This is a genomic window from Lactobacillus corticis, assembly GCF_018327645.1.
Classification (GTDB): domain Bacteria; phylum Bacillota; class Bacilli; order Lactobacillales; family Lactobacillaceae; genus Lactobacillus; species Lactobacillus corticis.
Genome location: NZ_BMAY01000011.1, coordinates 1 through 51,189, shown reverse-complemented (window position 1 = coordinate 51,189; position 51,189 = coordinate 1). Strand labels below are relative to the sequence as shown.

Below are 51,189 nucleotides of genomic sequence, written 5' to 3'. Positions count from 1 at the left end.
AAGATCTTGGCATATCATACTCCAGATGAAATCTTTGAGAAAGAATTAGATCATATCTATCAAGCAGTATAAATGTTCAATTTATTATTGCAATTTACGTTTAATTAAAATTGATAGTTTTTACAATTGTTTGCTATTGTACGGGTTGGTCATATATTTTAGTGGGCAGAAGCGCCGGTGTGGGCATCTTCTGATGGTTTAATCTGGTTTTCCTTAGTTACAGGATAGGCCTTTCTGATCCGCGGGTCAGTGTTTGATGGCCAGTCATCACGATCATAGTGAATGTTGCGGATATCAGCATGCTTAACATCTTCAATCGTCTTGCAGCCGGTTAATTGCATGTCGATCAGCAATTCCTTGTTAAGCTGTTCAATTACTGAAGCAACACCTTGAGGACCGCCTAAAGCCAAACCGTAAAGGTAAGGCCGGCCAATCCCGACTAAGTCTGCGCCCATTGCCAAAGCTTTAAAGACATGTGAGCCGCGACGAACGCCAGAATCTAAGATAATTGGAACTTGGTGGTTAACTGCCCGAGCAACTTCTGGCAAAACGTCAATCGTAGCAGGAGCCCCATCAATTTCCCGGCCACCATGGTTAGAAACGACAATTCCGTCAGCACCGGCTTCAATTGACCGCTTGGCGTCGTCTCCACTCATCACGCCCTTGACGAAGACCGGCAGGCCGGAGATTTCCTTGATCCGCTTAACATCTTCTGGGCCAATCTTTTGGGCACTTGCGGCATACATTTGGGCAACTGATTGACCTTCGCCTTTACCACCCAGGTAGCGGGTAAAGAAGTCTAGTGGCACGGGATAAGTGAAGTTAGTCCGCAGGTTAGCTTCCCGGTAGCCTGATACCAGGGCATCAACCGTTAATAAGATCCCCTTGTAGCCAGCCTTCTTAGCTAGATCGAGCACCATTTCGTTGAACTTCCAGTCCTTTGACAGGTATAGCTGCAAAAAGCGTGGTGCTTCTGGTGCGGCAGCGGCAATTTCTTCAACACTCTTGTTTGCATAAGTACTTGAAGCAAAGAGCGCACCTGCCATCGCAGCCCCTTTTTGAGTAGCAATTTCAGCATCTTTATGAGCAATCCCGTGGCAGGCAATCGGTGAAATCATCACTGGCGTCTTAAGCTTCATTCCCATAAATTCAGTATCAGTTGAAGGATGATCCATATCGGTTAAAGCCCGCGGAATAATTTGGTAGTGGTTGAACGCACTAGTATTATTCCGCCAAGTCCATTCGTTTTCAGACCCAGAGGCAATATAGTAGTAGGCTCCTTCCGGCATGATGTCTTTCACGCGGCGTTCGAGCTCATCGAGGTTGATCATGTCAATCTTTTCATCCCGCTCGCTTTGTGGGAACCCCTTGTAATAGTAAGTCATAACAATTCCTCCTAATAGGATAGAGCTTATCTATCGCTAAAAAAACTAACTGTCTACATTATAGATTAAGCGCTTACAAAGCGAAAGGAAAAAGGCGAAATTTGTGAAAAAACATTTGCTGTTTGGACAACATCAAGCTTTATCCAAGAAACTTTGTGAAAAAATTATATTAGTTAAAAGTTATTAACACAGCAGGAAAGCTGACTTTACTAAAAAATAAAAAGGCAACCTGCACTGCAAGTTGTCTTTTTAGGTGATGTTTAAAATTTGCCGATTAGACTTTCAAATTCGTTGAGCCGCTTTTCAAAAGTCTTAAAGGCATCTTCCAGGTAATCCGGCTTGGTCATATCAACGCCTGCACGTTTCATGATTTCGGTTGGATAATCACTGGAACCAGCCTTCAAAAAGCCTAAGTAAGCATCCCGATCAGCTTCAGTCCCATGTACGACTTTGTTTGCCAAAGCCGTTGCTGCCGCAAACCCAGTAGCATATTGGTAAACGTAGAAGTTGTAGTAGAAGTGCGGGATGCGTGACCATTCTTTGGCGATGTCGCCGCCTGGAGTAACACTGTCGCCGTAATAGCGTTGGTTCAAATCGCCATAGTAGGCATCCAGCTTGTCGGCCGTTAATGCTTCACCCTTGGCATCTTCTTCATGAATCCATTGCTCAAATTCCGCAAATTGCGTTTGCCGGTAAAGCGTGCCCTTGAATGAGTCTAAGTAGTGGTTGAGCAGAAAGGCGCGGGTCTTCGGATCGGTTACGTGATCCAAGAAGTATTCCGTTAAGATGTTTTCGTTGGTGGTTGAGGCAATCTCCGCCACAAAAATAGGGTATTCGCCATATTGGTAAGGCTGGGTGTGGCGCGTGTAGTAGCTGTGCACAGAGTGGCCGGTTTCATGGACCAGAGTGTAAAGCGAATCCAAGTTGTCCTCCCAGTTAAGCAGTTCGTACGGATCGGTGTCGTATGAACCGCCAGAGTAAGCACCGGTAACCTTGTTTTGGGATTCAACGACGTCGATTACGCGGTTGTTGAAAATGTAGTCAACCTGCTTTAAGTAGTCCTCGCCTAAAGGAGCTAAGGCCTTTTTGGCTTCAGCTTTGGCCTGGTCAAAGGTGTAGGACAAAGCGGGCTGGCCGGTCAAGGGCACATACATGTCCCACATTGCTAGATCCTTGAGGCCTAAAATGCGCTTGCGCAGAGCGACATAACGGTGGAGCAGGTCGAGGTGCTGGTTAACACTGGTGAAAAGCGTGTCGTAGACTTGCGTCGGCACGCCATTTTCAAACAAGGCAGCATCCCGAGCACTGGCAAACTTGTGGGCTTGGGCATCAAAGTTGTGCATTTTGACTACGCCGGACAAAGTTGAAGCCAGCGAGTTTTCAAATTGCCCATAGCTAGCGTACAAAACGTCGAACGCATTTTTGCGGACGCTGCGGTCTTGCGACTGGATCAAAAGCGAGTAGAGTCCGTCGGACAATTGCACCATGTCGCCGTTTTCGTCTTGCACATAGCCATATTCCATGTCCGAGTTGGTCAAGACGTTGAAGGTGTTTTCGGATACGCCCATGGCGTCATGGGCTGAAGCAATCAGTTTTTCCTGGTCAGGTGAAAGCGTATGGCTGCGCTTGTCAGTAATCCGCTTTAACCATTGGTCATAGTCTTTCAGCTCGGGTTCAGCTTGGAAAAATGCTGCCAGCTGCTTTTCAGAAATACTTAAAATCTCTGGGGTGACGAAACTGGTTTCAGCACTAAAGCTGTTAGCTAGTGCCTGCGCCTGCCCCACGTAAGCTAAATAATGGGTGTTGCTAGTGTCAACATCGCTGGACATCGTAGCATAGACGTAAAGCTTTTCTAGGCGTCTTTGAACGCTGAGCAATTGCTTGATCCCGCTAAGCAGGTGGGCAGCATCTTGGCTAAGCGTGCCCTTGAGCTGGCTAAGACCAGCAGTTTCGGCCTTGACGGCACTCAGCTCTTTTTCCCACTCTTGGTCATTCTTAAAGACCCGGGTAAGGTCCCAGGTTAATTCGGTTGGTACATCGGTTCTTTTGGGAATTGCCATGTTAATCCTCCTTAAGTGTTTCTATCTGATAATTTCTATGATAAAGGAGGCGCAAAATAAATACAAAGGATAAGTAATTATTAATTTTGCCCGCAAATTTCCAGATTTTTCGAAAAAAGTGGTAAAAAAGAAAATAAGTAATTATCGAGAGGAATAGGGAAAATGGATCAATCGCCAAATCCAAATAAACGGGAAAGCTATCGCAAGCACAGCAAGCTGCAATTGCACCGCAACAATGCCTTTACCAACACTGGCACTCCCCGCGGCGGCAACAAATTGCTGCGCATTATTGGCTTATTAGTTGCTTGCGTACTAGCAGTCGGGTTGGGCTATGCTTCCCATATGTATTTCAGTATCAATAGTGCGGTTGATGGTTCGGGCACCAAAAATAGTGCCACTAGTGCTAAAATTGCGGCCAAAAAGCCGATCTCGGTCCTCATCTTGGGGGTTGACCAGGGGATCGAAGGCCGACATGACCAAGGCAACTCAGATACCTTGATCTTAGCAACCGCCAATCCGCAAACCGGCAAATCTACCTTGACGTCAATCCCGCGTGATACCCTGGCTGATATTCGGGGCGACAGCGGCAAATACTTTATGTACCGGATTAATTCGGCTTATGAAGTTGGCGGCAGCAAGGCCTCCGTTAAAACGGTGTCAACTTTACTGGATGTGCCGATTAATTATTACGTAGAAGTTAACATGAAGGCGCTAAAAGAATTAGTTGATGCAGTCGGCGGGGTAACGGTGAAAGTGCCGTTCAGCTTCTCCTACGACTGGTGTGACTTCAAGAAGGGCTACCAGCATTTAAATGGTCGCCATGCGGTGGCTTATTCGCGGATGCGTAAAGAAGACCCGCGGGGAGACTATGGTCGGCAACTGCGCCAAAGACAAATTATTCAAGCCGTGGTAAAAAAGGCGCTAAACGTCAATACTTTAGCTAACTACCGGAAGCTGGTTACGATTTTCCAGAAGTACGTTACTACTAATATGAGCTTTGGCGACATGCTGTCATTGGCTTTGAACTACCGCGCAGCTGCCAAGAACTTGAAGAGCAACTACATCCAAGGCCATGATGCCTGGATCGATGGTGCGTCAATTCAAGTTGCCTCAACTTCTGAATTGCAAAAGAAGTCAAACATGATTAGAAAGAACCTGGGTTTGTCGACGGTTAGCTTGAGCAACGAAGAAACTCGCCAAAATTCCCTGAATGAGAGTAAGAATAATGTCGATTTCAGCGATGCTAATGCCTTTACCAATTACAAGATCTATGATGATTATGGCAATGTCACTAGTTTGCTAAACTAAAAAAGAGCCCGATAGGCTCTTTTATTTTGGTTTAATTTTTGGCTGCTTCTTTAGCTTGCTGGCGCTTAGCGATCATTGGCAGGATAATTCCCAATCCGATCAAGAACAGCGGCTCAACAATGTTTAGAATCAGCATGTGCCACCAGGTTGCTGAACCGAACTTGGCGTCAATTGGCAGGATGCCAAAGGTAGCGGCCACAATTGTCAGGATGAAGCACCACCAGCCGACAAAGATCGCAAATTTGCGGTTCTTAATGTAGACATAGTCTGATGGAAACTTTTCTTCATTTTCCCGGACTTTGATAAAGGCCCAGAATAAAAGACTAGTCACATATGGCGAAATAATGCCGTTGAGGTTCAATAACTGGTTAAAGATGTCATTCATGGTTGGCAGGGTGGCACTTAACAGCAAAATAACCGTACAAATAAAGGTTGTTAGCCAGTAGCCGTTGATCGGCAGGCCATTTCGGTCAGTTTTGGTTAATTGCTTGGGCAGGTACTTCTTAGCCGTATCGCTTAAGAAAATCCGCGCACCGCCATCCACTAGGACTGCTAATTGCGCTAGCATGTACAATGCCTGGGTAATGATAAAGACATACAAGAAGAACTTGCCCATGCCAAATTCTTTGCCCATCGCCTGGAAGGCATAGTAGGAACCGTTCATCTTCAAGTCATGCGGCAAGTTGTGAGCATTGAAGAACACGCCCAAGGCAAAGGAGCCAAAGATGGTCAAAAATCCGGTCATGATGGCCAGCATGTACATGGCCTTAGGGAAGTCGCGCTTGCCGTTCTTCATTTCGTTAACGTAAGGAGCAACGAATTCTGAGCCGTTCATGGCAAAAATCAATAAGCCCAAGGACATCAAGAACTTCATATCGAATTTAGGAATGAAGCTGGTAAAGTTGAAGGGATGCGTGTGCACCTGACCGCCCTTGCCTAGGTAAGCAACCGTCATGATCACGTACAAAATGGTAACAATAAACATCGCTCCGCCGCCCAAGATTGATAAAATCTGCAGGGAATTGGAGAAGTGGTGTTGGAAGAAAATAAATAGGACAAAGATGACCGCCGTCAGCAAGGCAAACATCTGGTTGGACATTTTATCTTCCATTGAGTTGTTGCCGTTAACCAGCCAGCCTAAGGCAACAACGGTTGAATTGGCAACATCGACCAAGTATGGCAGGGAAACTACCCAATAGGACCAGGCAGCAATATATCCCATCTTGTCGCCGCTAGTGTGCCGAATCCAGCTGGACAAACCGCCGCCTTCTTCGGGAAAAGTGGAACCGAGGTGGCCAACAATCAGTTCGTAGGGAATAACAAATAAAATCAACAGCAAGACCCAGTCGCCGACAACTTGCAACCCTTGGTTTTGGAAGTTATAGATAATATCATCAAAACCAATAACCGTCACGAAGTCCATTAAGGCAATAACCGGCCAACTGATCGGCTTGCGTTTGGTATCTTCAATCATTAATTTTGTCCTCCTATATATACTAAAACAACTAATTATACCGCTAAAATACTTGTAAACAGCCCGTTAATGGCTAAAATATCGCTTACATCAAAAAACTGTTTTGCTAACTTTAGCAAAACAGCTTTTTTATTCTAAGATTAATTGCATCTGATCATTGTAGTAATTGAGATAAGCTAGGTGAACCATAATGACTGAGCCGATTCCCGTGGCGGCTAGCAGCATAAAAGTTACCATGATCTGGTATTTAATTGCATATACGGGATCAACCCCGGCAAAGATCAAACCTGACATCATCCCCGGCAGGCTGACCATCCCGACGGTCTTAGCCGAATCGATGGTCGGCTGCATGGCAGTTTTCAGACTTCTTCTGATAATTTCCATGCTGGCTAGTTTCGGGGATGCTCCCAAGGCTAATTTTTCCAAGACTTGCTGGCGCTGGTCGTGAAAAGCATCGTGCATTGCCTTGAAGGCTAGGCCAATGGCAACCATTTCGTTCCCCGCAATCATTCCAGTAATAGTGATGACCTGGGAAGGAACCATTTTAATGGCACCGGTGACCAGTAAAGTGCTTAAAGTTAAGTAAGTACCGATAAATTGGGCAACGAAGGCCTGCCAGAATTTGCGGTGAGGGTTGGGGTCACGCTGATAGGCATTCCAAGCAGCGTTGAAGATAATCACCAGGGTCATCGCAATGGTTAAAAAGAGGTTGTCGACTTTGAAAATGGCTTTGAGCAAGTAGCCGACAATAACTAATTGAATTATGGCCCGGGCAACTGAATATAGGGTATCTTTGGTTAAGCCTAGTTTTTCCTTCCAGGAAATAACCAGTGATACCAGAACCAGGGCAAAGGCTAGCAAGAGCGACCAATTATTAACAGCGAGATTTTTCATTGGCTAATCCTCCCATTTTCCACGTGCAGCTGCAGCTTGGCCTCAGCTAATTCGCTTTGGTCGTGGGTGATCTGCACAATCGTGACGCCACGTTCTTGTTCATTTTTAATCAATTGGTGCACTTGCTGCTTGCTGAAGTCATCTAAGCCGGTAGTAACTTCGTCCAGCAACAGCACTTCTGGCTCGAACAGCACGTTGCGAATTAAGGCGACTCGCTGTTTTTCCCCGCCGGAAAGCTGCGTGATTTTTTTGCCTAAAAAATTACTGCTTAAATCGACTTCTTTTAGGCGCGCAAGACACTTTGCTTCGTCAAAGGCCTGTTTGCGGATCGCGAAGGGGAAGGCTAGATTATCCTTAACGGTTTCGCCAAATAAAGTCGGCTGCTGAAAGCAATAAGACACGCGTTGGCGGTATTGGTCAGGCTGATAACTGGTGGTCTTTTGGCCTTGATAAAGAATCTCGCCTTCGCTGGGACTGATTAAGTTGGCTAACAGCCGCAAGATGGTACTTTTACCGCTGCCGGACGGGCCAGTGAGCGTCAGGGTGCTGCCGGCTTCGATGTTGAAGCTGATATCTTGCAGCACTTTAGTGTCATGGGTGCGATAGGCAACGTGATGCAATTCGAATAGCATGGCAAAATCCTCCTTAGCTAAAATTTTAGGAGCGTGAAAGTTTCATTGCAACTTATAAGTATTCTAAATTGCAAAATAATTGGAAACAAAGAGACCGATACTATTTCTATCCGAGACTGTCAAACTTTGTTGGCTATATTACCTTTGTGGCATATAGTAGTATATTGAGTACCAAACCGCATGCATTGATAGAAGAATTTTGGGGTTAAAAGTTGACTAATTTGCCTCTGGGCGTTAAGTTAAGTTCAATATCTGCCAAATAATTAGCAAAGGACCCAAATTATGCAAAAGCCTAGTCTTTTTCCCGTAATCTACGGCATTATTTCTGCTCTGATCGGTTTTATTGCCGTTTTCTTCATCTGTGAACGTTCTTTTAAAATGAATCTTTCCATGGCCATCTTGGTTTCAGGAGTTTTTGCCCTGGTCTTTTTCGTGATTTCATTTTTCCGCGGGCATGCTTCAGTTGAAATCAAGCGGATTGCCAAGAAATATCAGCTTAGTGACCAGGAACTGGCCCGAATTACCGGCATGAAACCCAGTGACTTTCCTATTTATCATGACCAGTTGCAGTTGATTTTGCCTAAACGTTATTGGCCCAAGGTGTTAGCGGCATTGCAAAAATACGAGCGTGAGCGGGATCATGCTGAAAATTACTAGTTTTAACGATCTGACTTAATTTTTAAGTTGGGTCTTTTTTCTTGGCGGTTTTTAGTGTAGTTTTATTGTGTAAGTAGTGAAAGGGCGGGGCAGCAGTGAGCTTATTGACAGTTAGTCATCTAAGTCAGAGTTTTATCGATAAGACTTTGTACGAAGATGCAAATTTTGTTTTAAATAAAGAAGATCATATGGGCGTTACCGGTCAAAATGGGGTCGGCAAGTCCACGCTGATCAAGATTTTAACCGGCGAGATTCTGCCTGATGACGGCAGCGTAAAATGGCAGAATCGCATTAGCGTAGGGTATTTGGACCAATATGCCAAGCTGACTCCGGGGGTGACCATCCGTGGCTTTTTACGGACGGCCTTTGATGAACTGTATGCCAAGGAAAAAACGCTTAATCAGCTGTATGAACAATATGGCGAAAGCGGCGATGACAGTCTTTTGGAAAAAGCCGGCAAGCTGCAAACCCAATTGGAAGAAAACAATTTCTATGATCTTGATACTGAAATTGAACGAGTTGCTTCTGGCTTGGGCCTGGCCGATCTAGGCTATGACCATGACGTTGCCAAGCTTTCTGGTGGGCAGCGGTCTAAGATCATTTTGGCTAAATTGCTCCTCCAGCAGCCTGACGTGCTGGTCTTGGACGAACCGACCAACTACTTGGATGTCTCGCATATTGACTGGTTGGTTGATTATCTAAATAACTTTACCGGCGCCTTCATTGTTGTCAGTCATGACTATGACTTTCTAGGGCGGATTACCAATTGCATTATTGATATTGATTTTGGCACGATTACCCGCTATACGGGAACTTTGAAACAGGCGATGCGGCAAAAAGCGGCTAACCGTGAGACCTACCTCAAGGCCTATGCCAACCAGCAGCGCAAAATTGCCAAAACCGAGGCTTACATCCGCAAGAATAAGGCTGGTACGCGGGCCAAGTCGGCAAAATCGCGGGAGAAGCAGCTGGCTCGAATGGATGTGTTGACGCCGCCAAAGAATAATAAGAAGGCTAATTTTGAATTTCCATATGCCGCAACAGCCTCCAATCTGTTATTGCAGACGCAGGATCTGGTTATCGGCTATGACCATGCCTTGGTTAAAAGTGCCTTTAACTTTTCGGTTGGCGGCAATGAAAAAGTGGCGATTACTGGCTTTAACGGGATCGGGAAAACGACCCTGTTAAAGACCTTGCTGGGGCAATTAAAGCCGATTTATGGCGGCTATGACCTATCGGTAACGGCCAAATTAGCCTACTTCAAACAGGATTTGACCTGGCCCAACAACAATATGACGCCCCTGCAATACCTGCAGGAAGAATTTGACCGGAAAAAACCCAAAGAATTGCGGCAGGCGCTGGCTCGCATGGGCTTGACGGCCCAGCAGGCGATGAGTCCCTTAAAAGAACTTTCTGGGGGCGAACAGGAAAAAGTCAAGCTTGCCAAGATGCAGTTTGAACCGGCCAACTTATTGTTTTTGGATGAGCCAACCAACCACCTGGATAATGACACCAAAGATGCCTTGCGCAAGGCCATTGTCAACTTCCCAGGCGGGGTCATTATTGTTTCCCACGAACGGGACTTTTTCCGTGGCGACTGGGTCGACAAGACAATTGATATTGAAAAAATGAACTAACATGGTAACGACAAAAGAGAACAAGGTTGTTTATCAACAAGTATTGGACGTGTGCTTGACTGCCGGCCGGCTAATGATTGAAGGCGGCAGCGAAATGTACCGGGTTGAAGATACGATGAAGCGGATTGCCCTGAACGCCGGCATGACTAATCCGCGGGTGTTTGCAACGCCTACCGGAGTCTTTATGAGTTTGGCGGGCGGCGATATGATGCAGCTGATCCAAGTGCGCGACCGCAATATTAATTTAGAGCTGGTTGACCGCGTGAATGAATTGTCGCGGGAATTTGCCCGGCAGGAAATAACCCTGGATCAATTGGAAAATAAGATAAACCGAGTGGCCATTGCAACGCCTACTTTTCCGATTTGGCTGCAAGTTTTGGGGGCTGCGATTCTAAGTCCCACCTTGATGGTTTTATTTACCGGGAAATATGATTGGATTGATTTCCCCGCAGCTGCGGTGGTTGGGGCAATTGGCTATTTGGTTTTTGGTTCATTTAAGCGGTGGACCAAAATTCGCTTCCTATCAGAACTGATTGCTTCAGCCGTCATGGGACTGGTTGCGATTGGCTTAAATTGGCTATTCCCGCAATTGACGATCGATTACATTTTAATTGGTGCCTTGATGACCCTGGTTCCCGGTCTAGCTTTGACTAACGCTTTACGTGATCTTTTTATGGGAGACCTGGTGTCAGGCGTAGTTCGCGGGGTGGAAGCGGCGCTAACGGCTGTTTCGCTTGGTGCCGGCGTAGCTATTGTGATCAGATTCTTTGGAGGTTAGGACCATGGTGCTGTGGCTGCAAGTTTTAATTAATATTATTTTTTCCTATTTGGCTTCAGTTGGCTTTGCCCTGACAATTAATGTTCCTCGGCGCGCTTTGAATTTAGCAGGAATCAACGGCGTGATTGGCTGGATGATTTATTGGCTAACTTTTCACGCTGGCTTAGGTCGGGCTATTCCTAATACATTGGGGGCTTTGGCGATTGGCATTTGCAGTTTGGCTTTTTCCCGCATGAAAAAATGCCCAGTGACGGTCTTTAATATCCCCGCCCTGGTGCCGCTAGTGCCAGGAGTGCCGGCCTATCAAGCAATGAGAGCCATGATGGGCGGCAATACCAACTTGGCGATGGAATATCTGGTAAAAACGGCCATTATTACCGGAGCAATTGGGGTCGGGTTTTTACTTTCAACCATGCTGACGGAATTTTATTTCCGGATCTGGCGATTTTACAGAAACAAGAAAAACAAGTATAATACCCACTGACGAGTCGATAAAGTACGCGAGATGCGTGATTTTTGAGATAGAGGACAGCCGCCTTAACTGGCGAAACTCGGGAAGAGTTGCTGTTGGACAAGACTGATGTGAACAGACACTATCCACATGCTTCGGCGTGCCTTGATTGAGCGGATTAATCAGTTTGATTGATCCGCTTTTTGTTTGCCCGGTTTATTTTGAGATTACAAAGTGTAAAAGTTTGTATTCGCTTACCAATAAGTAGATAATAATAATCGAAGGCTGTCGTGACTAGATGAACCCAGGGGAAGCCAAGGGATTGCGAACAGTCTTCATTAGTAAAACAATATAAAGGGTTAGCTAATTAACGCCGCTCTCGCCAGCGCTGTGGCATAAAGTGTGGATTGTGCTGGCGATTTGGAGTCAAGGGTGGAGTTACACTGTGACTGGCTTTTAGCTGGTTGTGCCTGCTGCACCCAGCTTGGTTAAGACCAGGAATGAGCAATCATTTCTGTTTGTTGTTTTTGTTAATTTTATAACCCTTTACTGAAGGCTACTGGCAACATGCCAGTGGCTTTTCTTATTATTTGCAAAATTAACAAAAAAGTCATAAATATATCACAGCTTCAAAGCCATAACTGTGTATACTAAATAGGTAAAACTTATGGTTTGTTAAAGAAAGTAAAGGGTATATGAATTAACATGAAGAAGCTGTCGAAAATAATTGCTGCATTTACGATTTTGGTTACATTGTTGGTCACTACGGGTGTCCCAATTTTTGCCAGCAGCAAAACCAACCTTTCGATAGCTAAACTGGTTACGGGGACGACCACCGCTTTAAGTGGAGCTAAGTTGGTGATCAAGTCTGCAGATGGCACAAATGTTGCTGCTTGGACTAGTGGCCAGACGCCGTATGGGCTGGCATTAGCAGATGGCACCTATACCCTGAGTGAAACCGCTGCGCCAACTGGCTACCAAAAAGCTGCTGCGATTACTTTTAAGGTCGTGAATGGCCGCGTCTATGAGCAAGTGGGGGATGCTTGGAAACTAGCTGCTTCTCAGACCAGCGGTTTTTCGGTTAGCAAATTAGTTCTGGATGCTAGCGACGTAAGCAGTTATTGCTTTAAGGTCAATGACCAGACTGCTTTTGGCGGCGATCCGGCAAAATTAAAAGCTAGCACAACCGGCGTTAGCGGCTATAGTTTAACTACCATTACTAATAGCAAGTTGGCGGGAGTTTTGACCCATGGCTATGGTACGGCGCCCTTGCCAGAGGGCTTGACCGAAGCGGAATTTGCTAAGGTTACCCAGGCAGCTGTTTGGCAAGTGCTGGGCTATAGCGTGGATCATGCCGACTTTACCAGCAAAATGAACGCAGTCTATGAAAGTCTGCTGACGAAAACGGCCGATGAACAAGTTGATGTCTATAGCTTAAACGATGCAAGTTGGCAAAAAGTTTATGCTATTCATCAAAAGGCCCCAAGTGAATTGAAACTGTATGATCAAAAAGCTGAGACGACTGCTAAGAGCAATGCTAAGAAGGCAACCAAGGCAACCACCAGCAGCCAGACTGAGAAAACCGTCGCAGCAAAGGCTAGCTCGATGGCTAGTTCAACTAATACTAGTGCAGCCAGTTCGACTAGCTCTACCAGCTCTAGCCAGAAGGCAAGTTCAAGTAGAGCCAGCACTAGTTCGAGTTCAGCTGTCATTAATCAAAAGACGACGGTAACAGGACAGGTTGAGCCAATTGGCGGTCAGGGTGAGACCGGCGCAATTTTCACCAATGCGATCAGCAAGGCCAATGAGTTGCCGCAAACTGGTGAGGATGTGGTGTCCTTAGCAGTATTGGGACTAGTGGTTTTAGGTTTTGCTGGTGGGATGCAGCATTATAATAAGAAACGAGCATAAAAGAACTCCATTCTCTTTAATTCGCAGTTAAGGGGATGGAGTTTATTTTTGCAAATAAAATAATTTTCGACGTATAAATATAAAAATATGAGATAAGTTTCGACAACAAACTAGCATAGGAATTGCAAAAAGGCTTTAATAACACTTGTGATCTAATTTTATCTTTACAAATTTTAGCAGGTAAAATAACGTTTCCTTTGGGTTAACACCCGATCTTTTATATTAATGTATGATTAGTATCTTATCGAGCATTCATATATGTTTTTATGATATTTCTAATGTATAATAAGTTTGAAATAGCAAATTATTATAAATGGAAAATCGGAGGAAACGAAAATGAAGAGGCTCTCAAGACTGCTAGCTTCATTAGTACTTTTGCTAGCTGCAGCATTTTCGTGGGGTAGTATCCAGTCGGTAAAGGCGGATTCTACTAGTTCAACCACTTATACTGCACAAAAGGTTTATCCTAATAGTAGCGATTTAACCAAGTACTATTTTACGATTAATGGCGAAGTCGGATATTGTGCCGATCCAACGAAACAAATGCCAAGTGAATTTGGCTCTAGCGGCTATAGTTTGACTACGGAACAAAATGCCAATTTAGCTGGCGTTTTGGAAAATGGCTATGGCTATGCTGACACGCCTGATGGCTTAAGTGATGCAGAATTTGCTCAGGTTACGCAATATGCTGTATGGCATGTTTTAGGCTATGACTTTAGTCATAGTAGTTTCTCAACGGCGATAGAAGAAGTTTACAATGACTTGATCAGTTCAAGTGATGCAAGTAAAACGGTTAACTTCTACACTCCAAGCGATAGTTATTTGCAAGGAATTGTAACTTTGTCGACTACTAGTTCAGATGACTCTAGTTCATCATCTAGCTCAGAGAGTTCTAGCTCATCATCTAGCTCAGAAGAGAGCTCAAGTTCAGAAAGTACGAACTCATCGAGCGAAAGCACTAGTTCATCAAGTGATAGCACGAACTCATCAAGTGAAAGTTCAAGTTCAAGCTCGTCAAACGCAGATGTAAGTTCGGCATCAAGCGACAATTCAAGTTCAGAGAGTTCTAACTCATCATCAAGTTCAGAGGAGAGCTCAAGTTCAGAAAGTACGAACTCATCGAGTGAAAGCACTAGTTCATCAAGTGATAGCACGAACTCATCGAGCGAAAGTTCAAGCTCAAGCTCGTCAAACGCAGATGTAAGTTCGGCATCAAGCGACAATTCAAGTTCAGAAAGCTCAAGCTCATCATCTAGTTCAGAAGAGAGCTCAAGTTCAGAAAGTTCTAGCTCAGAAGAAAGCTCAAGCAGCTCTAACAAGGGCAGTGATCAGCTCGCAGTCATAGCTTCAAGCGATAACTCCGGCTCTGGCACCAGCACTACAGATGTAGCTGCAGCAGCTGATTCTTCTGACGAAGATTCAACTTTGCCACAAACTGGTGACCATGCTACTCTGGCAGCTTCCGTTGCAGGCGTCATGTTGTTAGCACTAGCTGCAGCAACCTATCTTTGGGAAAAGCGACGTCAAGCAAACAAATAATTACGACGCATAGATAAAAAAGTCGATTCAGTTCAAACTGAGTCGGCTTTTTAGTTCTACAAAATTGCCAAAATTCTGATGATTACATTGACCATAATCGATACCAAGAAGGAAAAGCTCAGAGCAGAAACGCTAAATTGCGCAATTGTTTGTGTCACCGCTGCTACCTGAACGTTTCCTCCCAGCAGCGAGCCCACAAAAATCAGGATAAAACTGATCAACGCCAGCTCCCCAAAAGCAGTAACGCAGCTAGCAAGATCAGCACTGCTTAAAGCAAAACCGCCAATTGTAATCGACATAATTAACAATACGGCTATGATGACGCGAATTTTTTCACCTTGGCTGCTTATCCCCGTGGCCCACAACAAATTCCAAGTTGGGGTTTCTAGGTTAATGACTTGATGAGCAAAAGTTGTCAGGTTTTGATACCATTCAGGTGCCAAAAAGCGCGACACGCAATAAATTGCCAAGGTTGAGCCATAAACGGGAGCTGTTCCAATAAAAGCATTCCCTAGCTGCTGGTAAAGTGAGTGGGGATTCCACTGGTGGTTAACATAGCCTAGTCTTACAGTACCATTTTCAGTCGAGCGGACGTCTTTGGGTAGGACTAGCAATTTGTATTCAGTCACCTTGTGTCCAAAGAAAAGGGCTAGGAGCAGGTGACTAAGTTCATGGATGATAATGCCTAGCCAGCCTAGGTACACTTCCCATTGCCAGCCAACGCTGCCGTCCAACATGGCATCGGTGTTGCGATTTAAATAAGTAAGAAAAAGTACCAGCCCTAAAGGTACGCCAAAGCCGAGCAGCAAGTACTTAATTGCCATCAGCAGAAGATGTCCAAGCGCCATTTTAGGCCTCCAATCTGTGCAATAATATTAATAATAGTACACTTCAGGCGCAATCGCCTAATTTAGGAGGATTCTTATGAGAAAAGCAGTACCTTTTTTAGATGAACAAACTAGTAACGAAGACTTTTTACGTCTTTTTGCAGATAGTTTTCAATCAGTCGTTTTTGCGACGGTAGATCGGCAAGGCAATCCCATTACTAATGTCGCGGATATCGAACTGGCTGAGCAGGGACGGCTGTATTTTGCGACTACCTATGAGAAGCCGTTTTACCACCGTTTGAAAGAACATCCCCGAATTTCAATCACGGCTTTGAAAGGGGAAGAGACGATGGATAGCGTTGGCGTAAGTTTGGTGGGCGAGGTTGAGGAAGCTGATTTGGCCGTCTTGGATCGAATTTTTGCCAGCCATCCGGAAATGGCGACAATTTCTGGTGAAAATCACTCTGAACGCCGAGAATTGCTGCGACCATTTGCCATTAAGCCAATCAGTGGCTCCGTTTATGACTTGCGGCAGCATCCAATTTTCCAAAAGAGTTTCAAATTTAGATAAAAAAGTGTACAAAAAAAGTCCGACTGAAGGAAAATGAAGAAGATAAGTTAGTTAAGTCTAGCTATCGTTTATACGCTCATTTAGGGGTAGAAGATAGTCAATGAGCGCTGGAGGTCCTTCAGTGGGCTTTATTTAATTATAGCATTGATTAATAAAAGGGTAGTTATTATTGCTTGGTGCTACAGAATTCCCCGCTCCAAAGCTAAGAAAATCGTAGAAATCAACAAATCGGCACATCCTCCTAAGCTGTAATTTTTCTCTTTGAAAGTCACGTTTAATTCAGCCAGAAATGCCATGCCAGCTTGGCTTTTAGCACCACCCAGGTCGAGAAAATGCTGCGCCTGCTCTTGTGCCCACTTTACCACCGTAACTGATCCCGCGCGTTTGATTAGCGTCGAATCAGCAGCTTGGGTTGCGATTTTCATCAAGGTATCAAGCAGTCGCTGGTTGGTGGTTCCGGTGCTTTTGGCTAAAAAAGGCAGAGCCACGTCTTCAATTATCGGGTAACCTGCTTCGGCCATAGCTCGCGCACCGCCCAGGCCATACTTGCGATATTGCTTCTCTCCCGCAGTTGGGGCTGCTGAGGCTTTACCAAGATCGTGCTTGACCAAGCCGCGACACATTTGGCGAATTACTGCAAAAACGTCTTGGTCGGGATGCTTCTGAACGTATGCCTCTGCACCCACGAAAATGCCTAGAGAAAAAATTGCCCCTTTATGAGTGTTGATGCCGTGAGTTGCTGCCAGCATTTCTTTTTCGGCTTGAATGCCGCGCGGGCGTAATTTTTCAAAAAGCTCACGTAAGTCGCTGCCGTTGAAGGCGGAGCCGGCTTGTTCGCAAAAAGTGAAGTATGGTTCTAGACTGAGGCTGCTGTCGATAAAAGTAAATACGTCCATGTCCTTGTGCGAGCCAGGGTCTACGGGATCTACCAAACCTGGTTTGGGACACGTTGTAACTTCATAAAGAAGAGCCTTTACGGCGTTTTGGGTAATTGTTGATGCTGCCATGATAAAACTCTTTCTATCCCTCTGGTATTGCTGCTAATACCTCAGCTAATTGCTGTTCAACCGGGGCAATTTTAGTGACTACGTCTACATCAGCCTCAGTATCGGTCCAGCCGGCCTCTAAGTCACCTTTCACGAAACCATTAATTAAGCCTTGATAGCGATTAGCTTGTTCCCATAACTCAGCCGGAGAAGAGGTACTTGTGGCCAAATTATCTGGTAATTTTCCAGGCAGAGAATAAACGGTTCCGAATGGAAGTTTAAAGCTTACTAATTTGTCTTTCGTAGCTTCCACATATTGTTGTTTGATTGCCTCAGCGGTAAGGGCTTCTTCGCTGGTATAAAAGAGTAAGCGATTGCTGATGCCATCTGCACCAGCAGCGAATGCTTGTTTGACTTCAGCTGCAGTTACTACGCCACGGGCAACTAGGATGGCAGTTGGTATTTTGGCTCGAATAGCAGGAATTAACTCTTGGCCTGCCAGCAGGACGTCTACACCTTTTTCTTGTTCTTCCACAGCTTCTTCCACGCTATTAATTCTTTCAATAATGCGAATTCCGTTATCTTTGAGCACTTTAAGCCAAGCCGTGGAAATTAAGTGGCCAAAACCTTCGAAATAAGCAATTGTGATTCGACGCTTTCGCATTAGAGCAACTAAAGAATCAGCAATTGGATCTTCAGTCGGGCTCTGTTTCGCAGAAGCAATTTCAACGCCAAAGGGTCTAAAAGTCCTTTCGAGAGCAGCGTTTATTTGCTCATTCATCAGATTGCGTTCTGTCATTGTATCTAGGATTGCATAATTATTGGGATCGCCAACTGTTGTGCTATCGGACGCCGACGCGCTAGTGGTGGCATCAGCTGAAGTATTAACGTGATAACCGGCATTGATTCCTAAAAAGCCGAGAAATCCTGCTTCCGATACTGCACTGATAAATTTTCCATTAGTTAAAGTATGAATTGGCTCTTGAATGATCGGAGAGTGGATCCCTAGCAATTTGCAAAGTTTATTAGTCATAAAATTCACCTTATCCTTTAAGTAGCATTTTACGCTATTGAGATTAAGAAAAAAATCACAAACAGACAAATAAAAAGACTATAGCTAGCTATAGTCTTATTCTATATCTTCAATTGGTTCCATTGGAAAATGTTCTGTTAAATGGTGTTTTTGTCGCTTTAAGAAGTCTAGAAAGTTGCAGAATTCTGGGGACATGCTTCTTTCTGAGTCATAGGCTAAATATATCTGCCGTGTATCTTTTGGTAAATCCAGTTTGATGCGATGGAGGTCGAATCCTTTTAAATATACTGTATCAGCAACCACGCCGACAATGTTGTTAGTCATAACTTGTCCAGCAATGGCTAACTCATCGTGTAGCCGATTTTCAATTTTTAAGTCTGAGGCTTTAGCAAGCAAAGCATTAGTAATTGACTGACCAATTTCAATTTCCTTAGTGTAAGTCAGTAAATTTTCCCCACGTAATTCTTCAGGAGAAATCCTATCGATCTTAGCTAGGTCACTGTCAGGAGATACGATTGCAATTACTGGTTCATAAAAGAAAGGAATGAAATTGAAATTATCAAATCCCTCAACATAAGAAGTAATTCCTATATCATACCAACCATTTTGAATTCCCTGACAGATTTGGAGCGAAGGATTGTCATGATAAATAATTCTAGGAGCAGTTTCTGTTTCTTGTTTATATTCTTTGACCAGTCTTGGCAACAAGGTGCCTACATGAGTCGGAATACAAGCTACATGAATATTGCCTTGGTCTTGGCTGATTTGTTGCTCCAGTCGACGCTTGCCGTCATCAAGTACATCGAGCGTCTTAACAACGGTACTGTAAAAAAGCCTCCCATAAGGAGTTAATTCAACATTGTGACCATTATGCCGGAATAACTTACAATTTAATTCACTTTCAAGTTGTTTTATTGAGACTGAAAGTGTGGGCTGGCTAATATAAAGCAGTTCAGCTGCCCGTGTGTACTGTTGTTGTTCTGCTAATTCTCGAAAATAATACAGTTGGTTTAAATTCATTTTGTGCCTCTGTGTTAGTCAAACGCAATTTAAACATAAATTTCGTTAATACTTGCGCTTCGTGCTTAGAGTACTAGGAAGTAACGAAAGCGCTTTTTCAAAATAGTGACGCTATTCACAAAATCAACTACAGTTTACGGGGCAAATTTTCCATAGTCAAGGGTGAAAATATTACTAAAGCTAATACACTATTATCCGTAATTAATTTTACATGATCTCAGTAAGGATTGATAATCATTACTGTAATCAAAAAGAAAGCGCTTGCTAATGAAGAGCGATTAACTAAGGAGATATTTAGATCATGGAAAAGAAATTACACACGTTACCACCTTATGAAGAAACTCCAATCATGCACACCACCAAACCTGGTGAATCAATGTCAGATGAAGACTTCCAAAACTACTTGAAGGAAATTAGTCACTTGGCACAAAACGAATTTGATCGGATGACTCCATACATTGAAGAAAATCGTGAATTTCCAAAGGACTTCTTCCCAATTGCAATCAAGCACGACTTGTATCGTTTCGCATTACCAAAGCAATATGGTGGTTGGGGCTTGAGTGAAAAGCAAATTTTGCAAGTTCAAGAAGAATTCTCACGTACCCAAGGTGGTATTCGGATGCACTTGCACCACGCCTCAGACATGAACTGGAGAATCCTTGATACCTTCGGCAGCAAGGAGCTTAAGGACAAGTACATGGATAAATTCCAAGACAAGAGCATCTATGCAAACTTTGCCTTAACTGAAAAGACAGGTGGTACTGGTGCCGACCTTCACACTACTGCTGTTAAGGATGGCGATGACTGGATTATCAACGGTGAAAAGACTTTGATTTCTCACGCTGACGTTGCTGACTTTACTTACCTGATCGTTGTTACTGACCCAGACAAGCAAGGTGACGAAAGATTGTCAGCCTTCTGGGTACCAACTGACACCCCAGGATTCGAAGCTCATGAAATGCCATTAATGATGGGTTGTCGTGGTGCTGGTCACGCCGACTTGAAGTTCACTAACATGCGTGTTCCTGACAAGTACATGTTAGGTAAGCGTGGTGAAGGTATGAAGGTTGCTATCCACTCGCTGTCACTTTCAAGAGCCCACATTGCCGACTCAAACTTAGGTATGGCTCAACGGATGCTTGAAATGTCAATTGCTTACGCTAAGGACCGTGTAACCTTTGGCAAGCCTTTAGCTAAGAGACAATCAATCATCTTTGAAATCGCTGACATGGGTTCAAAGATTCACGCATTGCGTTTAATGCTTTGGGACTTGGCAGAAGACTACGATGCTGGTAAGGACATTACCAAGAAGGCATCAATGGCTAAGCTTGAAAGTATTAACACTGTAAAGCTGGTTTCAGACTACATGCTTGAAATCTTTGGTGGTATTGGTTACTTCCAGGACAACCCTTACGGCCCTGCTGAACGGCTTTACCGTGACTGCCGTGCTATGTGGCTTGAAGAAGGTCCACGTTCTGTTCAGAGATTGACTGCTGGTCGTTTGCTCATCAAAGACGGTGGCAACACTGAAATTAACAGCATCAAGTAATAAATATTGATTTAAGGACTGGATCTAACTAAATAACAAGATTCAGTCCTTTTTTATGAAGGTATCTAAAGAGGCAATACAAATGGCTAATGAAATTTTAAAAGGCATTCGAGTAGTTGACTTAACTCAATTCTTGGCAGCTCCTACTGCAGGTAGAATTATGGGTGAATGGGGAGCTGACGTCATTAAGGTTGAAGCTCCAAAAGGCGATGCTGGTAGAACGCAGGGTGCCGTTTTCAACATGAAATATGAAGATGATGAAAACCTTGGTTTCGATGTTTCTAACATGAACAAGCGGTTCATTACGCTGAACATGAAGACTCCTGAAGGGATGAAAGCCTTCAAGGACTTGCTGGCAACTGCAGACGTATTCCTAACTTCAGTAAGAACCAAGAGTTTGGAACACATGGGAATTACTTGGGAAGAATTACATAAAGAATTTCCAAAACTAGTCTTTGCCCAAGACCGTGGTTATGGTGAGTTTGGTCCCAAGAAAGATGCAGCTGGTTATGACGCAACTGCTTACCAAGCTCGTGGCGGTGTTCAAGGTACGACTGTTGATAAGGGAAGCAACCCATATAACCCTGTTAACGGCTATGGTGACTTCCAAGTTTCATTGACTTTGGTTGCTGGTATCTGTGCAGCTTTGCTAAAAGTTAAGCGGACTGGCATTGGTGAAAAGCTGACTGTCAACTTAAACCACGCAGCCATCTTTATGCAAAACATCGCCATGGTTTCAGCTCAATATGGCAACGAATATCCAAAGAGCAGAAAAGAAGTTACTAACCCATTTAACGACACTTACAAGACTAGTGATGATCGTTGGTTCGTATTATGTGTTCCGGAATACGACCGTGACTTTGACAAAGTTATGCATGACGTTGGTCGTGACGACGTTGTTGGCGATGAACGCTACAACAAGATGGATACTTTGAACAAGAATGGCACAAGCAGTGAAGTTATTGCTATTTTGGAAGATGCCTTCAAGAAGCAACCATTAAAGCACTGGGTTGATCTATTTAACAAAGAAGACTTGCCACTAGAAGCTTGCCAAGTTCCTGAAGAAATTTACAAAGACCCAGAGGCTTTGGATAACGATGAAATTCGCTTGATGACTTTCCCATCAGGCGCGAAGAGATTTATTCCTACTAACCCTGTAAGATTTGCTTCTCAAGGTAAGCCAACTTTGACTCCTTCAAGAGCTCAAGGTTCTGACACGCGCGAAATCTTGGAAAAGGACCTTGGATATAGCAAGGAAAAGGTTGAAGAAATGATTAAGAGTGGAGCTGCTGGTGACTTGCGTCACATCGGTGATCCAATTAAGTAGGTTTTATTATGGCATTACAATATACAGAACAACAAAGAGAGTATATTCACCTAGCTCAAGAATTTGGTGATAAATACCTCAAACCAGAATTAATCAGCAAATGGGATAAAGCAGGCGAATGTCCAAAAGAAGCTTTTAATCCAGCTTTTGATTTAGGCTTGCACATGTTAGAAATTCCTAAGGAATATGGTGGTGCAGGACTGTCATTTGAAGACTCGGCTTTGGTTTTTGAAAAATTAGCAGAATACGATGCTGGGTATGCGTTGACCTTGATCACTTCTTTTGTTGCACTGCGTTGTGTCATGATTTCAGGTACGCCTGACCAAGCTAGAAGATTTGCAGATATCTTAAAGCCAGGAAAATTTGCTGCCTTCACTTTATCTGAAGCAGATTCTGGGTCAGATTCCGGATCTCTGCGGGATACAGCTGTTCGCAAAGGTAATGAATACATTCTTAATGGTGAAAAAGCTTTTGCAACTAATGGTGGTGTTGCTGACGTATATATTGGCGTCTTCAGAACTTCTAACAATGGTAATCATGGGTTATCAGCCTTTATGATTCCTCGGGATACACCAGGAATTTATGTTGGAAAACATGAAGATAAGATGGGATTGAGATTATCAAATACGGTTCCACTATTCTTCAAAGACGTCCATGTACCAGTTGAAAATTTGATTGGCAAAGAAGGTAAAGGGATAAATATTGCCCTTAATAGCCTGAACTTGTCACGTGCTTTTGTATCAACTTTAACTGTTGGGATTATGCAAAGAGCGCTTGATGAAGCTGGCAATTATGCAGTTAAGCGGGAACAATTCGGCCAACCAATTGCCAACTTTGAATCTGTTCAGAATATGCTGGCTGACATGGCTACTTCAGTTGAAACTGCCCGTCTCTTGGTTAACAACACCATGAAGATGATGGATAAGGGCAGCCTAGTTAGAAAAGAAGGTGCCATGACCAAGTTGTTTGTAACTGATGTTGCTCAAAAGGTCACGTCTGATGCAGTGCAAATCTTTGGTGGTTATGGTTACACTCGGATTTACCCAGTTGAAAAATTAATGCGTGATGTCAAAGGCTTCCAGATTTTGGAAGGTACTAATGAAATTCAGCGGATGACGATTGCACGTGAAGTTGCTAAGGAATATGCAAAGGAATAGAAGGTGAAGTCATGAAGATTGCAACTATTGTCAAAAGTGAATTAACTGATCCTAAAACATACACGACTCACCGGACCAAAGTTTTTTACCATCCTGAAAAGCTGTTTCTTAGTGACAGTGATAAAGCAGCTGTTGAGTTAGCAGTAAAAATTGCTGGTAATAATGGTCAGGTAGACTTATTTACTTTAGAGCAAGGTGAAGTTGGCGTAAGAGTGCTGCATGAAGCCTTAGCAATGGGAGCCGCTTCTGCGACCGAATTTGTTGGTTCAGATCCTAATGACCCAGCAAATGCATACTTAGCAGCAGAAAAGGTTAGTGAATATCTCAAAGACCAAGGTTATGACCTAATTTTAGTTGGGGATGTTGTTGGATCTGCTCCAATTGCAGCCTATCTAGCTGAGAATTTGGGCTTTAACTTATATGAAAATGTCACTCGTTTAAGTCCTAACTGGGAATATGAAACTGAACTTGATCGGGGTCAGCTTAAGGGCAAAGTTCAAACTCCAGCTGTTTTAACGGTTGAAGCCAACGCAATTGAACCAGAATTGCCAAGCTTCCCAGCCTTAGAAGCAGCTCAAAAACAAACGATTAAGTCAGTTGCTTTAAACTTGGATACTGAAGAAGCAAGTGAAGTTGTAGTCAACCAAACGCAGCATCCACATGTTATTTGGAATCTGGATGAAGAACCAGATGCGGTTGAAAAGTTGGTCGCAGCTTTAAGACAAGATGGAATTATGAAGTAAGGACGGAGTTTTAAGATGGCATATTTTATTCAATTTGAGGATAAGAGCCTGGGCGAAAATACCAGCTTGGCAACTTTAGCCGGCGTCAAGGCAAATTTCAGCAGCTTAACGAACATCGTTCTTACTAATCACGCCAGCGATTTGCATGATAAGTATGCTAACTCTGGGGTAAAGACTGTTTTATACCAAGATGAAAACTTTACAGTACGTGATTTAGCTCAAACTGCTGAATTCTTATTTAACCTCCTCAAGAACAGTAATGACACGTACATTTTTGAAGATAGTAAATTAGGAAATTTAGTTGCTGCAAGATTGGCAGCTAAGTTGGCTGTTCCTTTTATTCCAAGTATCAGCAATATTAAAGTTGGTCCTAACTCAGTCAGCCTTAGTCGTGAAATTGATTCAACTAAGGTAGTTCGACTATCCCATTTAAAAGGTAAGGGTGTAATTTCGGTAGCAATTAATGGCGTGGTTGAAAAAGCTAAAGCTGAAGTAAGTGAAAAGCCAATGACAATTTCAGCTGAAGAACCTGCAACTTATGTAGAAAAACGAGATGCCGGCAATGATCTACTGTTTGCCAAAACAGTTGTTGCTGGTGGTAAAGGATTACAAGATGCTGAAGGCTTCAAACCATTAGAGCAATTGGCTGATAAGCTGGATGCAAGTGTTGGTGCCACTAAAGCGGTAACTGATGTAGGTTGGTTGCCAGTCAGTCGCATGATTGGGATCTCAGGAGTAAGCGTCAAGCCGGACATCTTCTACTCATTTGGGATTGCTGGGGCAGTACAGCATACAACTGGAATGGACCAGTCAAAGCATATTATTGCGGTTAATACGGATCCAACCGCACCTATTTTTAAACTAGCTGATTATGGAATTGTTGGCGATGCCAACCAAGTTATCGATCAACTAATTAACTTGGTCTAGAAAGAGAGAAGAAAAATGGCAGGGATTGAGACGGCAAAATCAATAAAAGATGCTTGGGACCTTCGGGTTCAGCTTTCGCCAGAAAAAACTTTTGTCATCTATAACGATAAAAGTTTCAGTTATGAAGAAGTTGATAATTTAGCTGCTCAATGTGCATATTTGCTGCAAAGTACCGGTTTACGCCGGGGTGACATTGTAGCCTTGCAATTTGAAAGTGACATTGATGATGTAGTTTATATATTGGCTTGTATCAAACTAGGCGCGATTATTAACCCGATCAATCCTCATTTTGATAGTACCGAAATTCAGAACCTAATCAGTGACTTCAAGCCATTTTTGATCGTGGCCCAAAAAGCCCCCCGTGGCCGTGATACAATCTATAACGATGAACTTGCTGAGTACGATAGTAAAAAAGTCGGGGAACTAAAATATTATTATCGTTCAGACCATGCTTCAACCATTGATTTTCCTGCTGATCCGGCTGATCAGCCTGCTGTTATCTTAAATACTTCCGGAACTACAGGCGCTCCTAAAGGGGTCGTTTTAACTAACGAAAATGTATTATCAGCAGAATTAGCTTATAATCAAGCTTTTAAAATTACTGATAACGATATGATCGCAATGCCTTCTGGTTTTTATCATGCGATTGGTTTCCATCACGGGATTGTTTCAACTATCCTGGCTGGGAGTACCATGGTAATCATGCGACACTATCGTGCCAGCTATTTAGCAGAAATTATCAAGAAGTATCCAGTAACATATATTGATAGTGTACCGACAGTTATTTACGATGTGCTTTTTAACATTGATGATTTAGGACATTTGCGTCAACTAATCGTTGGTGGTGATAAGTTGAAACAAAGTCTGCTTGATCAAGCTCGAAAGCGTCGCTTACCAGTTTATAATTGCTATGGTTTAACCGAGGCAGTTCCTTTTGCTTATACTCCTGCTGATGCTTTTGCCAAATCTGACTATACCGAAACAGGAGTTATACCAGTTAAAGGAGTAGCCATTCGTTTAATCGATATCAAGGGTAAGGAAATTACCCAACCCGGCCAAAAAGGTACAATTGAAGTTAAAGGTAAAATAATTTTCAAAGAATACTTGCATCGTCCTGAAAAAACTCGCGCAAGTTTTGATGGCGAATGGCTAAATACCGGTGATTATGGACATTATTCGGCAGATCATTTGCTTGAAATTGATGGCCGTAACAGTGATAAAATCATTCGTGGCGGAGAGAACATTTCAGCCAAGGTGGTTGAAGAAAAAGTGAAAGAGTGTCAGAATATCGCTGATGCAGCTGTTATGGGCTATCCTGATGATCGCCTTGGTCAAAGAATTGGTGCATTTATTGTCCTTAAGGATAAAGGACAGAAGATGAATAAAGATTTATTGTTGGCCAACTTATCTGAGAATGATGTTGATAAGAAATTATGGCCGGAGATCATTTGGATTATGGATGCTTTACCTAAAACAGCTAACGGAAAGACTAAAAAGTATCTATTAAAAGAGAAGATGTTAGAAAGTATAGGCAATGAGTAATAATTCATTTTATCGAGAAGAGTGTGGGCGTTTTATTGTTGCTCCAGGGATGTTGAATCATATGAACATCCTTCATGGGGGCGTTTTGGTGACACACCTAGATTCCGCAATTGGAATTTTGGTCTCTGAATATAATCATTCGCTTGCAGTTACTGGAAGAATTAACTACTTTAGCTTTACTAAAAGAGCGGTAGTTGGAGATCATATTAGTTTTGAGTTAACCTTGCTTCAGACATCAAAACACACGATGATGGTATATGCTGATGTGCTTCGCAAAACATTAGACGGTGAAAAAACGGTAATTGGTAGTGGTATCTTTACTTTCGTGGCTGTTGATAGTAACTTTACGCCAGTACCTGTGAAGCCATTAACAATTACTGATCCGGAGCAAAAAGCGTTTATTCAAACTAAGCTAGCCAAGTATAAAAAATAAAAATTAAGCCGTAATCATTATGATTACGGCTTTTTCTCTTGATATAAAAAAACTTAATAGAAGAATGCAACGTGCCTATAAAACCGTGATAATTAAGCATGGCTTTCACAGTTATTAAGCAATAACGGCTATTTTAATTAACAAATGTAAATAAGAAGTATCTATAGAACAAGCTTTTAGCTTAATATAAAGCTTACAAATATCAGCATAGCAATTAGCAATTATACGATAAAGCGCTTACGCGTTATATTGTTAATAGTTGATCAAGTTCAAAAGAGAAAAACCAATTAGAGGTGTAATGATGAATAAGAAGAACTATGCTGGTGCAGCGGCAACCGTGTATTTAAATTATGCTGTTGTCGGTGCCGCAACAATTTTTATTAGTCAGTATCGTGAATTCTTCATGAAAGCCTGGGGCGCAACTAGCACTACTTTATCACTAGTTATGGCCATGGTAGGACTTGGGAGAATTATTACGATTCTGTTTGCTGGTGCGATTTCCGATAAAATCGGTAGACGTAAGACATTATTAATTGCTTTAATCTGTGACATTATCTTCCTGCTTGGAGCAGCCTATGCAAGAAATATTTGGCTTGCTGGTTTGGCAACACTATTCTTTGGTGCTACCAACTCATTTGGTGACACGGCAGGATACCCAGCTTTGGCTGATGCCTTTCCAAATAATACTGCTACTATGAACTCGCTTGTAAAGGCAGCGATGCAAATTGCGCAAACTATCTTTCCCTTCTTAGTTGCAGCAATCACTGACCCTAAAGTTACCGCACTAATTTTAGTAATTATCTTAGTAATTGATGTGCTATTAACGTTGAAGGTTCCGTATGCACCTCAGCAAACTGATGAGAAGAGTAGTAATGATTCGGTTAAGGCTTCTGAGCCAACTGGTGAACAACCAAAATTGGCAGTTGATGGGGTAATGATTATTACTTTAGGTTTTACCCTTTGCTTTACCTTCTACATCTTTTCGTTATACTCACCGTATTACGGACAATATGTATTGAAGTCGACGGGTGATGTAGCTAACAGATTAGTTTCATGGTATTCATTGGCCTCATTGGTTTCAGTATTTGTAACCTCAGCTTTAGTTACCAAGATTAAGCGTTTGGTTTTGATTTTGATCTACTCAACAATGTCAGCGATTGGCTTGTTACTGATGATTTTAGCTCCATCAGCAACCACTGGTGTCTTGGGTGCTGTTTTGATTGGATTCTTTGCTGCTGGTGGTGTTTGGCAAGTAGGTCTGTCTGTGTTGACATCGTACTTCCCACAAGGCCATGGTAAGATTACTTCCTACTACAGCTTTGCTCCAGCCCTGGTATACTTTGTAGCACCATTGATCGCCGCCTTTGTCTTAAAGGCTGATGCTTTCAATACTCTACTGGTATTCTGGATTACAGCTATTATTACGATTGTTTCTGTTGTGTTAACTTTGATCTTGTTAACTAGATCTAAGAAATTCAATATTAAGGGTTAACGCACAAGTTTGTCTTTGCACAAACTATAGGGGATTTAAGTTAAAAACTGAATCCTCTTTTATTTTGCAATATTTATAAAAGAATTTTATTAATTTTAAAAAACTTGTTTGTGTTTTAGAAGCCTAAATCATCATATAATGAAAGCGATTTAATACGCGAGGGAAAGGACTTAATCACTCATGACTGAAAAAATTGTAAAGGCCACAGCCCAAGGGCGGAATGGCGAAATTGACTTTGATATCAAGCTAGCTGATAACAAGATTGCTGATGTTGAAGTAACTAAGAGTTCTGAAACACCAGCTATCTTTAATCAAGCATTCGGTAAACTGAAAGAGAATATTATTGATCGACAATCATTTGATGTTGATGTGATTTCTGGTGCTTCAATCATGACCCAAGGAATCTTGGATTCTGGCAAGGCTGCTTTGAATGACGCTGGCGTAACCGTAAAAGCCAAGAATGTTAAGAAAGCTCACCAAGAAGTTACAATTGATACTGATGTTGCCGTAATTGGATCCGGAGCTGCTGGGCTGATCGCTGCTTTGAGAGCTTTATCAATGGGCAAGAAGGTAGTCGTTCTTGAAAAAAATGGCTACTTGGGTGGAGCTACAATCTTAAATGGCTCAAACGTTGTTGGTACTGGCTCAAAGGTTTCAGCACGTCTTTTGGAAGACGCTGCTAAGGACTCACCAGCAAGATTAGTTCGTGATATTACTCGCGAATGTCGCGGTACCAATTATCCGATGCTGTCAGAATTGTTAGCTAACAATATCGGTAAGGCGGTTGATTTTGTGGCTTCCTATGCTGATGTAACTTACCAAAAGGCTGAAACCCAAACGATAGAGCACTCAGTTGATCGACAAATCGAAGTTCCTTCTGAGAGCTCCTATGAACTGATTACCAAGTTAGCCAAGGCCTTTGAGGCTAAAGGTGGCCAAATCCTCTTGGACGCCCGAGTAGAAGACTTGGAAACAGACTCTGAAGGCAAGCTGCATGCTTTAACAGCTGAAGGACGGACACAAACAACCCACGTAAACTTCAAGTCATTGGTCTTAGCTGCTGGTGGTTGGGGTGCACGCGACTACAAGCAAAAGAAGACGGATATTCCATATTATGGCCCGATGACATCAACTGGCGACTACTTTAACTTTACCAAGAAACTTAATTTGGCTAGTCGCAACTTAGATTGGTACAAGATCTATCCGCACGGTTTGGAAGTTGAACCCGGCATTGCTAAGCTGACTACTTACTCAACCAAGGAAGCCACTGACATGGGAGCTATTTTTGTTAACCACGATGGAAAACGAATTGTAAATGAATCAGCTCCATACACCCATTTCCGGGATGCAATTGGTGAACAAAAAGGCAAGGTCGCTTACATCGTGATGGATCAACGCACCTGGGACCGCTTCTACGAACTGCTCCTCAAGTATGGTTTCACTGCTGATGAAGTTACTGGCTTCTTTGCTAAAGATGGCAAGGAAAGCCCTGTATTGGTTAAGGGTGATTTGAAGACTGTAGCTGAGAAAGCTGCAATCGACTATGACAACTTGAAAGATACACTCGATAAGTACGCTAGTTATGTCGCAAACGGCAAGGATGAAGAATTTGGCCGTGATCCTAAGTTTATGCATGCATACGAAGGTGACACATACTATGTCATCGAACAGAAGCAGCGTTTCTGCACAACCTTGGGCGGTTACGAAACCAATAGCCATATGCAGCTACTGGATGCTGAATTTAACTTAGTACCTAACTTCTATGCTGCTGGTGAAATTATTGGCGGTGCTAATGGTCATGACTCAATGCCAAGCATGATGAACTCATGGAGTTATGCCTCTGGCTTTGTAGCTGGTACTGAAGCAGCTGATAATGCTAACTAATTAATAAAATGATCTAACTAGAAAAACTCTGCTACTTTTTGCTAAGTAGCAGAGTTTTCTATATCTTCCTACCAACAGAGGTGTAGTGTTTTCGGCAAAATTGTTCCGCGTATTCTTGAAATTTGGTTGCAGCAGGAGCCAAAAAGTGATCGTATTTGGTAATTAGATAAATTGGATGGGTCACAATATCATCTTTAATTTTTAAAAGACAAACTTTTTCAGTATTAAGCAGCGATAAATGTGGCACAATTGCAACGCCATAGCCCCAACGCACGAAACCTAAAATGGTATTATCTTCTACTACTTCTATGCCAATTTTAGGTGCAATATTGGCTTCAGTCATAATTTGGTCAATTTGCTGTCTTAACCCGGTACCTGGTGAATACAGGACCATGCGATACTGGGTTAATTCTTTTAAAGAAACCTCACCTTTGTGAGCCAGTGGATGGTCAAAGGGAACAGCAGCCAATAATTCTTGATCTACTAAACGAAAGATATTGATTTTGGAATTGTATTCTTTATGAAGAGGCATGCTTGAAAAAACTAAATCTAGATCTTCATTGATCAACTGGTGGACCAAGGCATCGGTAATGTCCTGTTTATAGGAAAAGGATATTTGTTGGTTTTCGCTTTTTTGCTTAAAATTGTGGACCATATGTGGAACTAATTCTTGCCCCAAAGTATAAGTAAAGCCGAGATTAATATGCCCCTTTGTGGTATCCAACATCGCTTCAATGTAGTCATTACCCCGTTGCAATTCTGTCAAGGAGTTTTGCACGTATGCAAAATAGATCTTGCCATATTTAGTAATCTTGATGTTGCGACCGTCTTTTTCAAATAATGGTACACCCAGTTCTTTTTCTAAGCTGGAAATCGCATATGACAAAGATGGTTGGGAAATTCCTAATTGTTCAGCAGCCTTTGCCATATGTTGGGTTTCGGCTAGTTTAATAAAAAATTGCAGGTGACGTAAATTCATTCTCGCAATCCCTCCGTAGAAGCTTGTTATCAAAAAACAATAGAATAATTTTATTAATATCTTTACTTTACATTATGTATGTTAGCTCATGCAAGCGGTAACATTATAGTGAATTGATAAATATTTAACAAAGTATAAGGAGACAATTCTTATGGCAAATGAAATTACAGGTGTAAATGGTCCTATTACTGGCTGGCTTGATGGTCACACTTACTTGATTGGTTTGATGGCATACCCAATTCGTCACTCAATGTCACCAACGATGCACAATAACGCTTTTGCAAAGCTGGGTTTGAACTATACTTACTTATGCTTTGAAGTTGGCAATGACAAGTTGGAAAAGGCTGTTGATGCTATTCGGACTTTAGACATGCGTGGCAGCAACGTTTCAATGCCAAACAAGAAAGAAGTTATCAAATACTTGGACAAGTTGTCAAAGGCTTCAGAAATGTGTGATGCTGTTAACACAATCGTTAATGACCACGGCGTATTAACTGGCTACACAACTGATGGTATTGGTTTTGTTCGTGCCCTTAAGAAGGAAGGCCAAACTGTTAAAGGCAAGATTATGACTTTGGCTGGTGCTGGTGGTGCCGCAACTCCAATTGCTGTTCAATCAGCTCTTGATGGCTGCAAGGAAATTCGCATCTTCAACTTGCACGATGACAAGTGGGCACAAGCCGAAAAGAACGTTAAGACGATTGAAGAAAATACTGACTGTAAGGTAACTTTGACCGACTTAAAGGACCAAGATGCCTTCAAGAAGTCAATTGCTGAATCAGACATTTACTGTGATGCAACTGGTGTTGGGATGAAGCCGTTGGAAGATATGTCCTTGGTTGAAGATCCATCATGGTTCCACAAAGACATGGTTGTCTTCGACACAGTTTATGCCCCTCGGACTACTAAGTTGATGAAAGTAGCTCAAAAGGCTGGAGTCGAACATGTCTTTAATGGGATCGGCATGATGATTGAACAAGGAGCTGCTTCATTTAAGCTATGGACTGGTGAAGAGATGCCAACCGACTACATTAAGCAAATTATTGATGATGAAGATGCAGCTAAAGGTACCAAGTAATTTGTCACTTTGTAAATGGTGATGAGGATGAAAAAAGAATATACTCCTACGGCTTTTGGGCTATACCTCAATTTCTTTGTTCATGGGATGAGTGTGGTTATCTTATCTCAGAACGCTGCTAATTTAGCCGTTCAATGGCATACAACAGTTGCTGGTGCATTGGCAGTAGTTTCTTCCCTGGGACTAGGACGGTTGTTTACGATCCTGATCTCAGGGATTTTATCAGACAAAATTGGACGTAAACCTTTTGTCATTATTGGTATTCTGGCTTATTTGAGTTTCTTCATTGGCCTATTGATGTCACCAAATGTGACGATTGCTTATATTGCAGGGATTTTAGCTGGAGCAGGCAATTCATTTTTAGATGCTGCGACTTATCCAGCACTAATGGAAATCTATCCAGAAGCAAAAGGTTCATCTAATGTGATCATCAAGGCATTCATTTCAGCAGGTACTTTTTTGTTGCCACTGATTGCCAGCTTTTTAACTAATAATCACTTATGGTTTGGCTGGAGCTTCATTTTACCTATTACTATTTTGACGGGGACACTAATTTTCTTTTCGACAATGAGTCGTTTTCCAGCTCGAAATCAGGTTAAAACTGAGGAAGTAACGGTCGGAGATACCGGCAACAAATTGCTAGATGGTGGATTGTTCTTACTATATGGGTTTATTTCTCAAGGAACATTCTATTTAATTAGTCAAATGCTGACACAGTATGGCTTAGAAGTTGGGCATTTATCAGAAACTACTGCTCACGCTTTGGTTTCATGGTACTCGGTAGGCTCGATTACCTGTGTATTTGTAACTGCCTTATTAGGTCGCAAATTCCGGGAAATTCAATTTGTTCCGGTTTATACTTTCGGTGCTCTGGTATCGATTGCTTTAATGTGGCTATTTCCTACAAATGCGCAGTTAATGACGATTTTAGCGGTATGTGTCGGTTATTTTGCTGCTGGAGGTGTAATGCAGCTCGCTTTAACTGTAATGGCAGAATTTTTCCCACAAGGGAAAGGAACAGTAACGGGTATTTTTTATACATCTGGGTCACTGGCAAGTTTCGTTTTGCCGCTAGCTATTAAATGGATTGGTGATATGCACCAAGTGATGCTGCTAGATTTGGTGATTGCATTGGCCGGTTTTATAGTTACTAGTTTAATTGCAATTCGATATAAAAAATTATTTGGAAGTTTGAAAAAGACTGAATAAAAATAGATACAGAGAGGTTCTCTATGACTACTGTAAAATTAAGAAATATTACTTTAGGTGAAGGCCTTCCCAAAATTGCAGTTCCAGATGTTGGTGAATCTGAAACAGAAATTTTGGCATCAGCTAAAGCTATCGCTGCTGCCAAACCAGACTTAATGGAATGGCGGATTGACTACTACCAAGCTGGAATAGCTGACTTCGAGACGCTGGCGGAAACGGCTAAGAAGGTACGTGAAACGGTCGGCGAACTGCCAATCTTAGTTACTTTCAGAACCAAGGCAGAAGGCGGAGTATTGGAATTAGCTGAAGACAGATATCTTGACTTGGTACAATTCGTAATTGAGAAACGTCTTGGTGATGCTGTTGATATTGAACTTTTCCACGATGAAAGTCGCGTATCAGCATTAGTCAAAGCTGCCCATAATTACAACGTAGTCGTAGTCATGAGCAACCACGACTTTGACAAGGTACCGGCTAAGGATGTCATCGAATTCCGCTTAAAGAAAATGGCTGACTTGGGTGCTGATGTGCCCAAGCTCGCCTGCATGCCACACACAGCTGGGGATGTTTTAACGCTTTTGACGGCAACCAATGAAGCCAGCCAAGCATTGAACACGCCAATTATCACTATGGCCATGGGTGATTTGGGCAAGGTGACCCGGATCAGCGGACAAGTCTTTGGTTCATGCCTGTCATTTGGGGCTGTTGGTAAGACTTCAGCGCCAGGACAATTGTCGATTGACGATTTGAAGCAGGCTGAAGGGTACCTGGAAGTACACTAAATTCTGAAAAATAATTCAATAAATACAATAAATTCAATTATGCAGCAAAAACAGCGCCGTATCACAGATGATATGACGCTGTTTTGCTTGGGATGAGCAATTTGCTCGAGTAAGATGATAGAATAAATTGGAAGATTTTAGTCAGTGCAAATCAAAAAGTAGGAGCTGCATCATGGGATTCATAAGATCTTTGCATAAAATATTTTCTACCGATAAAGACAAAAAAATGGTGCAATTAAGGGTTTTGAGGCAGATGGAACACCAATTATCACTGATGAATTTTATAAACTGTGCATGACAGCACCAAAATTCAGTGACTTTATTGATCGAGATGTTGCTTGCCCGCCTTTTACTGATACTTACGATACGGATACGCCTTATACTTTGCGCAAGCTGTTCTTATTAGTGTGGTACAGCCGAAAACATGGTAGTAAACCCAAAATAGGTGCATATCCGCAATTTCCCCAATACATGTTTGATGATTATGGAATTAATGGTGAAAAGTTGACCGATGAGTTTTTAAAGGCAGAGTACCTGTATGACACGGGGGACCGGATTCGGTTAACTAAGAAAGGCTGGAAATTAGCTAAAGACTTTTCTGACTTATGGGAGATCCATCGGGCTCGGGAACGATATATTTTATGCTTTGACGAAGATTTTCCTCTTTGGAATAAGGGTAGACGATTAGGAAAATTCATCTCGGCTGAAACTGAATTTTACCAGGCACGGATTAAATGGCTGAAAAAGTATGCCCACTTGGTTAAGGATGATTATGATGAATATAATAGCGTTTTGACCTCAATTGAGGCATATGAGACTTCAATTAAGCAGAATCAGATTAAGCTTGAGGCATTGAGCTAAATTAGAAGATATTGTTTTATTTAAGATCTTTTTCTCGAACTTGTTTCTTTGAATTTTTCTTCTTTCTGATCATCAGATAAATTGCCCTGCCAACAGCAAACAAATCAATTGCGGTAACTGAAATTATACATAATCCAAGATTCCATTCCTGATAAAATTGCCAAAATTTTTGAACTGAAACTTCAGGATACAGGGTCATAATGGTCCAGATCGACCATATACTAAGCAAAATAATGACTACAATATCGGCAAGCAGCAGGGTCCCAATCCAAGTGAGCGCTTTTTTGAACTTCTTCATGATCATCTGACCTCTAGCCACATTTAGCAACATCAATATTGGTGCGTGAAGCGATTGGAAAACTTAACAAAAGGTTAAAAAGCATCACTACACAATTTGCTTTCCTACTTCTTGGTGTACTGCTAAACATATATTTTTCTCCTTCAAAATAATTATAAAGCCTTGATTATAGTAATATTAAAAGATTAATGTGCTGCCTGTCAATGAAATATTAGATCTGTTTTGCTCAGTGTTAAAGCCAAAATAAAATATCTTCATACCAAGCTATCAATCAGCAATGGCATGAAGATATTTTTTGTATTTGAGAGCACTTCCATCCGGTTTTGTCATTCTCAGCGGGCTTACCGGTTAATCGACCGGGCCATGCGCGAGATCGTATGATTCAAGCCACGGATGGTTTTGCTTAATTCAAAAATTGTCTCTAACGGCGAGATCGTGCCCCAGCCGGCATCACCAATATGCTGGATGTCAACGCCGCAAATTTTCGTCGCTAGTGCAATCTCCCGCACGGTGTCCTTGCCGCTGGCTTCCTGACTGGTGCCGATCGTGCTCATTACCAGCTTGCCACGTTCGTGTACGAAACTAGTTAAGCTGGTCAATTTTTCTTGACTAAATCCCGGGACCGTCCCAACGGCCGGCAGGAGAATTACATCTGCTCCGGCAGCAATGAATTCGTTGATAGAATCCTTATCAGCAATTGGCTCATCAACTCCAGCACTGTGCATTTTTCCGGCAATAATCATACCGGTAAAATGCTTTTTAGCTGTTTTAATAGCTTGGGTGATCATTTTGTTGGTAACGCCCGTTCCCGGGTTCCCGGTAAAACAAACAAAGTTAAAACCGAGTTTTTCTGCAGCTTGCATTGTTTCAGCAGTAGCTGTTCGGCCAACTGGAATTTCAATTTTAGATGACTCCATTGCGGCTTCTTGGTCAACTGGTTCCAAGTTTACGCCAATTGGTCGGCCAGTTAACTTCTTCAACTGGTTAATCGTTTGGCTTGGATCAGCCGTTTCTAAACCGAAAATTTGGGGATGCAAGACATCTAATGCGTTCAGTAAAATTAGATCTGCTCCCATCGCGGCAGCTATTTCGGATGTAGTGATTCCGTCAGGGGCGGGAGTAAATACTACGTTTTCGCTTAAAACGGTGCGTCCTTCACTAGCCTTGATACTTTGAACTAGGTCTGCTCCGTTCATTTTAATTAGTTCACTTGAATTTGCACTGATAAGTCGTGTAACCATAAAAACTATGCCTCCATTTGCGTTTTTGCTAATTCTTGTCGGTTAATGGCAGCAACGAACGGGAAGTAAATTGCAGTATCAATAATAATATTGATGACTTGCAAGGCGCTTCCCAGCCAACTATTAGTTGCTAAAAAGCCGGAAATAATCGGTGGCATGGTCCAAGGAATTACTGTCCCTGTACACAGTGGTACAAGTCCAGTGGCCATGGCGATGTAAGTGGTCACTGCGTTGACCATTGGAACCAAAATAAATGGAATAAGAATTGTAAAGTTCAGTACCACTGGTAAACCAAAGATAACAGGTTCATTGATGTTGAATAAGCCTGGGATAATCGTCAAAGGAGCCAAAACCTTATATTGCGGGTTGGCTTTTTTTATCATTACCAGGATACCAATTGAGATTACTAAGCCAAGAGTGGCACCACCACCACCCATGTAAACAAAGTTGTTAATAAAAGTGTAGTCAATGATATGACCACCGTGAGCTAAGTCTAAGTGGTGAGCTTGGTATAAGACCCGGTTGGCATCGGTCTGCATTAACCACATTGGGTTAAGGGCAGTATTGACAATGCTGGCACCATGAATCCCCACAAACCAAAAAGCACAAAGCAAAAAGATGGAAATTAAAGTTCCCCAAAGGGTATCGCTCAGCATGCTTAACGGCTTGTACAACAGGTTAATGAATACTTCATGAATGTTGCCCCAGCCGGCCCATGAGAATAGTGCATAAACTGCGCCGGCAAATAAGATAATAGCAGCACCGGGCAACAGTGCGGAGAAGCTTTTGGCAACTGCTGGAGGAACACTGTCAGGCATTTTGATTTCGATGTGGTGTGCGATAAACCAATGGTAAATCGAAGCGGAAATTAAGCCGATGATGATAGCTACAAACAATCCGTTGGATCCCAAGTATTTATATGGCATGCCTTCAAGAACGGTTTTGCCTGAACTGGTAATGCTTGGAGTGACAATGAAGAAAGCAGCGGCAGATAGGATACCTGCACTCGTGCCATCAACCTTCTTTTGTGAGGCATAGCTTTGGGCAACCCCAAAGGCTGCCACTAGCCCCATAATGCCAAATGACCCATTGCTGATTTTAGCAAATACAGCTGAAATGCTGACGTTATTAATTACTGTTTTGCTGATGAAGTTAGTCCATGCAGTAATTGGAAAACTAGCTAAGATAGTAAAGAACGAACCGATAATAATTAACGGCAAAGCCAAAGTTAGTCCATCACGAATAGCAATTAAAGGACGAAATTGGCTAATTTTGCCGGCCACAGGAACAATATGCTTGTTAACCCATGAACTGGAATTAGATTCAGCCATGATGCTCTCCTCCTCTCATAACACAACTATAGGGGTTTTCCTATAATTATTATATCATGATAGCGCTATCATGAGACTGCGACTGAAAGTAAGCTGCTAGTATAATAAGCTCAAACTAATTCCGCATGTAAACCCCTTTTTGAAAATACGCTCCTTATTAAGTTATAATAAACTAAAGCGCTTACGTTAGAATTTTGAAAAGAGGTAACTATATGAGTATTAAACTTGTGGCATTAGATACTGACGGCACTTTGCTTAATTCACAAAGCAAAATTTTAGACAGCACCAAAAAAGTCGTCGCTCAAGCTTTAGCGGCGGGCGTAAAAGTCGTGCTTTGCTCGGGTCGTCCCATTGCCGGCCTAGCCCCATATATGGCTGAACTGGGAATTACCGGCGACGACCAATATGCCGTCACGCTCAATGGCGCCATTACGCGAACAGCTAGTGGCAAGGTCCAAACTGAAGATATTTTGAGCCATGAAACTTATCTGGAATTGACAGAATTTGCGCGTGCCCACCACACGCCATTTAACGTTGTGGCTCCTGACTCAAAAATTATTACCGCTGACCATGATATTGACTTCATGGTATATGTCCAGGCTTATGAAAATACGGCGACCTTGTACGTTCGCCAGCCGAGTGAATTGCCAGCAGATTTTCAACCAGCCAAGGGTGCTTTTGTGGGCACGAAAGAACAGCTGGATCAAATTGAACCACTGGTGCGTGAACGCTTTGACCAAAATAATTATGTCGTAAGAGCTGATGACCGCTTTTTGGAAATCATGCATCCGAATGTCAACAAGGGGCAAGGTTTGCGGGAACTTTGTCAAAAAATTGGTATCAAACCTGCCGAAGTTATGGCCGTGGGGGATGCCGGCAATGACCTGACGATGTTTGAATTTGCCGGGGTGGCTGTGGCCATGGGCAACGGAACGCCGGAAGCTAAGGCAGCAGCTGATTTTGTCACCGGGTCAAATGATGCTGATGGGATTGCCCAAGCTTTTGAAAAATTTGTCTTTTAAATAAAATTGCTTTATTGGTAGCCAATTGTTGACAGTTTGATTTGTGAACAAGTAAACTTAATCTAAAGATTAGAAAATCTTAGATATTAAGAAATATTTGCCGAGGAATTCATTATGAAAAATCAACTGAAAAAGGTCACGATGGCTACTTTAAACGGCACTTCCCTGGCTGTGGTGATTGCTTTGATCCCGTCAGCCCTGCTTAGCCAGCTGCTGAAATTTTTGCCGGCTAATTCCGTTACCAATGAAATTACGGTCATGATCACCATGGTTCAAAGTGCTTTGCCTTTGATTGCTGCTTTTGCCGTCGGGAGCATGTTGAAGTACGGACTGCTGGAATCAGGATCGATGTCTTTGGCGGCGATGGTGGCCGGAGGCATTATTACGCAAAAAAACGGCAGCTTTATCATCGGCGGTTCAGGCGTAATTTTGAACATTTTGCTGACGGTCTGGTTTGCTGCTTGGTGCGTCTTATTGTGCCAAAAGTTTTTAGGCCAGTTTAAGACTATCCTGGAACCACTCTTAGTCTTGCTGATTGCCGGGGGACTGGGCCTAGCTACCATGCCGCTAATGGTGGCAGTGCAGAACTTTATTGGCCAAATCGTTAAGCAATCGACTAACGCTTCGCCAATTATCATGGGGATCATCTTAGGCATGATCTTTGCAGTTTTGATCGTTTCGCCGATTTCTTCGGTCGGCATTGCCATGGCGATCAGTTTGGCCGGAATTGGTTCAGGTGCAGCCAACGCCGGGATTACTGCTTGTTCGTTCACTTTGGCTTGGATGGGTGCCAGTGTCAACCCGCTTGGTACCACACTAGCCCATTTTCTGGGCTCGCCCAAGATTCAAATGGCTAATATGATTAAACAGCCGAAGTTGTTTGTACCGGTGCTAGTTGCTTCTGGCGTTTCTGGTGCGGTGACGACGATCTTGAACTTGAAGGGCACGCCATTTTCTGCCGGCTTTGGCTTTTCCGGCTTGATTGGACCGCTGACGGCCTACCAGACTTCCAGTGGCAGCTTGCTCTTAGTCCGGGTTCTGGTCGGCTTTGTGATCGTTCCGGTAATTATGGCTGGCTTGTGCAATTGGTTGTTTGTCAAACGCAGTCACTTTGTGGATGCTGAGGATTTGCAACTTACTATTAATTAATATTATTGCTGCTTGTTAAAAAAAGACGATCCTGCGGGAAAAATTCCGTAGCATCGCCTTTTATTTTGGCAAGAAAAATTAAGCTTTTCTGCCGACTGCGTAGATTAAACTGACCATGAACAAGATTGCAAAAAAGCCTGCTGAAATTAATAAAGCTGCTTGAGCTGTTTTGCCGCCGAGGACTTCCAACAAGATGGGCGAAAATGAGCAGCCAATGTTGCCACTAATCAGCACCAGGGTTGTCGCACTAGCGACTAATTCGTGCGGGCAAAAGCGATCGAGCAGCCGATAAAGGACGGGCATGATTAAACCGTACCCGATGCCGGCTAAAATATCGCCGACCAATAGGACGGGTAAATTATTGGCTAAGCTGATTACTAGAAACCCAGCAAACAAGATCAAGGCACTTGCTGGCAGCAGCAGGGATTTGAAACGGTCATAAAGCCGTCCGAAAATCGCCCCCACCGGCAAGCCAACCAGCATCATACAACCAGCCAGCATGGAGTAGGTGCTGGTTGAGACGAAGCCTTTTTCCACGGCAAAAATCGGCAGCTTGTAACCCAAAGTCATGTAGAAGGCTAAAACCAAAAACATTAACAGGGCCATGATCCAAACAGCCAGAGGCAAGTTCCAGTGGAAAGTTTTCTGGCTTGCTGTTTGGGGCAATTCGACTGCTTTCACAAAGAGGAGTAGACCAGGCAATACCATCAAATACATCCAAAAGACGGCGTGCCAGCCGTAACTGACTAAAAAAGCCACAATGAACAATGATAAGGCACTGCCTAAAGATGCTGTTAAAGTCTGGTAGCCGACCATTTTAGAAAGTTCGTTAGTTTCATGATAAAGCTGGGGAATTAGACTGACCGCCAGTGAATTGAAGAGGCCAATTCCCAAGCCGACCAGAAAACGGGTGGCTAAAATGAGCCAGAAGTTGGTCAAAAAAGCCGGTAATAAGCCGCAGATTAAGGTAAGCAGCAAGCCACTGATGATGATCTTTTTTTGCCCGAAAGCTTTAACGGCAAAAGGACTCAGGATCAGACCAAGTACGATCCCGAAGTTGGGAATCGTGGTTAACAAATCTACCTGGGTGTGGCTGACTGAACCAAAAGCTTGATAGAGCAGGCTGGCTGCTGGCGAAATTGATGTGCCAATATAGACATAGAGCGAAATTGACAGTAAAGCCAATTTGAATAATTTGCTTGATTTTGAATTTTTCATTTAGTCTCCTATACGTATATCTAAAATATATAATCTATGCATATTGATATTTTATTTATAAAAGTCTATTTTGGCAAGAAAAAAACACCTTGGATCCGTTGATCGCAGGGTGTTTTTCAGATAAGGGGGATTTTGTGATAAATTATTAAGCTTGCTTGGTCTTGTTATCAGCAGCATCTTTTTGAGCAGCTAAGTGATGACGGTGAACACTCAGGTAGTGGCCAAGAGCGTAGATAAAGAAGAGGCCGAAGAAGACGGCTGATACCATCAAAGACATTTGCGCACTACTGTTGCCAATTAAACTTTGAATCCAGTTGATGACCATCGGTGAAATCGAGCAGCCAACGTTGACTAGCACCAGCACAATGGTGGTGGCAAAGTTAATCGATTCGCGTGGTGCCGCCCAGTCAAGCCAGTTGTACATGTAAGGCACCATCAGGCCAAAGCCAAACGTCAGCAGGATGTAGAAGATAATAAATACCACTGAGTTGGTAGACAAAGCCAAACCTAAGAAGCCAACAAAAGTGAAGAAGGCTCCAAGTGGGAAAATCTTGTCATGTAAGACCTTGTAGATCTTGCCAAAAGCAGCCCCTATCGGGATGCCAACTAGGGATAGAACGCCAATGGTAAAGGAGTAGGTGCTGTTGCTCATGATGCCATTTTGAACCGCAAAGACCGGCAGTTTAAATGCCATGGTCATGTAGAAAATAAAGAGCAGGAACATCAGGGCAGCAATTAGCACAACCTTGCTGTTGATCTTGTTGGATGACTTTTTAGCTGATTTTTCGGTAGTAACTACAGTTTCTTCTTGTGGGAACTTAACAAAGGCCGCAAAGAGCAAGAATACCGGAATTACCAGCAGGTAAATTGCAAACGCGCCATGCCAGCCGTAGCCTAATAGCCAACTGATCAAGAAAGAGGCTAGGGCACTACCGATCGTTCCCATCACGTTTTGGAAACCAATCATTTGGGCCAGTTCGTCTTCATCTCGCTGGTAAAACTTAGGGATCAAGCTGACAGCTAATGAGTTAAAAAGGCCAATCCCAAAGCCAATTAAGAACCGCGAAATTAAGATAGGCGTGTAGGCATTTGCATACATGGGGAAGGTCCCCGCTAACAAGGTGATTGCTAATCCGATTAAGACGGTAATCTTTTCTTTAAAGAATTTGATCAGAAACGGACTGACAATCAAGCCAACCACAATCCCGATATTGGGAATGGTGGTTAGTTCTTCCACGGCTGCTGGGCTTTGGTCGGGGAAGGCCTTGTACATCAGCGTTAAGGCTGGTGAAATGGCTGGAGCCATCATTAAGAAAATGGAAATTGATAAGAGGGAAATTTTAAACATTATCCCGTCTTGAATTTGCTTTTTTTCATTCATGGTAAACACCTTATTCCATATACTTGGTGAAAAATGCCGCCTCTTCATCATTTGCCTGGGATGCTAGTTCATCTCTTTGGTTAATCAGGAATACGTGCGGCTCTGGGTGGTCCTTGTCGCCATAGCTCTTAGTAACGTGAGGGACGCCCACTGCCCGCAGGAAGCCGTCAAAGATGAAGGTTTGGTCGTGGATAAAGTCTTCGTTAGCAGTAGTCAGAAAACAAGGCAAAAAGTCCTTGGTGATGTACTTTTCCGTTTCAAGCATGTCCCATTTTTCAGCTACAACTTCCTTAGTGAAGTAGGCTTCAGTCAAATCACTGATCATGCCGGGGTCAGTCACAAAGAAAGCGGCACTGTTCATCGCTGCTGCTCTGAAGTGCAGGTCAGTTAATTCATAACCAAACTTTGCCCGATATTCAGGGTTGGTTAAAATCGTCACGTATTGTTCAACCATTTGGCCGCCGGCACTGTCGCCAACCAAGAAGACATTGTTCTTGTCCAAGTTGTACTCATCCGCGTGGTCGCTCACCCAGTGGATGTAACGGTCCACATCATCTAATTCTTCAGGGAATTGGACCTCAGGAGCCAGGCGGTAGTTGGGGTTAACAAAGGCAAAACCGCGCTTAGCCATGCCTAAACCGTAAAATTGGTAGGTTTCTTTGGTACCGTAGCACCAACCGCCGCCGTGAATGTTGATCAGAATTGGCAGCTTGCCATCGACGTTTTTCGGCAAGTACAAATCTAACAAATTCCACTTAGGATCAGGGCCATATTGAATGTCGTTGATTCGTTTGACTTCTGGAATTTCTAACGGCAATCCGGCATCTCTTTGATCATCAACAGTCTTGCAGATATTTCTAAATTTTTTTACTGTTTCAAGTACGCTTGCTTCTACCATAATTTTCACACTTTCTATGTATTCGCTTACAATTATGATTGTAGGCAAAAATGGTCCAAAAAACCGCCCATCTGTTGACATGTTTTGGGCGGTAATTGACTAGTTTATTTTATATTATATTTAAAGTTCTTCGCTATTAACTTGCAGCAATAAGTTGTACAGTGCTCCGTATAAATTGGCTTTGTTACGAAAGGCTGCTTGAACAATCTCAGGCTGCTGAAATGTCATTTTGATTAGGTCCGAGCTATTGTAAAAGCGATCGACAGCTTCACGAATGCCGGTGATGACTGTGTCCTGGGCACTGATTCCGCCTCCGATTGAAATCTTTTCCAAGTCAACGACGCTTTGCAGATTAATGATTAAAATTGCAATGCGGTCGCAAAATTCAGTAAAGAGCTTAACTGCTTGTTTTTCTCCTGCATTAATAGCCTGAAAAGCAGCAAAGCCGTCATTAAGATCGCTGTTACCTTCGGCTTGGTTGACAGCTTCAATTAATTGCACGGCGGAGCAGTTGCCGCCAACCATGGAATGCATCAAATCAGTATCATAGTTGGTTTGCATAAAGCTGAGTTCGCCGGCTTGTTCGTGGAAGCCCCGAATTAGTTGACCGTTAACGATGATCCCGCCGCCAACGCCGGTACCAAGCACTACGGCAGCACAGTTGGCGCAGTCTTTTAAACTGCCGCGCCAGCTTTCGGCTAATACTCCGGCCTTGCCGTCATTGATTCCCCAAACAGGGATGTTGAGGTCTTGATAACGCTCTTTAAAGTCAACTCCATCAAGAAATGGCAGAGCCCCGCCAAAGTCGATTGTCCCGCCAACAATTTTTCCCGGTGCACAAAAAGCAAAGCCGTTAATCTTGCTCTGATATTCTTCCACAATCTTATCCACAGCAGCTAAAAAGTCTTCCTTGTTTTGCGGAGTAGGCGTGCGGAAGTCTTCCAGGATGTTACCGGAATGGTCAATTAAAGCGTACTTCAAATTAGTACCACCAATGTCTAAAGCTAAGTATTGCATTTGTTTACCTCTTATCTTTTTGTTCTTTTTGCATTTGCGATGCGGTTTTGCCGTAGAGTTTGCTAAAAGCTCGATTCATGGTCCGCAGGCCGCTGAACCCGCTCTCCCAAGCAATTTGTGAAAGGGACAAGTGGCCGGTATCGAAGAGTTCTTTAGCATGATGCGCCCGTACTTGGTCCACATATTGCCCCAGGGTAATGCCCATGTTTTGCTTAAAAAAGCGGGCCAGATATTCCTTGGAAATTGAACAGTGTTTGGCAATTTCGTCCAAATCTAAATTTTCTTGATAGTGATTGGAGACGTAATCGGCAATGTCCTGAATCCGGTCAACGGCGTAAACCTTGCGCCCAATTTTGCGTTCGTGGTGGCTTCTTTTGTGGGCAAAATTACGGATTAGCAGCAAAACGATCTGGTCAAAGGCTGCCATTACCTGTAAATAGCGGTAGGGATTGGTCTTGTCGCGCCAAGTGTGGACAATTAAGGCAAATTGACTCTGCAGGTCGTGATAGGCCAGTTTCTGATTGTTGTTCAGGGCATCATAGTCATTAATGATAAACTCGTACTCACTCATATTGGGGAATAGTCGCGTCAGGTAGTTATACGGGATGATAATTGATAAAGCGGAATCCCCGGCTTTATTAGCTGTATCCACACTATGGACTTCTTGGGTGTTAACCAGCAAAATTTGTCCGGGTTTAGTCCGAAAATGCTGGCCAGAAATTTCAAAGTCGTGGATTGAACCGCTGATAGTGTATGAAAGTTCAATGCCCCGATGCCAATGGGCGGAAATTTGCCCGGTTGGGGAATGGGCATCAAAATTGTGGAGATATATCCAAAACGGCAATGGTTCAGTGGTTTCCACAAGTTCATGAGCTGGTGCTGCCATGCTTGTCCTCCTTTCGCTATAGTTTAATTTTATATCAGTTGGTAGCGGTAACAACAGCTAAATATTGACCTAAATCTGGCGAAAATTGACCTGATCGGATCAAAAAAGCCCCCATCTAGGGGCAAGCAAAATTTAACTGATGTGACCTTCAACGCTTTCGAGGTCGTTTTTGCCATCAAATTCCACAATCGCACTAATGGCTGCCGTTAGGCCCTTAACATCATCTGCCAGAGAAAGGGCAGGGGTGTTGGGCCGGTTGACTACTTGATCAGGCAAAAATGGAATGTGGATAAAGCCAGTCTTAAGTTGGGGATAAAATTTATCACGTAAATACTGGACTTGGTAAAAGATGTGGTTGCAGACAAAGGTGCCGGCAGTTGTGGAAACACTGGCGGGCAAACCGGCTTCGCGGATCGCACGGACCATAGCTTTGATTGGCAGCTGCGTGAAGTAAGCGGGAGCACCGTCAGCTTGAATTGACGTGCTGATTGGCTGTTTACCGGCGTTGTCGGGGATGCGGGCATCATCGTAGTTGATGGCAACTAGTTCTGGCGTTAAACCAAACCGGCCCCCAGCTTGGCCGACATTTAGAACGTAATCGGGATGGTGTTGGTCGATGGCTTTTTTCACCACATCTTTACTGATGCCGAACTTGGTTGGAATTTCAAGTTTGATAATTTGCGCACCTGAGATCGTGTCGGGCAGGCGTTTTACTGCTTCAATAGCAGGGTTGATTTTGTCGTTACCGAAAGGGTCGAAACCTGTAACTAAAATTTTCATGTGGATAAACCTCGATTCTAAAATGCAAGAATGTACATTAAGATAATATGGAGCACTAACAAAATTACGGCAATTGGTAGTTGCTGCTTAATTACGCCCCATTGATCTTTCATCTCCAAAAATGCTACGGGCAAAGAGTTAAAGTTGGCAGCCATAGGTGTAACTAAAGTACCGCAATATCCGGCAGTCATTCCTAAGGTTGCTACTACGACTGGACTTCCCCCTTGTGCAATTACAAAAGGAACGCCAATTGCAGCTGTGATAACCGCAAAGGCAGCAAAGGCATTACCCATAATGATGGTAAAGAGTGCCATAGCTATGCAGTAAAGAGTTACCCCTAATAGTTTATTGCCTGTGGGAAAGGCTCCAGACACGGCTTTGGCAACCAGCGTCCCCACTCCAGCAGCTGTAAAGACTGAGCCTAACATGGCCAGCATTTGTGGCAGCATGCCGGCAGTTCCCATAGTTCTGAACATTCGTTGGGTATCATTGTAAACAAGTTTTATTGGTGCACGGGTTTCAATCATAGCAACAATTAAGGCTAAGGCAGCCCCGATACCAATCGCAATTTGTCCTCCCCAGTTGGTTAAAGATCCAACTAAAATAGCAGATAGTGCAAGCACAATACTTGGCAGGAAAAGCCAGATACCCAGTTTTTTGGCATATTCAGATGCACGGCTAGCATCAATCTCAGCAATTTTCCCAACTTTTACCTGTTTAAACAAAGACAAAAGTCCTAATACTAAAACTAGGGCACCAGAAATCGCTTTAGGTATTAAGTCGCCAAAGATGAATAACAGAGCTAGGATGAACCAGAAGAAACCAGTCCCAATTCGAGCGGGATTACTTTTATCCTTAATTGCTTCAATACCAGCAATAGCCATGCATATCCCCAAAAGACTATAGAAGAAAGTGGATAGATATTGTGTAAACATTTAAGCTTCCTCCTTAACAGCAAGTCGTTTATCCATTAAGTAGTTATAAACATAGGTAAGGATAAAGGTAATAACGGCGAAAGGTATTGAATAAAGAGCTATTTGTAATGGAGAGACGCCATGTTTCAGACTTTTCATCGTTGAACTAATTAACAAAACTCCACTTGAAGCCATAAAACAGTTCTGTGAGAAAAAGTTCCCCAAATTATCAACTGCAGCTGAACGACCTTTTAGCAATTCTTTATCAGCATCGCTCAACTTATAGCTAGCAGCACTGGCAGTAGCCATCGGGGCAACTAGTGGCCGAACAAAAGCAATTTGACCATTCAAAGAAATTCCCAAAGCATTTAGGACTTCTCTAATTAACATATAGGCACTAAGCACTTTTCCTGGCGTTGCCCGTTTAAGCTTCTTGATGGCATTGATTGCTACTTGGCGCAGGCCGTGACTCTCAACTAAACCAATCATTGGTAAAACCAAGAAATACAAACTGACCATTCTGTTATCTAGAAAACTTTGGCCCAACAAGGTTAGCACTTTGGTTATAGACATCCCTGCTAGCAGGGGAGTTACAAAGGCGGCAATGATAACAACCGCAAAGGTATCCCATTTTAAGGCGAAACCAAGCAAAATGATTAGCACGCCTAGTAAGGGTAAATACGACATTTTAATAACCTCCTTTAAACTAAATATAAGCTTATTGTAATATATATAATGATATAAAACTATGGCACCAGGCAAGATAATCTAAGAATTATGATAGCGGTTGTATAATGGAGATGTTATCGAATTACGGAGGTGCAATATGAAATTTGTAAAATTCGGTCCAACTACCTTGGAGGTTCCAGCAATTGCTTTGGGGATTATGCGGATGAACAAAAAGACCCCAGAAGAGGCCAGCGAGTTGTTAACGGCAGCTCATGATCAAGGGGTCAATTACATTGATTCGGCTGATATTTACGGGCAAGGCAAATCTGAAGAAGTCTTTGGCCGGGCTTTAAAGCTTAGTGGCTTAAGCCGGACAGACTTCCATATCCAGTCTAAAACCGGCATTGTTCCAGGACATCGTTATGATTTCAGTAAGGAACATATTTTATCAGCAGTCGACGGCATTCTTGAACGCATGCAAGTGGACTATCTCGATTCGCTCTTATTGCACCGACCAGATGCACTGATGGACGTTGAAGAAGTAGCTGAAGCTTTTGACTTGCTGCAGCAGCGTGGCAAAGTCCGCTTTTTCGGCGTTTCCAACTTTAACCCGAGCCAGATCAGCTTGCTTCAAAGTGCGGTCAGTCAGCGGCTGATTATCGACCAAGTGCAGTTTAGTTTGGATCATACCGGAATGATTGATGAGGGTATTTTTGTCAACCGTACTGAAGATGAAGGCATGGTGCGTTCAAGCGGGCTGCTAAATTATTGCCAAGAACACCATCTATTGGTGCAAACCTGGTCGCCGTTCCAGAATAGTCAAATGTCGGCTAGCTTCATTGATAATCCTTTCTTCCCGAAGCTGAACCGAGAATTAGAAAAATTGGCAGAGGCCCATCACACGAATAAAAATGCGATTGCTGTGGCTTGGATTTTGCGTCACCCAGCCCAAATGCAGGTGCTGATTGGCACGATGAATCCGAAACACTTGCTGGATAGCTGCGAAGGAGCAGGAATTAAGTTGACGCGGCAAGAATGGTACGACCTGTATTTGGCAGTTGGGCATGATTTGCCGTAAAATTTAACTAATCTAAAGAAATACTAGCATGATCTCATTGATAGCGCTTACGAGAAAGTGCTAGTATTTTTATATATAAGACTAAAAATTTAGTATTTTAGCAGAAAGGATAAAATATGACATTTCCAAAGAATTTTTTATGGGGCGGAGCTACCGCTGCCAACCAAATTGAAGGTGCCTATGACGTCGATGGCAAGGGCTTATCAGTTACTGATATTACGACTGCTGGTAGTTTAACAGCACCTAGAATGTTGACCTACAAGTTAAACGGCAAGCTGGAAAAGACGCCGGCAATGCCTGGGGCAGGTCTGCCTGAAGGGGCAGTTGGTGCCATTGATCCCAACAGCTACTATCCTAACCATGTAGCGATTGATTTCTATCATCACTATAAGGAAGACATTAAGCTGTTTGCTGACATGGGCTTTAAGACTTTCCGTTTGTCAATTGCCTGGACCCGGATTTTCCCAAAGGGTGACGAAGCTGAACCAAACCAAAAGGGCTTGGACTTCTACCGCCGCGTGTTTGAAGAATGCAAGAAGTACGGGATTGAACCATTAGTTACGATTTCTCACTATGAAGATCCCCTGTATTTGAGTGAAAAATACAACGACTGGCAAGACCGAGCCATGATCGACATGTATGTCAAATATGCTAAAGTTTTGTTCAAGGAATACAAGGGCTTGGTAAAGTATTGGCTGACTTTTAACGAAATCAACTCGAGCTTATTGATGCTGAATGCTTTTGGCAACAAGGTGACAGATGACAAGGTATATCAACATGCCTACCAAAAGCTGCACTACCAATTTGTAGCTTCAGCCCGTGCGGTTAAATTAGCCCATGAGATTGACCCTAACTATGTGGTCGGCAATATGATCTGCGGGGTGGTTGACTACCCATTGACGCCGGACCCTAAGGACATTCTTTTGAACCGCCACATGTGGGAAGAAGACCTGCTTTACTGCGGGGATGCGCAATGCAAGGGCAAGTACCCGACTTTTGCCAAGCGGCTCTGGGCTGAACATGACGTCCACTTGGATATTACCGAACAAGACAAGCAAGATATGCTTGACGGCAAGGTTGACATGTACACCTTCAGCTACTACATGTCGAACGTGGTAACTACTCACGAAGTGCAGGATAAGGCCAGTGGCAACTTTGCAGCTGGGGCCAAGAACCCATACTTGAACTACTCTGAATGGGGCTGGTCAACTGACCCAACTGGTTTGCAATACTACCTTGAAGTAATGTATGACCGGTACGAAATCCCAATGATGGTAGTTGAAAACGGCCTCGGTGCAGTTGACAAGATTGGTGAAGACGGCAAGATTCACGATGATTACCGGATCGATTACCTGCGTCAGCACATTGAAGCGATGGGTAAGGCAATTGCTGATGGCGTTGATTTGATCGGCTACACTACCTGGGGATGCATTGACCTGGTTAGTGCCGGGACCGGTCAAATGTCTAAGCGTTACGGCTTTATCTATGTTGACCGTGACGATGAGGGCAAGGGTACTTTAGCGAGAATGCCGAAGGATTCATTCTACTGGTACCAAAAAGTAATTAAATCTAATGGGGCTGACTTGGCTTAAAAACGACATGCACTAGTTAGAGTTTGTCCCCTAGAAATAAAACGACAAAGGCTATTCCCCCAGTCTTTGTCGTTTTTTTTGTGCGGAATTGTAAGGTGTAATTGGATAGATCATCAAGTGATAATTAATTGAAGGGAAAAAGGGACAGATGGATAAGCCAAAAGGTATTACGTGGAAAAATAGTTTTGAAATTTAGCGGGATAATTTAGTAACTAAATGTTTGAAATCTAAAACTATGCTGAAGCCAAGAGTAATTATGTTTAATTTCAAAAATAGATAAGTAAGAATTCTGAATAAAAGGGAAGTGAGTAGCTACGAGTTTGAAATAAAGTGACACAATTTTTAGAAGTGAAATTGCTTATCTGCCAAGTAGAGGCGTCAATACTGGGATGGCGACTTTGCAAAAATCCTGAAGCAAGAAATGAATTTAATATCAGCTATTAAAATATATAATCACATGTAAAAGCAGTATTGTTTTTTTTTTTTTTTTTTTTTTTTTTTTTTTTTTTTTTTTTTTTTTTTTTTTTTTTTTTTTTTTTTTTTTTTTTTTTTTTTTTTTTTTTTTTTTTTTTTTTTTTTTTTTTTTTTT

The 51,189-nt window shown here is 42.9% G+C and carries 46 protein-coding genes; 25 read left to right on the top strand and 21 right to left on the bottom strand.

Features of this window, described 5'->3' with window-relative positions:
- Window positions 1–158: 158 nt before the first annotated feature.
- A complete protein-coding gene (locus KI210_RS07005) occupies window positions 159–1,385 on the bottom strand; it encodes a (S)-2-hydroxy-acid oxidase (RefSeq protein WP_212781180.1) in 1,227 nt (408 codons plus the stop codon).
- Window positions 1,386–1,645: 260 nt separating this feature from the next.
- A complete protein-coding gene (pepF, locus tag KI210_RS07000; protein ID WP_212781179.1) occupies window positions 1,646–3,445 on the bottom strand; it encodes an oligoendopeptidase F in 1,800 nt (599 codons plus the stop codon).
- 162 nt (window positions 3,446–3,607) lie between these two features.
- On the opposite strand from pepF, the gene KI210_RS06995 reads away from it, so the two are divergent.
- Window positions 3,608–4,753: an LCP family glycopolymer transferase gene (locus tag KI210_RS06995; protein WP_212781178.1), complete on the top strand. Its 1,146-nt coding sequence runs from the start codon at window positions 3,608–3,610 to the stop codon at window positions 4,751–4,753.
- 31 nt (window positions 4,754–4,784) lie between these two features.
- Here the strand turns inward: KI210_RS06995 and KI210_RS06990 are convergent, their stop codons facing one another.
- The 3 genes from KI210_RS06990 to KI210_RS06980 form a co-directional block, all read right to left on the bottom strand.
- On the bottom strand, window positions 4,785–6,227 hold the full coding sequence (locus KI210_RS06990; protein WP_212781177.1) for an APC family permease: 1,443 nt from the start codon (window positions 6,225–6,227) through the stop codon (window positions 4,785–4,787).
- 129 nt (window positions 6,228–6,356) lie between these two features.
- Window positions 6,357–7,121: an ABC transporter permease gene (locus KI210_RS06985; protein ID WP_212781176.1), complete on the bottom strand. Its 765-nt coding sequence runs from the start codon at window positions 7,119–7,121 to the stop codon at window positions 6,357–6,359.
- Window positions 7,118–7,753, bottom strand: coding sequence for an ABC transporter ATP-binding protein (locus tag KI210_RS06980; protein WP_212781175.1), 636 nt, complete (start codon window positions 7,751–7,753; stop codon window positions 7,118–7,120). Before KI210_RS06980 ends, KI210_RS06985 begins: the two co-directional genes overlap by 4 nt.
- A gap of 282 nt (window positions 7,754–8,035) precedes the next feature.
- On the opposite strand from KI210_RS06980, the gene KI210_RS06975 reads away from it, so the two are divergent.
- The 6 genes from KI210_RS06975 (at window position 8,036) to KI210_RS06950 (ending at window position 14,726) form a co-directional block, all read left to right on the top strand.
- On the top strand, window positions 8,036–8,410 hold the full coding sequence (locus KI210_RS06975; RefSeq protein ID WP_212781174.1) for a 6TM ABC transporter family protein: 375 nt from the start codon (window positions 8,036–8,038) through the stop codon (window positions 8,408–8,410).
- Window positions 8,411–8,505: 95 nt separating this feature from the next.
- Window positions 8,506–10,047, top strand: coding sequence for an ABC-F family ATP-binding cassette domain-containing protein (locus tag KI210_RS06970; protein WP_212781173.1), 1,542 nt, complete (start codon window positions 8,506–8,508; stop codon window positions 10,045–10,047).
- Window position 10,048: 1 nt separating this feature from the next.
- Window positions 10,049–10,825, top strand: a complete 777-nt coding sequence (locus tag KI210_RS06965) for a threonine/serine exporter family protein (protein ID WP_212781172.1) — start codon at window positions 10,049–10,051, stop codon at window positions 10,823–10,825.
- Between the two features lie 4 nt (window positions 10,826–10,829).
- Window positions 10,830–11,309, top strand: coding sequence for a threonine/serine exporter family protein (locus tag KI210_RS06960; protein WP_212781171.1), 480 nt, complete (start codon window positions 10,830–10,832; stop codon window positions 11,307–11,309).
- 672 nt (window positions 11,310–11,981) lie between these two features.
- A complete protein-coding gene (locus KI210_RS06955) occupies window positions 11,982–13,187 on the top strand; it encodes a SpaA isopeptide-forming pilin-related protein (RefSeq protein WP_212781170.1) in 1,206 nt (401 codons plus the stop codon).
- Between the two features lie 336 nt (window positions 13,188–13,523).
- Window positions 13,524–14,726, top strand: coding sequence for a thioester domain-containing protein (locus KI210_RS06950; protein ID WP_212781169.1), 1,203 nt, complete (start codon window positions 13,524–13,526; stop codon window positions 14,724–14,726).
- Window positions 14,727–14,782: 56 nt separating this feature from the next.
- Here KI210_RS06950 and KI210_RS06945 read toward each other — a convergent pair whose 3' ends face one another.
- A complete protein-coding gene (locus KI210_RS06945) occupies window positions 14,783–15,574 on the bottom strand; it encodes a hypothetical protein (protein ID WP_212781168.1) in 792 nt (263 codons plus the stop codon).
- Between the two features lie 76 nt (window positions 15,575–15,650).
- Here KI210_RS06945 and KI210_RS06940 point away from each other — a divergent pair, with 76 nt between their 5' ends.
- Window positions 15,651–16,124 carry a pyridoxamine 5'-phosphate oxidase family protein gene (locus tag KI210_RS06940; protein WP_212781167.1) on the top strand — a complete coding sequence of 158 codons (474 nt, stop codon included), beginning with the start codon at window positions 15,651–15,653 and terminating at the stop codon, window positions 16,122–16,124.
- Between the two features lie 179 nt (window positions 16,125–16,303).
- Here the strand turns inward: KI210_RS06940 and KI210_RS06935 are convergent, their stop codons facing one another.
- The 3 genes from KI210_RS06935 to KI210_RS06925 all read right to left on the bottom strand — a co-directional run bounded on the left by KI210_RS06935 (window position 16,304) and on the right by KI210_RS06925 (window position 19,163).
- Window positions 16,304–17,131, bottom strand: a complete 828-nt coding sequence (locus tag KI210_RS06935; RefSeq protein ID WP_212781166.1) for a triphosphoribosyl-dephospho-CoA synthase — start codon at window positions 17,129–17,131, stop codon at window positions 16,304–16,306.
- 13 nt (window positions 17,132–17,144) lie between these two features.
- Entirely contained in the window at window positions 17,145–18,143 is a 999-nt protein-coding gene (locus KI210_RS06930) for a nitronate monooxygenase (protein WP_212781165.1), read from the bottom strand.
- Between the two features lie 96 nt (window positions 18,144–18,239).
- Window positions 18,240–19,163, bottom strand: a complete 924-nt coding sequence (locus tag KI210_RS06925) for a LysR family transcriptional regulator (RefSeq protein ID WP_212781164.1) — start codon at window positions 19,161–19,163, stop codon at window positions 18,240–18,242.
- A 301-nt stretch (window positions 19,164–19,464) separates the two neighbouring features.
- Between KI210_RS06925 and KI210_RS06920 the strand changes: the two genes are divergently transcribed.
- The 9 genes from KI210_RS06920 to KI210_RS06880 all read left to right on the top strand — a co-directional run bounded on the left by KI210_RS06920 (window position 19,465) and on the right by KI210_RS06880 (window position 30,217).
- A complete protein-coding gene (locus KI210_RS06920; protein ID WP_212781163.1) occupies window positions 19,465–20,712 on the top strand; it encodes an acyl-CoA dehydrogenase family protein in 1,248 nt (415 codons plus the stop codon).
- Between the two features lie 82 nt (window positions 20,713–20,794).
- Window positions 20,795–22,039 carry a CaiB/BaiF CoA transferase family protein gene (locus KI210_RS06915; RefSeq protein ID WP_212781162.1) on the top strand — a complete coding sequence of 415 codons (1,245 nt, stop codon included), beginning with the start codon at window positions 20,795–20,797 and terminating at the stop codon, window positions 22,037–22,039.
- 8 nt (window positions 22,040–22,047) lie between these two features.
- Window positions 22,048–23,196 carry an acyl-CoA dehydrogenase family protein gene (locus KI210_RS06910; RefSeq protein WP_212781161.1) on the top strand — a complete coding sequence of 383 codons (1,149 nt, stop codon included), beginning with the start codon at window positions 22,048–22,050 and terminating at the stop codon, window positions 23,194–23,196.
- 11 nt (window positions 23,197–23,207) lie between these two features.
- Window positions 23,208–23,939 (top strand): adenine nucleotide alpha hydrolase family protein, encoded by a 732-nt coding sequence (locus KI210_RS06905; RefSeq protein WP_212781160.1) that lies wholly within the window; start codon window positions 23,208–23,210, stop codon window positions 23,937–23,939.
- Window positions 23,940–23,954: 15 nt separating this feature from the next.
- The gene (locus tag KI210_RS06900) at window positions 23,955–24,866 is read left to right on the top strand and encodes an electron transfer flavoprotein subunit alpha/FixB family protein (RefSeq protein WP_212781159.1); all 912 of its coding nucleotides are present in this window, start codon (window positions 23,955–23,957) and stop codon (window positions 24,864–24,866) included.
- 15 nt (window positions 24,867–24,881) lie between these two features.
- Window positions 24,882–26,408, top strand: coding sequence for a class I adenylate-forming enzyme family protein (locus KI210_RS06895; RefSeq protein ID WP_212781158.1), 1,527 nt, complete (start codon window positions 24,882–24,884; stop codon window positions 26,406–26,408).
- A complete protein-coding gene (locus KI210_RS06890; protein WP_212781157.1) occupies window positions 26,401–26,841 on the top strand; it encodes an acyl-CoA thioesterase in 441 nt (146 codons plus the stop codon). The genes KI210_RS06895 and KI210_RS06890 overlap by 8 nt, the downstream gene beginning before the upstream one ends.
- A gap of 301 nt (window positions 26,842–27,142) precedes the next feature.
- On the top strand, window positions 27,143–28,333 hold the full coding sequence (locus KI210_RS06885) for an MFS transporter (RefSeq protein WP_212781156.1): 1,191 nt from the start codon (window positions 27,143–27,145) through the stop codon (window positions 28,331–28,333).
- Window positions 28,334–28,513: 180 nt separating this feature from the next.
- Window positions 28,514–30,217, top strand: a complete 1,704-nt coding sequence (locus tag KI210_RS06880) for an FAD-dependent oxidoreductase (protein ID WP_212781155.1) — start codon at window positions 28,514–28,516, stop codon at window positions 30,215–30,217.
- Between the two features lie 58 nt (window positions 30,218–30,275).
- On the opposite strand, the gene KI210_RS06875 is transcribed toward KI210_RS06880, so the two are convergent.
- The gene (locus KI210_RS06875; protein WP_212781154.1) at window positions 30,276–31,196 is read right to left on the bottom strand and encodes a LysR family transcriptional regulator; all 921 of its coding nucleotides are present in this window, start codon (window positions 31,194–31,196) and stop codon (window positions 30,276–30,278) included.
- 151 nt (window positions 31,197–31,347) lie between these two features.
- Between KI210_RS06875 and KI210_RS06870 the strand changes: the two genes are divergently transcribed.
- The 4 genes from KI210_RS06870 to KI210_RS06855 all read left to right on the top strand — a co-directional run bounded on the left by KI210_RS06870 (window position 31,348) and on the right by KI210_RS06855 (window position 35,126).
- Window positions 31,348–32,274 carry a shikimate dehydrogenase gene (locus tag KI210_RS06870; protein ID WP_212781153.1) on the top strand — a complete coding sequence of 309 codons (927 nt, stop codon included), beginning with the start codon at window positions 31,348–31,350 and terminating at the stop codon, window positions 32,272–32,274.
- A 27-nt stretch (window positions 32,275–32,301) separates the two neighbouring features.
- Window positions 32,302–33,483, top strand: a complete 1,182-nt coding sequence (locus KI210_RS06865; protein ID WP_212781152.1) for an MFS transporter — start codon at window positions 32,302–32,304, stop codon at window positions 33,481–33,483.
- A 23-nt stretch (window positions 33,484–33,506) separates the two neighbouring features.
- Window positions 33,507–34,265 (top strand): type I 3-dehydroquinate dehydratase, encoded by a 759-nt coding sequence (gene aroD / locus KI210_RS06860; protein ID WP_212781151.1) that lies wholly within the window; start codon window positions 33,507–33,509, stop codon window positions 34,263–34,265.
- 294 nt (window positions 34,266–34,559) lie between these two features.
- Window positions 34,560–35,126: a hypothetical protein gene (locus tag KI210_RS06855; RefSeq protein ID WP_212781150.1), complete on the top strand. Its 567-nt coding sequence runs from the start codon at window positions 34,560–34,562 to the stop codon at window positions 35,124–35,126.
- Between the two features lie 16 nt (window positions 35,127–35,142).
- Here the strand turns inward: KI210_RS06855 and KI210_RS06850 are convergent, their stop codons facing one another.
- From KI210_RS06850 to KI210_RS06840, 3 genes are all read right to left on the bottom strand, one after another.
- Window positions 35,143–35,424: a hypothetical protein gene (locus KI210_RS06850; protein ID WP_212781149.1), complete on the bottom strand. Its 282-nt coding sequence runs from the start codon at window positions 35,422–35,424 to the stop codon at window positions 35,143–35,145.
- Window positions 35,425–35,765: 341 nt separating this feature from the next.
- Window positions 35,766–36,665 carry a DUF7916 family protein gene (locus tag KI210_RS06845; protein WP_212781148.1) on the bottom strand — a complete coding sequence of 300 codons (900 nt, stop codon included), beginning with the start codon at window positions 36,663–36,665 and terminating at the stop codon, window positions 35,766–35,768.
- 5 nt (window positions 36,666–36,670) lie between these two features.
- On the bottom strand, window positions 36,671–37,996 hold the full coding sequence (locus KI210_RS06840) for a PTS sugar transporter subunit IIC (protein WP_212781147.1): 1,326 nt from the start codon (window positions 37,994–37,996) through the stop codon (window positions 36,671–36,673).
- Window positions 37,997–38,208: 212 nt separating this feature from the next.
- Here KI210_RS06840 and KI210_RS06835 point away from each other — a divergent pair, with 212 nt between their 5' ends.
- Window positions 38,209–39,018 carry a Cof-type HAD-IIB family hydrolase gene (locus tag KI210_RS06835; RefSeq protein WP_212781146.1) on the top strand — a complete coding sequence of 270 codons (810 nt, stop codon included), beginning with the start codon at window positions 38,209–38,211 and terminating at the stop codon, window positions 39,016–39,018.
- 114 nt (window positions 39,019–39,132) lie between these two features.
- Window positions 39,133–40,167: a PTS sugar transporter subunit IIC gene (locus KI210_RS06830; RefSeq protein ID WP_212781145.1), complete on the top strand. Its 1,035-nt coding sequence runs from the start codon at window positions 39,133–39,135 to the stop codon at window positions 40,165–40,167.
- Between the two features lie 78 nt (window positions 40,168–40,245).
- Here KI210_RS06830 and KI210_RS06825 read toward each other — a convergent pair whose 3' ends face one another.
- From KI210_RS06825 to KI210_RS06790, 8 genes are all read right to left on the bottom strand, one after another.
- Entirely contained in the window at window positions 40,246–41,385 is a 1,140-nt protein-coding gene (locus tag KI210_RS06825) for an MFS transporter (RefSeq protein ID WP_212781144.1), read from the bottom strand.
- Window positions 41,386–41,530: 145 nt separating this feature from the next.
- Window positions 41,531–42,766 (bottom strand): MFS transporter, encoded by a 1,236-nt coding sequence (locus tag KI210_RS06820; RefSeq protein ID WP_212781143.1) that lies wholly within the window; start codon window positions 42,764–42,766, stop codon window positions 41,531–41,533.
- A 10-nt stretch (window positions 42,767–42,776) separates the two neighbouring features.
- Window positions 42,777–43,664, bottom strand: coding sequence for an alpha/beta hydrolase (locus KI210_RS06815; protein ID WP_212781142.1), 888 nt, complete (start codon window positions 43,662–43,664; stop codon window positions 42,777–42,779).
- Between the two features lie 120 nt (window positions 43,665–43,784).
- The gene (locus tag KI210_RS06810) at window positions 43,785–44,681 is read right to left on the bottom strand and encodes an ROK family protein (RefSeq protein WP_212781141.1); all 897 of its coding nucleotides are present in this window, start codon (window positions 44,679–44,681) and stop codon (window positions 43,785–43,787) included.
- A 4-nt stretch (window positions 44,682–44,685) separates the two neighbouring features.
- The gene (locus KI210_RS06805; RefSeq protein WP_212781140.1) at window positions 44,686–45,567 is read right to left on the bottom strand and encodes an AraC family transcriptional regulator; all 882 of its coding nucleotides are present in this window, start codon (window positions 45,565–45,567) and stop codon (window positions 44,686–44,688) included.
- 132 nt (window positions 45,568–45,699) lie between these two features.
- A complete protein-coding gene (pcp, locus tag KI210_RS06800) occupies window positions 45,700–46,347 on the bottom strand; it encodes a pyroglutamyl-peptidase I (protein ID WP_212781139.1) in 648 nt (215 codons plus the stop codon).
- Between the two features lie 17 nt (window positions 46,348–46,364).
- Window positions 46,365–47,282, bottom strand: coding sequence for a DUF979 domain-containing protein (locus KI210_RS06795; RefSeq protein WP_212781138.1), 918 nt, complete (start codon window positions 47,280–47,282; stop codon window positions 46,365–46,367).
- Window positions 47,283–47,948, bottom strand: a complete 666-nt coding sequence (locus KI210_RS06790; protein ID WP_212781137.1) for a DUF969 domain-containing protein — start codon at window positions 47,946–47,948, stop codon at window positions 47,283–47,285.
- Window positions 47,949–48,087: 139 nt separating this feature from the next.
- Between KI210_RS06790 and KI210_RS06785 the strand changes: the two genes are divergently transcribed.
- Both KI210_RS06785 and KI210_RS06780 read left to right on the top strand, forming a co-directional pair.
- A complete protein-coding gene (locus KI210_RS06785) occupies window positions 48,088–49,008 on the top strand; it encodes an aldo/keto reductase (protein WP_212781136.1) in 921 nt (306 codons plus the stop codon).
- A gap of 116 nt (window positions 49,009–49,124) precedes the next feature.
- Window positions 49,125–50,600 carry a glycoside hydrolase family 1 protein gene (locus tag KI210_RS06780; RefSeq protein ID WP_212781135.1) on the top strand — a complete coding sequence of 492 codons (1,476 nt, stop codon included), beginning with the start codon at window positions 49,125–49,127 and terminating at the stop codon, window positions 50,598–50,600.
- The last annotated feature ends 589 nt before the right edge of the window (window positions 50,601–51,189 follow it).

What these genes read in the sequence shown, in the direction of transcription:
- KI210_RS07005 (WP_212781180.1), bottom strand. Translation starts at nt 1,385, where the DNA reads ATGACTTACTATTACAAGGGGTTCCCACAAAGCGAGCGGGATGAAAAG.
- pepF (WP_212781179.1), bottom strand. Translation starts at nt 3,445, where the DNA reads ATGGCAATTCCCAAAAGAACCGATGTACCAACCGAATTAACCTGGGAC.
- KI210_RS06995 (WP_212781178.1), top strand. Translation starts at nt 3,608, where the DNA reads ATGGATCAATCGCCAAATCCAAATAAACGGGAAAGCTATCGCAAGCAC.
- KI210_RS06990 (WP_212781177.1), bottom strand. Translation starts at nt 6,227, where the DNA reads ATGATTGAAGATACCAAACGCAAGCCGATCAGTTGGCCGGTTATTGCC.
- KI210_RS06985 (WP_212781176.1), bottom strand. Translation starts at nt 7,121, where the DNA reads ATGAAAAATCTCGCTGTTAATAATTGGTCGCTCTTGCTAGCCTTTGCC.
- KI210_RS06980 (WP_212781175.1), bottom strand. Translation starts at nt 7,753, where the DNA reads ATGCTATTCGAATTGCATCACGTTGCCTATCGCACCCATGACACTAAA.
- KI210_RS06975 (WP_212781174.1), top strand. Translation starts at nt 8,036, where the DNA reads ATGCAAAAGCCTAGTCTTTTTCCCGTAATCTACGGCATTATTTCTGCT.
- KI210_RS06965 (WP_212781172.1), top strand. Translation starts at nt 10,049, where the DNA reads ATGGTAACGACAAAAGAGAACAAGGTTGTTTATCAACAAGTATTGGAC.
- KI210_RS06960 (WP_212781171.1), top strand. Translation starts at nt 10,830, where the DNA reads ATGGTGCTGTGGCTGCAAGTTTTAATTAATATTATTTTTTCCTATTTG.
- KI210_RS06955 (WP_212781170.1), top strand. Translation starts at nt 11,982, where the DNA reads ATGAAGAAGCTGTCGAAAATAATTGCTGCATTTACGATTTTGGTTACA.
- KI210_RS06950 (WP_212781169.1), top strand. Translation starts at nt 13,524, where the DNA reads ATGAAGAGGCTCTCAAGACTGCTAGCTTCATTAGTACTTTTGCTAGCT.
- KI210_RS06945 (WP_212781168.1), bottom strand. Translation starts at nt 15,574, where the DNA reads ATGGCGCTTGGACATCTTCTGCTGATGGCAATTAAGTACTTGCTGCTC.
- KI210_RS06940 (WP_212781167.1), top strand. Translation starts at nt 15,651, where the DNA reads ATGAGAAAAGCAGTACCTTTTTTAGATGAACAAACTAGTAACGAAGAC.
- KI210_RS06935 (WP_212781166.1), bottom strand. Translation starts at nt 17,131, where the DNA reads ATGGCAGCATCAACAATTACCCAAAACGCCGTAAAGGCTCTTCTTTAT.
- KI210_RS06930 (WP_212781165.1), bottom strand. Translation starts at nt 18,143, where the DNA reads ATGACTAATAAACTTTGCAAATTGCTAGGGATCCACTCTCCGATCATT.
- KI210_RS06925 (WP_212781164.1), bottom strand. Translation starts at nt 19,163, where the DNA reads ATGAATTTAAACCAACTGTATTATTTTCGAGAATTAGCAGAACAACAA.
- KI210_RS06920 (WP_212781163.1), top strand. Translation starts at nt 19,465, where the DNA reads ATGGAAAAGAAATTACACACGTTACCACCTTATGAAGAAACTCCAATC.
- KI210_RS06915 (WP_212781162.1), top strand. Translation starts at nt 20,795, where the DNA reads ATGGCTAATGAAATTTTAAAAGGCATTCGAGTAGTTGACTTAACTCAA.
- KI210_RS06910 (WP_212781161.1), top strand. Translation starts at nt 22,048, where the DNA reads ATGGCATTACAATATACAGAACAACAAAGAGAGTATATTCACCTAGCT.
- KI210_RS06905 (WP_212781160.1), top strand. Translation starts at nt 23,208, where the DNA reads ATGAAGATTGCAACTATTGTCAAAAGTGAATTAACTGATCCTAAAACA.
- KI210_RS06900 (WP_212781159.1), top strand. Translation starts at nt 23,955, where the DNA reads ATGGCATATTTTATTCAATTTGAGGATAAGAGCCTGGGCGAAAATACC.
- KI210_RS06895 (WP_212781158.1), top strand. Translation starts at nt 24,882, where the DNA reads ATGGCAGGGATTGAGACGGCAAAATCAATAAAAGATGCTTGGGACCTT.
- KI210_RS06890 (WP_212781157.1), top strand. Translation starts at nt 26,401, where the DNA reads ATGAGTAATAATTCATTTTATCGAGAAGAGTGTGGGCGTTTTATTGTT.
- KI210_RS06885 (WP_212781156.1), top strand. Translation starts at nt 27,143, where the DNA reads ATGAATAAGAAGAACTATGCTGGTGCAGCGGCAACCGTGTATTTAAAT.
- KI210_RS06880 (WP_212781155.1), top strand. Translation starts at nt 28,514, where the DNA reads ATGACTGAAAAAATTGTAAAGGCCACAGCCCAAGGGCGGAATGGCGAA.
- KI210_RS06875 (WP_212781154.1), bottom strand. Translation starts at nt 31,196, where the DNA reads ATGAATTTACGTCACCTGCAATTTTTTATTAAACTAGCCGAAACCCAA.
- KI210_RS06870 (WP_212781153.1), top strand. Translation starts at nt 31,348, where the DNA reads ATGGCAAATGAAATTACAGGTGTAAATGGTCCTATTACTGGCTGGCTT.
- KI210_RS06865 (WP_212781152.1), top strand. Translation starts at nt 32,302, where the DNA reads ATGAAAAAAGAATATACTCCTACGGCTTTTGGGCTATACCTCAATTTC.
- aroD (WP_212781151.1), top strand. Translation starts at nt 33,507, where the DNA reads ATGACTACTGTAAAATTAAGAAATATTACTTTAGGTGAAGGCCTTCCC.
- KI210_RS06855 (WP_212781150.1), top strand. Translation starts at nt 34,560, where the DNA reads ATGACAGCACCAAAATTCAGTGACTTTATTGATCGAGATGTTGCTTGC.
- KI210_RS06850 (WP_212781149.1), bottom strand. Translation starts at nt 35,424, where the DNA reads ATGAAGAAGTTCAAAAAAGCGCTCACTTGGATTGGGACCCTGCTGCTT.
- KI210_RS06845 (WP_212781148.1), bottom strand. Translation starts at nt 36,665, where the DNA reads ATGGTTACACGACTTATCAGTGCAAATTCAAGTGAACTAATTAAAATG.
- KI210_RS06840 (WP_212781147.1), bottom strand. Translation starts at nt 37,996, where the DNA reads ATGGCTGAATCTAATTCCAGTTCATGGGTTAACAAGCATATTGTTCCT.
- KI210_RS06835 (WP_212781146.1), top strand. Translation starts at nt 38,209, where the DNA reads ATGAGTATTAAACTTGTGGCATTAGATACTGACGGCACTTTGCTTAAT.
- KI210_RS06830 (WP_212781145.1), top strand. Translation starts at nt 39,133, where the DNA reads ATGAAAAATCAACTGAAAAAGGTCACGATGGCTACTTTAAACGGCACT.
- KI210_RS06825 (WP_212781144.1), bottom strand. Translation starts at nt 41,385, where the DNA reads ATGAAAAATTCAAAATCAAGCAAATTATTCAAATTGGCTTTACTGTCA.
- KI210_RS06820 (WP_212781143.1), bottom strand. Translation starts at nt 42,766, where the DNA reads ATGAATGAAAAAAAGCAAATTCAAGACGGGATAATGTTTAAAATTTCC.
- KI210_RS06815 (WP_212781142.1), bottom strand. Translation starts at nt 43,664, where the DNA reads ATGGTAGAAGCAAGCGTACTTGAAACAGTAAAAAAATTTAGAAATATC.
- KI210_RS06810 (WP_212781141.1), bottom strand. Translation starts at nt 44,681, where the DNA reads ATGCAATACTTAGCTTTAGACATTGGTGGTACTAATTTGAAGTACGCT.
- KI210_RS06805 (WP_212781140.1), bottom strand. Translation starts at nt 45,567, where the DNA reads ATGGCAGCACCAGCTCATGAACTTGTGGAAACCACTGAACCATTGCCG.
- pcp (WP_212781139.1), bottom strand. Translation starts at nt 46,347, where the DNA reads ATGAAAATTTTAGTTACAGGTTTCGACCCTTTCGGTAACGACAAAATC.
- KI210_RS06795 (WP_212781138.1), bottom strand. Translation starts at nt 47,282, where the DNA reads ATGTTTACACAATATCTATCCACTTTCTTCTATAGTCTTTTGGGGATA.
- KI210_RS06790 (WP_212781137.1), bottom strand. Translation starts at nt 47,948, where the DNA reads ATGTCGTATTTACCCTTACTAGGCGTGCTAATCATTTTGCTTGGTTTC.
- KI210_RS06785 (WP_212781136.1), top strand. Translation starts at nt 48,088, where the DNA reads ATGAAATTTGTAAAATTCGGTCCAACTACCTTGGAGGTTCCAGCAATT.
- KI210_RS06780 (WP_212781135.1), top strand. Translation starts at nt 49,125, where the DNA reads ATGACATTTCCAAAGAATTTTTTATGGGGCGGAGCTACCGCTGCCAAC.